The sequence below is a fragment of the Pseudoalteromonas sp. DL2-H2.2 genome (genome assembly GCF_021532535.1).
Classification (GTDB): Bacteria; Pseudomonadota; Gammaproteobacteria; order Enterobacterales; family Alteromonadaceae; genus Pseudoalteromonas; species Pseudoalteromonas rubra_A.
This window is the reverse complement of the sequence record NZ_JAKGBD010000007.1, coordinates 173,015-230,685: the sequence shown is the minus strand read 5'-3', so window position 1 is coordinate 230,685 and position 57,671 is coordinate 173,015. Positions and strand designations below refer to the sequence as shown.

General features: G+C 47.3%; 56 protein-coding genes (2 of these 56 running past the window's edge). 36 read left to right on the top strand and 20 right to left on the bottom strand.

The annotated features are described in order from the left end of the window. From L1285_RS14120 to L1285_RS14065, 12 genes are all read left to right on the top strand, one after another. Nucleotides 1–1,200, top strand: the 3' portion of a protein-coding gene (locus L1285_RS14120; RefSeq protein WP_235412854.1) for a dihydrolipoyllysine-residue acetyltransferase. It extends 348 nt beyond the left edge of the window; the window shows 1,200 of its 1,548 coding nt (coding positions 349–1,548); the start codon falls outside the window, past its left edge; it ends in the stop codon at nt 1,198–1,200. Between the two features lie 194 nt (nt 1,201–1,394). Continuing rightward, the gene (locus L1285_RS14115; protein WP_235412853.1) at nt 1,395–1,952 is read left to right on the top strand and encodes an LON peptidase substrate-binding domain-containing protein; all 558 of its coding nucleotides are present in this window, start codon (nt 1,395–1,397) and stop codon (nt 1,950–1,952) included. 104 nt (nt 1,953–2,056) lie between these two features. Further along, on the top strand, nt 2,057–2,716 hold the full coding sequence (locus L1285_RS14110) for a sigma-70 family RNA polymerase sigma factor (RefSeq protein ID WP_235412852.1): 660 nt from the start codon (nt 2,057–2,059) through the stop codon (nt 2,714–2,716). After that, the gene (locus L1285_RS14105) at nt 2,709–3,359 is read left to right on the top strand and encodes a ChrR family anti-sigma-E factor (protein ID WP_235412851.1); all 651 of its coding nucleotides are present in this window, start codon (nt 2,709–2,711) and stop codon (nt 3,357–3,359) included. Before L1285_RS14110 ends, L1285_RS14105 begins: the two co-directional genes overlap by 8 nt. Before the next feature lie 247 nt (nt 3,360–3,606). After that, nucleotides 3,607–4,092, top strand: coding sequence for a nuclear transport factor 2 family protein (locus tag L1285_RS14100; protein ID WP_235412850.1), 486 nt, complete (start codon nt 3,607–3,609; stop codon nt 4,090–4,092). After that, on the top strand, nt 4,077–4,802 hold the full coding sequence (locus L1285_RS14095) for an SDR family NAD(P)-dependent oxidoreductase (RefSeq protein WP_235412849.1): 726 nt from the start codon (nt 4,077–4,079) through the stop codon (nt 4,800–4,802). Before L1285_RS14100 ends, L1285_RS14095 begins: the two co-directional genes overlap by 16 nt. After that, on the top strand, nt 4,799–6,052 hold the full coding sequence (locus L1285_RS14090) for an NAD(P)/FAD-dependent oxidoreductase (protein WP_235412848.1): 1,254 nt from the start codon (nt 4,799–4,801) through the stop codon (nt 6,050–6,052). The genes L1285_RS14095 and L1285_RS14090 overlap by 4 nt, the downstream gene beginning before the upstream one ends. Continuing rightward, nucleotides 6,052–6,861, top strand: coding sequence for a DUF1365 domain-containing protein (locus L1285_RS14085; protein WP_235412847.1), 810 nt, complete (start codon nt 6,052–6,054; stop codon nt 6,859–6,861). The genes L1285_RS14090 and L1285_RS14085 overlap by 1 nt, the downstream gene beginning before the upstream one ends. A 3-nt stretch (nt 6,862–6,864) precedes the next feature. Next, nucleotides 6,865–8,142: an SAM-dependent methyltransferase gene (locus tag L1285_RS14080; protein WP_235412846.1), complete on the top strand. Its 1,278-nt coding sequence runs from the start codon at nt 6,865–6,867 to the stop codon at nt 8,140–8,142. Next, nucleotides 8,120–8,632: a DUF2878 domain-containing protein gene (locus tag L1285_RS14075; protein ID WP_235412845.1), complete on the top strand. Its 513-nt coding sequence runs from the start codon at nt 8,120–8,122 to the stop codon at nt 8,630–8,632. The genes L1285_RS14080 and L1285_RS14075 overlap by 23 nt, the downstream gene beginning before the upstream one ends. Further along, nucleotides 8,625–9,212, top strand: a complete 588-nt coding sequence (locus tag L1285_RS14070) for a chalcone isomerase family protein (RefSeq protein WP_235412844.1) — start codon at nt 8,625–8,627, stop codon at nt 9,210–9,212. The genes L1285_RS14075 and L1285_RS14070 overlap by 8 nt, the downstream gene beginning before the upstream one ends. A 4-nt stretch (nt 9,213–9,216) precedes the next feature. After that, on the top strand, nt 9,217–9,744 hold the full coding sequence (locus tag L1285_RS14065) for a DUF3833 domain-containing protein (RefSeq protein ID WP_235412843.1): 528 nt from the start codon (nt 9,217–9,219) through the stop codon (nt 9,742–9,744). A 53-nt stretch (nt 9,745–9,797) separates the two neighbouring features. Here the strand turns inward: L1285_RS14065 and L1285_RS14060 are convergent, their stop codons facing one another. Both L1285_RS14060 and L1285_RS14055 read right to left on the bottom strand, forming a co-directional pair. Next, nucleotides 9,798–10,958 carry a putative manganese transporter gene (locus L1285_RS14060; RefSeq protein ID WP_235412842.1) on the bottom strand — a complete coding sequence of 387 codons (1,161 nt, stop codon included), beginning with the start codon at nt 10,956–10,958 and terminating at the stop codon, nt 9,798–9,800. A gap of 72 nt (nt 10,959–11,030) precedes the next feature. Further along, nucleotides 11,031–12,662 (bottom strand): M28 family metallopeptidase, encoded by a 1,632-nt coding sequence (locus tag L1285_RS14055; protein WP_235412841.1) that lies wholly within the window; start codon nt 12,660–12,662, stop codon nt 11,031–11,033. 181 nt (nt 12,663–12,843) lie between these two features. Here L1285_RS14055 and L1285_RS14050 point away from each other — a divergent pair, with 181 nt between their 5' ends. From L1285_RS14050 to L1285_RS14040, 3 genes are read left to right on the top strand one after another with little or no spacing between them, the layout of a single operon-like run. Then, entirely contained in the window at nt 12,844–13,665 is an 822-nt protein-coding gene (locus L1285_RS14050; RefSeq protein ID WP_235412840.1) for a DUF3025 domain-containing protein, read from the top strand. Then, complete coding sequence (locus L1285_RS14045; RefSeq protein WP_235412839.1) at nt 13,662–14,447, top strand: ATP-binding cassette domain-containing protein; 786 nt, start codon at nt 13,662–13,664, stop codon at nt 14,445–14,447. The genes L1285_RS14050 and L1285_RS14045 overlap by 4 nt, the downstream gene beginning before the upstream one ends. Next, entirely contained in the window at nt 14,440–15,648 is a 1,209-nt protein-coding gene (locus tag L1285_RS14040; protein ID WP_235412838.1) for an ABC transporter permease, read from the top strand. The genes L1285_RS14045 and L1285_RS14040 overlap by 8 nt, the downstream gene beginning before the upstream one ends. Nucleotides 15,649–15,692: 44 nt before the next feature. Here L1285_RS14040 and L1285_RS14035 read toward each other — a convergent pair whose 3' ends face one another. The 3 genes from L1285_RS14035 to tsaA all read right to left on the bottom strand — a co-directional run bounded on the left by L1285_RS14035 (nt 15,693) and on the right by tsaA (nt 19,213). After that, nucleotides 15,693–16,493, bottom strand: coding sequence for a UDP-2,3-diacylglucosamine diphosphatase (locus tag L1285_RS14035; RefSeq protein WP_046004480.1), 801 nt, complete (start codon nt 16,491–16,493; stop codon nt 15,693–15,695). A 126-nt stretch (nt 16,494–16,619) separates the two neighbouring features. Next, nucleotides 16,620–18,344 (bottom strand): proline--tRNA ligase, encoded by a 1,725-nt coding sequence (locus L1285_RS14030; protein WP_235412837.1) that lies wholly within the window; start codon nt 18,342–18,344, stop codon nt 16,620–16,622. A 158-nt stretch (nt 18,345–18,502) separates the two neighbouring features. Continuing rightward, nucleotides 18,503–19,213: a tRNA (N6-threonylcarbamoyladenosine(37)-N6)-methyltransferase TrmO gene (tsaA, locus tag L1285_RS14025; protein ID WP_235412836.1), complete on the bottom strand. Its 711-nt coding sequence runs from the start codon at nt 19,211–19,213 to the stop codon at nt 18,503–18,505. A gap of 150 nt (nt 19,214–19,363) precedes the next feature. Between tsaA and L1285_RS14020 the strand changes: the two genes are divergently transcribed. Beyond that, nucleotides 19,364–19,717 carry a hypothetical protein gene (locus L1285_RS14020; protein WP_235412835.1) on the top strand — a complete coding sequence of 118 codons (354 nt, stop codon included), beginning with the start codon at nt 19,364–19,366 and terminating at the stop codon, nt 19,715–19,717. On the opposite strand, the gene L1285_RS14015 is transcribed toward L1285_RS14020, so the two are convergent. Beyond that, nucleotides 19,714–20,502 (bottom strand): response regulator, encoded by a 789-nt coding sequence (locus tag L1285_RS14015; protein WP_235412834.1) that lies wholly within the window; start codon nt 20,500–20,502, stop codon nt 19,714–19,716. The two genes, L1285_RS14020 and L1285_RS14015, sit on opposite strands and share 4 nt — an antisense overlap. A gap of 305 nt (nt 20,503–20,807) precedes the next feature. Between L1285_RS14015 and L1285_RS14010 the strand changes: the two genes are divergently transcribed. Further along, nucleotides 20,808–21,605: a MipA/OmpV family protein gene (locus L1285_RS14010; protein WP_235412833.1), complete on the top strand. Its 798-nt coding sequence runs from the start codon at nt 20,808–20,810 to the stop codon at nt 21,603–21,605. Nucleotides 21,606–21,639: 34 nt separating this feature from the next. Here the strand turns inward: L1285_RS14010 and L1285_RS14005 are convergent, their stop codons facing one another. Continuing rightward, complete coding sequence (locus tag L1285_RS14005) at nt 21,640–22,122, bottom strand: acyl-CoA thioesterase (protein WP_125779823.1); 483 nt, start codon at nt 22,120–22,122, stop codon at nt 21,640–21,642. Nucleotides 22,123–22,239: 117 nt separating this feature from the next. Then, nucleotides 22,240–23,889, bottom strand: coding sequence for an electron transfer flavoprotein-ubiquinone oxidoreductase (locus L1285_RS14000; RefSeq protein ID WP_235412832.1), 1,650 nt, complete (start codon nt 23,887–23,889; stop codon nt 22,240–22,242). Nucleotides 23,890–24,065: 176 nt separating this feature from the next. On the opposite strand from L1285_RS14000, the gene L1285_RS13995 reads away from it, so the two are divergent. From L1285_RS13995 to L1285_RS13965, 7 genes are all read left to right on the top strand, one after another. Next, nucleotides 24,066–24,818 (top strand): electron transfer flavoprotein subunit beta/FixA family protein, encoded by a 753-nt coding sequence (locus L1285_RS13995; RefSeq protein WP_235412831.1) that lies wholly within the window; start codon nt 24,066–24,068, stop codon nt 24,816–24,818. Then, complete coding sequence (locus L1285_RS13990; protein WP_235412830.1) at nt 24,815–25,741, top strand: electron transfer flavoprotein subunit alpha/FixB family protein; 927 nt, start codon at nt 24,815–24,817, stop codon at nt 25,739–25,741. The genes L1285_RS13995 and L1285_RS13990 overlap by 4 nt, the downstream gene beginning before the upstream one ends. Nucleotides 25,742–26,140: 399 nt before the next feature. Then, the gene (locus tag L1285_RS13985) at nt 26,141–28,930 is read left to right on the top strand and encodes a TonB-dependent receptor (protein WP_235412829.1); all 2,790 of its coding nucleotides are present in this window, start codon (nt 26,141–26,143) and stop codon (nt 28,928–28,930) included. A 99-nt stretch (nt 28,931–29,029) separates the two neighbouring features. Beyond that, nucleotides 29,030–30,241, top strand: coding sequence for a metallophosphoesterase (locus L1285_RS13980; RefSeq protein ID WP_235412828.1), 1,212 nt, complete (start codon nt 29,030–29,032; stop codon nt 30,239–30,241). Nucleotides 30,242–30,430: 189 nt separating this feature from the next. After that, the gene (locus tag L1285_RS13975) at nt 30,431–31,558 is read left to right on the top strand and encodes a PAS domain-containing protein (RefSeq protein ID WP_235412827.1); all 1,128 of its coding nucleotides are present in this window, start codon (nt 30,431–30,433) and stop codon (nt 31,556–31,558) included. A gap of 349 nt (nt 31,559–31,907) precedes the next feature. Continuing rightward, a complete protein-coding gene (locus L1285_RS13970) occupies nt 31,908–32,390 on the top strand; it encodes a hypothetical protein (RefSeq protein WP_235412826.1) in 483 nt (160 codons plus the stop codon). Beyond that, the gene (locus tag L1285_RS13965; RefSeq protein ID WP_046004466.1) at nt 32,383–32,670 is read left to right on the top strand and encodes a transcriptional regulator; all 288 of its coding nucleotides are present in this window, start codon (nt 32,383–32,385) and stop codon (nt 32,668–32,670) included. Before L1285_RS13970 ends, L1285_RS13965 begins: the two co-directional genes overlap by 8 nt. Nucleotides 32,671–32,709: 39 nt before the next feature. On the opposite strand, the gene L1285_RS13960 is transcribed toward L1285_RS13965, so the two are convergent. The 3 genes from L1285_RS13960 to L1285_RS13950 all read right to left on the bottom strand — a co-directional run bounded on the left by L1285_RS13960 (nt 32,710) and on the right by L1285_RS13950 (nt 35,388). Continuing rightward, nucleotides 32,710–33,303, bottom strand: coding sequence for a GNAT family N-acetyltransferase (locus L1285_RS13960; RefSeq protein ID WP_235412825.1), 594 nt, complete (start codon nt 33,301–33,303; stop codon nt 32,710–32,712). A gap of 157 nt (nt 33,304–33,460) precedes the next feature. Next, on the bottom strand, nt 33,461–33,934 hold the full coding sequence (locus tag L1285_RS13955; protein WP_235412824.1) for a peroxiredoxin: 474 nt from the start codon (nt 33,932–33,934) through the stop codon (nt 33,461–33,463). A 158-nt stretch (nt 33,935–34,092) separates the two neighbouring features. Beyond that, nucleotides 34,093–35,388 carry a hypothetical protein gene (locus L1285_RS13950; protein WP_235412823.1) on the bottom strand — a complete coding sequence of 432 codons (1,296 nt, stop codon included), beginning with the start codon at nt 35,386–35,388 and terminating at the stop codon, nt 34,093–34,095. A 225-nt stretch (nt 35,389–35,613) separates the two neighbouring features. Here L1285_RS13950 and L1285_RS13945 point away from each other — a divergent pair, with 225 nt between their 5' ends. Beyond that, complete coding sequence (locus tag L1285_RS13945; protein WP_235412822.1) at nt 35,614–36,078, top strand: hypothetical protein; 465 nt, start codon at nt 35,614–35,616, stop codon at nt 36,076–36,078. A 101-nt stretch (nt 36,079–36,179) separates the two neighbouring features. After that, nucleotides 36,180–36,518, top strand: a complete 339-nt coding sequence (locus tag L1285_RS13940) for a hypothetical protein (protein ID WP_046004461.1) — start codon at nt 36,180–36,182, stop codon at nt 36,516–36,518. A 73-nt stretch (nt 36,519–36,591) separates the two neighbouring features. Here L1285_RS13940 and L1285_RS13935 read toward each other — a convergent pair whose 3' ends face one another. Further along, nucleotides 36,592–38,403 carry a hypothetical protein gene (locus L1285_RS13935; protein WP_235412821.1) on the bottom strand — a complete coding sequence of 604 codons (1,812 nt, stop codon included), beginning with the start codon at nt 38,401–38,403 and terminating at the stop codon, nt 36,592–36,594. A gap of 657 nt (nt 38,404–39,060) precedes the next feature. On the opposite strand from L1285_RS13935, the gene L1285_RS13930 reads away from it, so the two are divergent. From L1285_RS13930 to L1285_RS13910, 5 genes are all read left to right on the top strand, one after another. After that, a complete protein-coding gene (locus L1285_RS13930) occupies nt 39,061–40,101 on the top strand; it encodes an efflux RND transporter periplasmic adaptor subunit (RefSeq protein ID WP_235412820.1) in 1,041 nt (346 codons plus the stop codon). 16 nt (nt 40,102–40,117) lie between these two features. Beyond that, on the top strand, nt 40,118–43,171 hold the full coding sequence (locus L1285_RS13925; RefSeq protein WP_235412819.1) for an efflux RND transporter permease subunit: 3,054 nt from the start codon (nt 40,118–40,120) through the stop codon (nt 43,169–43,171). 127 nt (nt 43,172–43,298) lie between these two features. Then, a complete protein-coding gene (locus L1285_RS13920) occupies nt 43,299–43,685 on the top strand; it encodes a hypothetical protein (RefSeq protein WP_235412818.1) in 387 nt (128 codons plus the stop codon). Nucleotides 43,686–43,761: 76 nt separating this feature from the next. Further along, complete coding sequence (locus tag L1285_RS13915) at nt 43,762–44,457, top strand: hypothetical protein (protein WP_235412817.1); 696 nt, start codon at nt 43,762–43,764, stop codon at nt 44,455–44,457. A 117-nt stretch (nt 44,458–44,574) separates the two neighbouring features. Further along, nucleotides 44,575–45,426, top strand: coding sequence for a GNAT family N-acetyltransferase (locus L1285_RS13910; protein ID WP_235412816.1), 852 nt, complete (start codon nt 44,575–44,577; stop codon nt 45,424–45,426). 45 nt (nt 45,427–45,471) lie between these two features. Here the strand turns inward: L1285_RS13910 and L1285_RS13905 are convergent, their stop codons facing one another. The 3 genes from L1285_RS13905 to L1285_RS13895 form a co-directional block, all read right to left on the bottom strand. Continuing rightward, complete coding sequence (locus tag L1285_RS13905) at nt 45,472–45,903, bottom strand: hypothetical protein (protein WP_046004453.1); 432 nt, start codon at nt 45,901–45,903, stop codon at nt 45,472–45,474. 104 nt (nt 45,904–46,007) lie between these two features. Next, a complete protein-coding gene (locus L1285_RS13900; protein WP_442960503.1) occupies nt 46,008–46,850 on the bottom strand; it encodes a CvfB family protein in 843 nt (280 codons plus the stop codon). Beyond that, the gene (locus L1285_RS13895) at nt 46,847–48,178 is read right to left on the bottom strand and encodes a DEAD/DEAH box helicase (protein WP_235412814.1); all 1,332 of its coding nucleotides are present in this window, start codon (nt 48,176–48,178) and stop codon (nt 46,847–46,849) included. Before L1285_RS13895 ends, L1285_RS13900 begins: the two co-directional genes overlap by 4 nt. 237 nt (nt 48,179–48,415) lie before the next feature. Here L1285_RS13895 and trhO point away from each other — a divergent pair, with 237 nt between their 5' ends. Further along, nucleotides 48,416–49,402, top strand: a complete 987-nt coding sequence (gene trhO, locus L1285_RS13890; protein WP_235412813.1) for an oxygen-dependent tRNA uridine(34) hydroxylase TrhO — start codon at nt 48,416–48,418, stop codon at nt 49,400–49,402. Between the two features lie 345 nt (nt 49,403–49,747). Continuing rightward, a complete protein-coding gene (locus L1285_RS13885; protein ID WP_235412812.1) occupies nt 49,748–51,142 on the top strand; it encodes a fibrinogen-like YCDxxxxGGGW domain-containing protein in 1,395 nt (464 codons plus the stop codon). 165 nt (nt 51,143–51,307) lie between these two features. Here the strand turns inward: L1285_RS13885 and L1285_RS13880 are convergent, their stop codons facing one another. Beyond that, entirely contained in the window at nt 51,308–52,171 is an 864-nt protein-coding gene (locus tag L1285_RS13880; protein WP_235412811.1) for a LysR family transcriptional regulator, read from the bottom strand. Nucleotides 52,172–52,261: 90 nt separating this feature from the next. Here L1285_RS13880 and L1285_RS13875 point away from each other — a divergent pair, with 90 nt between their 5' ends. Further along, complete coding sequence (locus tag L1285_RS13875; RefSeq protein ID WP_235412810.1) at nt 52,262–52,888, top strand: hypothetical protein; 627 nt, start codon at nt 52,262–52,264, stop codon at nt 52,886–52,888. Here the strand turns inward: L1285_RS13875 and L1285_RS13870 are convergent. The 4 genes from L1285_RS13870 to L1285_RS13855 form a co-directional block, all read right to left on the bottom strand. After that, on the bottom strand, nt 52,836–53,924 hold the full coding sequence (locus L1285_RS13870; protein ID WP_235412809.1) for a tetratricopeptide repeat protein: 1,089 nt from the start codon (nt 53,922–53,924) through the stop codon (nt 52,836–52,838). The two genes, L1285_RS13875 and L1285_RS13870, sit on opposite strands and share 53 nt — an antisense overlap. Before the next feature lie 100 nt (nt 53,925–54,024). Continuing rightward, complete coding sequence (locus L1285_RS13865) at nt 54,025–54,420, bottom strand: glutaredoxin family protein (RefSeq protein WP_235412808.1); 396 nt, start codon at nt 54,418–54,420, stop codon at nt 54,025–54,027. A 130-nt stretch (nt 54,421–54,550) separates the two neighbouring features. Next, a complete protein-coding gene (locus tag L1285_RS13860; protein ID WP_235412807.1) occupies nt 54,551–55,843 on the bottom strand; it encodes an oligosaccharide flippase family protein in 1,293 nt (430 codons plus the stop codon). Between the two features lie 79 nt (nt 55,844–55,922). Further along, nucleotides 55,923–56,489 (bottom strand): TetR/AcrR family transcriptional regulator, encoded by a 567-nt coding sequence (locus tag L1285_RS13855; RefSeq protein WP_235412806.1) that lies wholly within the window; start codon nt 56,487–56,489, stop codon nt 55,923–55,925. Nucleotides 56,490–56,583: 94 nt separating this feature from the next. On the opposite strand from L1285_RS13855, the gene L1285_RS13850 reads away from it, so the two are divergent. After that, nucleotides 56,584–57,024 carry an HPP family protein gene (locus L1285_RS13850; RefSeq protein WP_235412805.1) on the top strand — a complete coding sequence of 147 codons (441 nt, stop codon included), beginning with the start codon at nt 56,584–56,586 and terminating at the stop codon, nt 57,022–57,024. Between the two features lie 358 nt (nt 57,025–57,382). After that, on the top strand, nt 57,383–57,671 hold the 5' portion of the coding sequence (locus L1285_RS13845; protein ID WP_046004443.1) for a hypothetical protein. The gene runs 23 nt beyond the window's last position; 289 of the gene's 312 nt are visible here — the first part of the coding sequence; its start codon is at nt 57,383–57,385; the stop codon falls past the right edge of the window.

The following is a 57,671-nucleotide window of genomic DNA, read 5'->3' as shown; positions in this document are numbered from 1 at the left end:
GAGTGTGAAATCGTCGAGTGGTTGGTCGCAGAGGGCGATGAAATCAAAGAAGATCAGGCGGTGTGTGATGTGATGACAGACAAAGCGCTGGTGCAAATTCCGGCTAAATACGATGGTGTGGTTGAAAAACTGTATTATCAAAAAGGCGATATCGCGCAGGTGCACAGTCCGTTATTCCAGATGCGCTTAGGTGCGGATCACAGTCCGAAACAAGACGAACTGGCGGTCCATAAGCCACAGCCTGTGAAAGAAAGCAAAGCGCCGTCTGCACAACCAGCGACAGCGACTAAAGTGAACGGCAAAGCCGTTGCTTCGCCTGCGGTCAGACGTCGAGCGCGTGAGATGGACATCGACATCACTCAGGTAGCAGGCTCAGGTAAAAACGGTCGTGTATTTAAAGAAGACCTAGAGCGCTTTGCGCAAGGTGGCACCGCTGCTCAGTCGTCTACGCCTGCTCAGGCAGAGCAATCAACGCCAGCACCAGTATCATCAGGTGGTACACGTGTGGAGTCTATCCGTGGTATGAAAGCTGCGATGGCCAAGCAGATGGTTGCATCGGTTTCAACTATTCCGCATTTCACTTACAGTGATGAGATTGACATGACGGATCTGATTGCACTGCGTAAATCGCTAAAAGATCAGTACGCAAAGCAGGGCATTAAACTTACAATGATGCCGTTCTTTATCAAAGCGTTATCACTGGCAATTAAAGAATTCCCAATTCTTAATTCGCAGGTCAACGACGAGTGTACAGAGATCACTTACTTTGACGACCACAACATAGGCATGGCGGTCGACAGCAAGCTTGGATTACTGGTACCAAACATAAAACAGTGCCAGAACAAGTCGATTGTCGATGTTGCCCAAGCGGTCACGCAACTTACAGACGCTGCGCGTGAAGGGCGAGTTTCTCCTAATGACCTGAAAGGCGGTACGATCTCAATTTCGAACATCGGTGCAATCGGCGGAACGACAGCAACCCCGATTATCAATAAACCTGAAGTGGCCATTGTTGCGCTGGGTAAATTACAGCACCTGCCGCGCTTTGATGAGCAGGGCAATGTGGTGTCTCGCGCGATTATGCAGGTGAGCTGGTCTGGCGATCACCGAGTTATTGATGGCGGAACGATTGCAAGATTCAACAATTTGTGGAAGTCTTACTTAGAGGAGCCGGCTAAAATGATGATGGCCATGCGCTAATCATCGCTTTTTGCTAGTTTCTTACTTGTTGTAAAGGGCCTTTACGGCCCTTTTTTAATGCCCCCGCCGCTCAAAAACTAAAAAGCACCTACTGGCTTAGCGAGTTAGATTTTCGTTGATCCGTGTAAATCGCTTATGCGTATTACAAGTCAGATTTAACTGTTTGGCCTGATTTTATGATGCAAAGCGTGCAAATGGCACTTTTTCCACTACCCGTATTTCTGCTGCCCGGTGGCGTCACCCGGTTGAGGATTTTTGAACAAAAGTATTTACGTATGGTGAAAGAAGCGGGCGACGACCGTCACTTCGCGCTGAGCTTGTATAAGTCTGCGACTGATTATCAGACAGCCCCCTGGGCAAGCTGGGTCGAAATTATTGATTTTGGTTCCGCGGAAGATGATATTCTGACCATAGATGTGCGCTCTAAGGGCTTGCTGGATGTAACCGAAGTCTGGATGGAAGCGGACGGATTACGTCAGGCTCGCTTTGATGTAAGACCACACTGGTCGCATTGCGAGCTGGCGCCCAGATATCAGCACGTCAGTGACGAGCTGCTGCGTATATTCAAACAAAATCCAGAGCTGGCAGCGCTCTATCCTGAGCCGCGCTTTGACGATGCCGCCTGGGTAGCCGGACGTTTCTTGGAGATTTTACCGTTTTCTCCTGAGCATAAAGAGGGCTTTTGTGAGCCTGGTACATTGCCTCAGGCACTGAAATTCCTAGATACCATTTTAACGGGTCAGGACGACTGATATATTCGTCAGCATGTGTGATCCAAATCTATTCGTTCCACGTATAGGGTCTACAGAAATAAAAAATCCGTTTTTAAACTTCCATTATGTATGGATGTGAGCTAATGATAGAAAAAAGCCGACAGCAAAGTACCAAAACGCCACAGGGGTCAGTTATGAAAGACGTTGCTGCTACACAAACTTCAGAGCAACGCCTGCTCAGTCCCGAGCAACAGGCGCAGTTGTGCGATTGGATGCACCGCATTGCCAAGCAAAGGGATAGAAAAGCATTCGCCTGTTTATTCAAGTGGTTTGCACCTAAGGTGTTGCATCTGGGGCGCCAACGTTTTGGTGATGCAAGCCAGGCGCAAGAGCTGCTGCAGGAAAGCATGGCCAATGTGTGGCGAAAAGCACACTTATTTAATGCCGAAAAAGGCGCGGTAACCACCTGGATCTATACTTTGGTGCGTAATCAGTCCTTCGATATGCTCAGAAAGATGCAGACCAATCGCGAGGATAACCTCAGTGAGGACATCTGGCAGCAACATAGCAACGAACGAGATGACAGTGCCGAATTTTCCGATCATTTGTTGGACAGGCAGCTCGTAGAGTATGTAGAAAAGCTACCTGAAGAACAAAAAAATGTCGTGAAAGGCATTTATTTTCAGGAGATGAGCCAGGAAGAGCTGGCAAATCAACTTGGCATACCTTTGGGCACCGTAAAATCCCGACTGAGACTGGCACTGGGCAAACTGAAAGCACATATGGGGGAGCACCATGATTAAATATCACCCATCCGAACAAATTCTTCAATCTTATGTTCAGGGAGAACTGTGCGCGTCACTCAGTGTGGCTGTGAGCATGCATGTGGCTATGTGCCCGCAATGTCAGCAGCTAACGAGTCAGTTTGAAGCAAGCTGTGCGCATAGCTTTGCTGGTGAAGATATGGACCTGCAAGGTGATGAAAACTGGGACGATTTAATCGCCCAGATAACAGAAGACACTATGATTGCTGAAGACTCAGCACCAGCACCTCTCGAAATAGAAGTTAAGGGAGAGCAGTTTGTACTGCCATCCAGTTTACAAAATGTCGGTCTGAGTGGCTGGTTAAAACTCGGCAAATTATCTCGTTCCAGATTGGATCTGGGCGATGGAAAGCTTCATGCCAGTTTATTACACATTGAAAAAGGTGGCAGTGTGCCACAACACACCCACAAAGGGTTTGAGCTGACGTTGCTGCTTTCGGGCACTTTCAAAGATGAAATGGACAGCTATGTGCCGGGCGATTTCATTATGCTTGACGGGGAGCATGAACACTCGCCTGTCGCAACCGAGTCGTGCCTGTGCTTTACGCTGGCCGACGATGCACTGCACTTTAGCCAGGGGCTTAGTCAGCTGTTTAATCCTATTGGTAAGCTGATTTACTAGTCCAGCAGTAAAATACCTTCTAATTCGTCCTTCGAGTTGAGCACAAAGCCCGTCTTTGTGCTTTTTTCGTTTATAGGGTGCTGATTTCAGGCGTTTTATCGTAAATGCTGCTAATGTAGTAAAAGAGCAAGTTTACGAACTTAGGAAAGCTGCCGCCCGGACAAAAGGTTGCTGGAACCTGGAAGAGTTTGATCTGATGCTGTGTTGCACGCGTACAACAAAGCATATTAGCAAAAAGGACAGAGTAATGACCGAACAACCAGACTGGCTCAGCAATTTTGTAAGGATTTACAATAAGCTGGACAAAGAAACCTTGCACTTGTTGGAAGAAATTTACCATCCTGATATTCAGTTTAGTGACCCGCTTCACGGGATCAGTGGATTGCAAAATCTAAGCACTTATTTTAGCGACATGTACAGCAATGTGATCAGCTGTCAGTTTGATATTCAGCACAGTTTATCACAGGGCGATCAGGCTGCGTTGTACTGGACCATGCACTACAGACACAAGCGCCTGAGCAAAGGGCGGGAGATAAGTGTAGATGGCCACTCCTTTTTAAAAGTGCAGGATGGCAAAGTGATAATGCACCGTGACTACTTCGATGCTGGCAGCTTGCTGTACGAGCATATTCCCGTCATGGGGATGGGGGTACGCTGGCTTAAATCTCGCATTTCGGGGGAGCAAGCATCTGGCACAGACAATGGAGGGCAGCAGACATGCCCGAAGTTTTAATTACCGGCGCCAGCTCCGGAATAGGGCTGGCACTGGCCAAGCGCTATAAAGACGCAGGATACAGAGTGCACGTTTGTGGCCGCAATAAAGACAAGCTGCAATCGGTTTTGCCTGAATCTGAACAAGTCCGGCATATATGCTTTGATCTTAACGATAAGGCTGCCATTTTTGCGGTGGCGGATAAGCTGCCACAGTTAGATGGGATTATTCTCAACGCCGGTGGTTGTGAATACATAGACGACGCCAAACAATTCGACTCAGCACTGTTTGAGCGCATCATCCGCGTTAACCTGATCTCAGTCGGCTACTGTCTGGATGCCTGGCTTGGCAAACTTAACAGCAGCGCATTTCTGGTTTTTGTCAGCTCATCGGCCAGTTTTTTACCACTGCCGCGTGCTGAGGCCTACGGCGCTTCCAAAGCAGGACTAACCTATTTGGCCAAGACATTGGATGTGGATTTGGCCGGAAGCGGTATTCAGGTAAGCGTTGTACACCCGGGTTTTGTAGATACCCCGCTTACCCAAAAAAATGATTTTCCAATGCCTTGTCAAGTAACCAGCGAACAAGCCGCGGAGCGTATCTTTCAAGGGATAGAAAAAAAACAGTTTGATATTCACTTTCCTCGCAGGTTTACCTACCTGCTTAAATTTTTTGGTTGGTTGCCGCATAACGTTTGGCGACATGTTGCGGCAAAATGGATAAAAAGATGAAAAAAATAGCCGTCATTGGTAGTGGCGTTTCAGGTATGGTCTGTGCACGTTTGCTCAGTACCCAACACGATGTACATTTGTTTGAAAAAAGAGATCGCCTTGGTGGCCACACTGCCACAAAAGAGGTTGAGTACCAGGGCCAAACCTATCAGGTTGATACCGGGTTTATTGTTTATAACGACCGAACTTATCCAAACTTCATTAAATTGATGGATAAACTGGGGATCCAGGGCAAGCCCACTGAAATGAGTTTCAGTGTGCACAATAAAGACACTGGGCTGGAATACAACGGTCACGACCTTAATACCTTGTTCGCACAACGACGTAACTTAGTTCGTCCTAAATTTTGGCGCCTGATCCGAGAAATTGTACGTTTCAATAAAACTGCCAAACAGCGCTTCGCGGAAGATGACTTTTCTGCTAACGAAACACTGGGTAGTTTTCTTGGTGAGCAAAATTTCAGCGATTTTTTTGCTGAACATTATATTTTGCCGATGGGCGCTGCAATCTGGTCTACCAGCTTACAGAAAATGAAGGAATTCGAGCTCAAATTTTTTGTTCGCTTTTTTTATCATCACGGCTTACTCAATATCAGCGACAGGCCTCAGTGGTATGTGATCCCGGGTGGCTCTAAGCAGTATATTGCGCCGCTGTTAAGTGGTCTGGAGGCCAATATCCATCTTGATGCAGACATCAAAAAAGTGACCCGAGAAAACGGCCGTGTTCAGTTGCACTTTACTGATACCGTTAGTGAATTTGATGAGGTGGTACTGGCCTGTCATAGCGATCAGGCGCTCAACTTACTCGGCGATGCCAGCGCAGAAGAAAGCAGCGTGCTCTCGGCTATTCCTTACGCAAAAAACAGCGTGATTTTACATACTGATACGGACTTGCTGCCGAAGCGTCGTTTAGCCTGGGCTGCCTGGAACTACTTGCTCGACAACAATGAATCTCGCCCTGCGGCAGTAACATACAATATGAATATATTGCAGGGTATCGAGGCACCATGCACCTTTTGTGTGACGCTTAACCAGCCAATCGATGAAGACAAGGTGATCGGACAATATCAATACGCGCATCCGGTATTCAATACCCAGAGCATGGCGGCCCAACAGCGTCGCAAGGAAATTTGTGGACTTCAGCATACTCATTTTGCGGGCGCCTATTGGTACAACGGTTTTCACGAAGACGGCGTGCGCAGTGCGGTTGATGTAGCAGCACGGTTTGGCATTAGCCTGGATGACCTGTAATGAGTGACACGCAGCACAGTTCGCCCTTATATGTAGGCCAAGTCAGGCATCGGCGCTTTGCTCCTGTGCCTCATGGCTTTTCCTATCGCCTTTATATGCTGTGCCTGGATCTGGATGAAGACACCTTTGTGCAAAAAGGCAGGGGCCTCATTGGTCCCCAGTGGTATCGGCCCATTCGTTTTTGCCAACAAGACTACCTCAAGGGTGATCCCGGCACGCTGCAACAACGTATAAAAAACAAAGTCATAGAGCTTGGCGGGCAATGGCCCGGAGGTCGCGTAAAAGCACTGGTTCAGGGGCGTTGTCTGGGATTATATTTCAGCCCGCTTAATGTGTACTTTTGTTACGACGAGCAGGGCAAGTGTAACCTGATGCTGGCAGAGGTAAGCAACACCCCATGGAATCAGCGACATTATTATCTGGTCGATATCAGTCAGGCGCACAGAACCGATAAGGTATTTCATGTGTCGCCATTTATGACTCTGGATATGCAGTATTTGTGGCGTGTTAGTGCGCCGCCCGCACAAGGGGCAGGGCGATTACTGGTGCACATAGAAAACCACGCTACGGCCGAACATGAGTACAAGCAAAAGGGCGCCTTACAAGACGACAAGCTGTTTGATGCCACCATGGCACTCAAGTCAACACCCTTGTCGGTTAAAAGCCTGTTGGGGCTGGGCCTGTGTTTGCCCTCTATGACATTGAAAATATGCCTGGCGATTTACTGGCAGGCACTCAAACTTTGGGTGAAGCGTGTGCCTTTTATACCGCACCCTGAAACGCATTCTAACTGTAATAAAGCGAAGTGATACATGGAACAAAATAGCCAAACCATCTCTAAGCCTGCCACGGTATCCTGGTGGCATCAGTTGATGATAAATAAGGCCAGAGCCGTCATTTTTAAGTTGCTTGAAAAACTGGAACATGACCGCCTTGAGATCATTGAAGGCAGTGAAAAAGTCGTGCTGGGGGCGATGCAACCCAGACTACAGGCGACCATTTTCGTCAATGACATTAGTTTTTACCTGGATGTGCTTAAAGGAGGCGGTATTGGCGCCGCTGAGGCGTTTATTGAAGGGAAGTGGCATAGCCCGGACCTGACCAAAGTGATCCGCATGTTTGCCCGCGCGCAATCTCAGCTGGATGAGCTGGAAGGCAAAATGTCCTGGCTTACCGCCGTGAAAAATCGCCTCTTTCACTTTGGCAATCGCAACAGTGAGTCGGGCTCTAAGCAAAACATACTGGCCCATTATGATTTAAGTAATGATCTGTATCAGGCATTTCTTGACCCAAGCATGATGTATTCCAGCGCGGTCTTTGAAAACTTAGATCAGCCCCTAGAGCAGGCCCAACATAACAAGCTAAAAATCATCTGCGACAAACTAGAGCTGAGCGCCGATGACCATTTACTAGAAATTGGAACGGGCTGGGGAGCACTGGCAATTTTTGCGGCGCAAAACTATGGCTGTAAGGTAACAACTACGACGATTTCCGACGCTCAGCATGACTATACAGCGCAAAGAATTGAAGCGGCTGGTTTGCAGGGGCAGATAACCCTGTTAAAGCAAGATTATCGCTTACTTGAGGGTAAGTTCGATAAGCTAGTTTCCATCGAGATGATCGAGGCCGTTGGACACAGTTTTATGCCGGGCTTTTTTGCCAAGTGCAGCAGCCTGTTAAAAGACGATGGTCTGATGCTACTGCAGGCTATTACAATTTCTGACAGTCGCTACGATCATTACCGCAATAACGTGGATTTCATCCAGCGTTATATTTTCCCAGGCGGGTGTCTGCCATCTGTGGCTGTGATGTCACAACACCTGGCCACACAGACGGATATGGTGGTGCGAGATATAGACGATATCGGCCTGCATTATGCGCAAACGCTTAAACGCTGGCGGGTTCAGTTTGAGCAGAACTGGCAACAGATCCGCACGTTTGGATTTGACGAGCAGTTCAGACGTTTATGGCTCTTTTATCTGCAATATTGTGAAGGCGCATTTTTGGAGCGGGTGATCAGTACGCATCATTTAGTTGCACGTAAACCCAGATATGTTGGGGTCAATGATGAGCAATTTCTGGCTAGTTAACCTCGTTATATTCCAGTCAGTGTGGTGGTTGAGTGCTTTGTTCACTCATCACGCATTGATTGGGGTCATAGTGTTGCTGGCGCTGCACTTCGCGTTGTCGCCAAGTCGCAAGGCTGACCTCAGTAGCCTTATGGTTGTACCGGTAGGTTTATTGGTAGACCAAGCTCTGGCGGCAGCGGGCGTCATCCAGTTTGCCGGTGATCAGCCCTGGCTTCCTGTGTGGCTTGCTTTTTTGTGGGTGCATTTTACCTTGACGCTCAACCACAGTCTGAGCTGGCTAGGACGTTGCCATCTGGGCGTTCAGTCTTTACTCGGTGCGGTGTTTGGCGCTCTGAGCTACATTGGCGGCATAAAACTCGGTGCACTTGATAGCGCGCTGACCGTTTTCAATTTGTTTATAGTCTTTGGCGCTGTCTGGGCGGTTGTGTTGCCTCTGGTCGTTCACCTTAACAGCCGTTTTGTCGCGAAAACAGGAGTACAACATGTTTAAACAGTTAAACGGCTTGATTTTGTCAGCTGCATTAATTGTGGCGCACGCTGTGGTTTCGACGCAGGCTGAGGCATCAACATCAATTGAGCTGTCGGAGCTTGATTTACGCGGTACGGCAGACTTGCGCTATTTGTTCTGGGATGTTTACTCAGCTGCGCTTTACACCGGCGGTGAGGCTTATCGGGAAACTGAATATCCCCAGATACTGAGCTTGACCTACAAGCGCGACATTGAGGCGCAGGAGTTGGTTGACGCAACCGAAGAGCAGTGGCAAAAACAGCAGCTTTCGCTTGATAACAGTGAACAATGGCTGCGGCAGCTTGCTCAGCTTTGGCCTGATATACGCAAAGGTAACCAGTTGATCCTGGTGGTCGATGAGGACCTGCAAAGTCGCTTTTACTTCCGCCCTGAACCGCCAGCTGAGCTGAGTGGGTCGCTGTCCGAATCTGATCTTAAAGCGTCGGCGCGTTTTTTAGGTGCGATTAAGGACAGTGCATTTGGGCCGGCCTTTTTAGGGATCTGGCTGTCCGAAAAAACCACAGAGCCTGAGCTAAGAAAGCAGCTCATAGGAAGAAGGTAACACAATGAAACTAGTTATAACTTTGCTGCTGGCGTTGGCTCTGAGTGGCTGCACCAGCAAAACGATTGCGGAATACAGCGACACCAAACCAGAGCTGGCACTGGAGCAGTTTTTTGAAGGTGAGCTCACGGCCTACGGGATAGTGCTGGATCGCAGTGGCAATCTTACCCGGCGCTTTGAGGCCGACTTGATAGGCACCTGGCGCGGCAATAAAGGTGAGCTGAAAGAGTGGTTTCGCTTCGACGACGGGGAGAAGTCAACCAGAGTCTGGCAGCTCGAGAAAACCGCAGACAATCGCTATAAAGGTACCGCCGGTGATGTGATTGGGGTTGCGCAAGGCGAAACGGCAGGGTCGGCTTTGTATTGGCGATATCAGCTGGAAATCCAATATCAGGGTAAGCCGCTGGAGGTGACGCTAGACGACTGGATGTATTTGGTTAACGAAAAACGCTTGTTTAACCGCACAGAAATCATCAAATGGGGTTTTAAAGTCGGGGAAGTTATCCTCATCATTGAAAAGCATGATACTTAAAACCAAACAGAACTTGACGTTGAAAAGGCCTGCACAAGCAGGCCTTTATGTTTTCAGCTGAAGTAATATAAGCCGTAACCCACAAGCAAGGCGGGTATCGCCGAGTAAAGGGTGGCCAGAGCAGCGGCCCTGGGGGCCAGCGCCAGTGCCGGGAATAGGGCATCACCGTCGTTGGCGATGGCGTTCGCAGCTAATGCACTGAAAGGTAAGACACCCTGAATATACAAGCTGGTGACGACAATCTGTGGCCCACAGCCGGGCAGCATACCAATTGCAATGGCAATCAGCGGCGCAAATACTGCGTACTCTGAGAACCAGGCCGCCAGGTCCAGGCCAAACAAGGCAACGGACAGTTCATACAGCATAAAGCTGGCCACCACCCATGCGGTCACAAAGTGGGTGTCGTGGATGACCTTGGCCAGTTTGGAAGGGGGATCCTGTTCATCGTCCTCAGCGGTGACTTCGCGGTAGCTTTGGCCTTTTGAAGACAATGCCCAGATAGTCAGGGCGAACAGGGCCAGCGCTGCGCCTGCCAGCTCAACAGGCTTGGTTAATATGCCCAGGTCCGTATTAAAAGCGATAAGCAGCGCGATAACCACACAAGGTAGTAAAACCCAGCGCCATACAGGCTCGCTAAAGCGGATAGCGCTGGGTGGCGTTTTGCACTCTATGGCGGTTCTGCTGTGCCTGTTGGGTTGGCAAAATTCAGGTTTGTGCAGCATATTAACCACCAAACCACTGACGATGCCCACAGCCACACCCAGGGCGATGATAGTCAGGCCTTCGAGCGGCTTCTTAGCCAGAAGCAGGAACGCGGCATCGCCCATGGTTGCCGTCAATACAGCAACCACAGAGGCAAAACTTGCCTGTCCTTTGGTGAACTGAGTGACCACTATGATTGCACCGCCGCAGCCGGGTAGCGCCCCGAGTATTGCGGCCATTGAGATCTCCAATAGCGGCGACCTGGCTTTGAGGTAACTGAGCTCCAACTGAGGCAGCCTGTCGATAAGAAAGTAATAGATTGCCAGGGTACCGGCGACAAACACACTCACCTGAAAAAACGCGTCAGCGAGCGTGGCAATGGTTAAAGTGCGCAGAGGGTCAAATAGCAATGCCAGACAGATTAACATCGGCAGCAGCAAACGCTTGTTTGCCAGTAACGAAGAGAGAGCTGAGCTGCGTTTGGTGGTTGTAGAGTAGGATTGTGAGAGCATAAAAAGTGCAACCGGTTGAAAACACAGTTGCACTTTAGAATGATATTAAATGAAAATCAATATCATTTGCGTTTATTTGTTGCGTTGGAACTCAGAAGTTGCTTTCCAGGTCGGCCATTCACTCTGCTGAGAAATGTCGTACCCTACCTGGAAGAACAATTGCAGATCCTGTACCGCGCCGCTTAAGTCCCATTCTTCACGGTAGCGATCACAAGGCTGGTGATAACAACCGCGTAAAACCAGGCTCATACGCTTACGGTATTGCTCAGTGGCTTCGTCACGCGCTTCAGTACCGCCACCGGCATACATGGCCGGGACGCCCATGTTAGCAAAGGCGAAATGATCTGAACGATAGTAGCCACCTGCAGCCGGACGTGGATCGCCCGAGACAACACGGTCCTGTGCTTTTGCGGCGGTTTCCAGCATTTCGTCCAGCGATGACTTGCCAATACCCACAACACTGATGTCTTTTACCTTGCCCAGCAAGTTCAGGCTGTCCATATTAATGTTGGCAACCGTTTTATCCGCAGGGATAACCGGGTTTGCAGCATAAAATTTTGAGCCCAGCAGGCCTTGTTCTTCCGCGGTCACGGCCAGGAAAGTGATTGAACGATCCGGTTTAACAGGCAGCTTGCTGAAAGCTTCGGCGACTTCAATCATGCCACCTGTACCGGTTGCATTATCGTGTGCACCGTTGTAAATCTTATCGCCTTTACGGTTAGGATCTGTGCCCAAGTGATCCCAGTGTGCTGAGTAAATGATGTGCTCGTCACTGTGCTTGGCACCAGGCAGGGTCGCGATGAAGTTATAAGACGTTGAGGTGCTGATCTTACTTTTCACGGTGACAGACGCAGTTAAGTCGCCCATGTCTACGTGATAGGCACCGGCCGCCGCTTTTTCTTTTGCTTCGGCAAAGTCCAGATCCGCTTTTGCAAATAGCTCTTTGGCAACATCACTGGTTACCCAACCTTCGACAGCGACACGGTCCATGTTGTTGTTTTCTTTCTGGAAGCCAAACTGAGGGCCACTCCAGGAGTTTTCAACAACGCTCCAGGGGTAAGAGGCTGGCGCGGTTTCGTGAACGATAATAGCACCTGCTGCACCCTGGCGGCTCGCTTCTTCATATTTGTATGTCCAGCGGCCGTAGTAGGTCATGGCTTCACCGGTAAACAAAGCCGGATCTTTGCGTGCAAAGCCTGGGTCATTAACCAGCATGACCACAGTTTTACCGCGTACATCCAGGCCTTCGTAATCGTTCCAGCCATATTCTGGGGCATTGACACCATAGCCGACAAACACCAGCTCTGAATCTTTAATCGACTCCAGTTTGCTGATACGGCCGGTACCCATCACCATATCTTTCTTATACTCGTAATCTTTGCCGCCAATGCTCAGGGTCATGTTAGGATCGGCTTCGATGGATACCAGAGGCACTTCCTGAAAGAAGCTGTCGCCATTGCCTGGCTGGAAACCCAGCTCAGTGAAATGCTTTTTAAGATATGCCAGTGTCAGCTCTTCGCCTTTGGTAGACGGGGCGCGGCCACCAAATTCATCAGAGGCAAGGGTTTTAATATGCGTAGTCAGTTGCTCAGCGTTAATGCTGTTATAAGCGGCGGTTACGTCGCCAGGCTGGTTGGTTTGTGTCGCCATACAGCCAGCTAACACAGCAACAGAAAGTGCGCTTAGCGCGAGTTTTAGTTTCATAGTGTTATTATCTTCGCTTGTTGTTATACGCCGCTAGTATAACGTTATTTGTACGGGGATTTCGACTTTTGGCGATAATTGACGGGTTTGGCTATTTACTACACAAAGTTGGCTGGGATACGAGCCCATGCTGGGTTAAAATGGCGGCTTTGACTGTGCCAGAGAAAGACTAACCGGCAATATGAATAAATTTACCGCGCCAGAGCACTGGCATGCAGACCTGTTTACTCAGGCACCCTTCGAGCATCTTGAAGAACTTTTTACACTCAGCCAGCACGCAGACTGGCCCGCTTTTGAATGGCTGAATGCGCAGCAAGACCAGCAGCATAACCGCCAGGTGGTGTTTACGCCCAACAGTGAACTGGAAGGCGAAACCTTGTACTACGAAGAGATTATCGCGCAGACTAATCGCATTCCAACCCGGGAAAATAACTGGCATGACTTCTTTGGGGCTTTGATCTGGTGTCTGTTTCCTCAAACCAAATCTTTGTTAAATCAGCTGCATATGCAGGAAATTGCCGAGCATGGCCTGAAGCAACGTAGTAAAAAGCGCAATGCGCTGACGCTGTTTGATGAGTGTGGCGTGGTGCTGGCGGTGCCTGATATGAGCTGGCAAACCGCGTTAAGAGCACACCAGTGGCAGGAAGTTTTTTATGAATACAGCGCAATGTGGCACCATAACCTGCTGCCATTTGTGTTTGGCCATGCCAACTATGAAATGCTTACTAAGCCGTTTATCGGGCTAACGGGCAAAGTAGTGTGTATTGAGGTTGATGAAGCATTCTATCATCTGCCGCTGGCGCTTCAGTATCGCCATCTCGATAAGCAACTGGCCAACATGATTGAGCAGCAGGGGTTGCTCGATAACAATAAGCAGATGTCGCCTTTGCCTTTGCTGGGAATACCTCAGTGGTATCAGGGGCAACAGGACCTGGCTTTTTACAATGACACCGACTATTTTCGGCCCAAGCGGCACAAAGCGACAAACAAGGACACACAGTGATACAGGTTGAAGGTTTACAAAAACGCTTCAAGCTCAGCAAGGAGCACAGCAAAAACAAAACCAGCCAGGACGCCAGAGAGCGGGATGGCTATTTTCATTCCGTAGAGTCTGTTTCGTTTCAGTGCCAGCAAGCTGAAGTGCTTGGGCTACTTGGCCCAAATGGCGCGGGCAAGACCACCACATTAAGAATGCTGTCCACGGCGCTTACGCCAGATAGCGGCGCAATTCTGGTCGATGGGCAGGATATTGTTAAAAACCCGCTCTATGGCCGCCGTTGTATCGGCTTTTTGTCGGGGACGACAGGCCTGTACGGGCGACTAACCGCCAAAGAAAATGTCGAATATTTTGCCAGGTTGCATGGCCTCAAAGGCAAAGCACTCAAGGCCCGCTGCGAGCTGTTATTTGAAACTTTGGACATGACCGCGTTTCTCGATAAGCGCTCAGACAGCTTGTCTACCGGTATGAAGCAAAAAACCAATATTGCCAGAGCTGTGGTACATCAGCCTCAGGTGGTTATTCTGGACGAGCCGACCACAGGTTTGGATATTATGACCAAACAGACCGTGCTGACCTTTATCAGGCAGCTTAAAGAGCAGGGGACACCCGTGATCTTCTCTACCCATCATCTGGACGAAGTCGATATGTTGTGCGACAAGGTGTGTGTAATTGACAAAGGAATAAGCTGCTTTGAAGGCGACTTGGACGCTTTTCGTACGCTGGGGCGCAATAATGAGCTCAACCAGGCATTTATGACTATCATTCGGGAGGCACAAGATGTTTGAAGTCATGTTAAAGGAGCTTAGGGAGTTGCTCAGAGACCGTAAAACCTTGTTCTTTGTCATTGCCCTGCCAATTGTTATTTTTCCGGTGTTATTCGCCTTTGTCGCATTTCTCACGTCTAAAGCGGCGCTGGAAGCCGAGCAACAGGTTCATACCTTTTACGTGGTAAACGAAGACTATGCGCGCCCCTTTGCTGATACCTTATTCTATCATCGCAGTTTTAAGCGCTATGACGGCGAAGCCAAACTTGATAGTGTCGAAGCGCTTCGCGATGCAGTAAGGCAAGGCATTATTGATGTGGGTGTTTATATTCCGGCAGAGCCTGATAAGCAGCTGAGTATGGGTAACCAGACGCGGTTTCAGGTGGTCTTTAATGATGCCCAATCCATCAACTATATTTACAGCCGGATCAAGAAAGTAATAGATGAGTACGCGGCCACACTCAGGGAGCAGGCATTGGGCGAGCTTGGTGTGGCTGTGGAAAAACAGGCTGCCATACTTAAACCTGTGGAGATGGAAAAGGTCGATACAGCCGATCAGCGAGAGAACATTGGCGAAAAAATTGGTGCGTTTATTCCGTATATGTTGATCCCGCTGGTGCTGATGGGGGCCAGCTACCCGGCCATTGATCTGGGGGCCGGTGAAAAAGAGCGTGGCACACTCGAAACCTTGTTGCTAACGCCCCTGACCCGCACTCAGCTGGTACTGGGGAAATTTTTCACCATTTTAATCAGTTCCATTGCCTGTGCACTGGTGACCGTATCCAGTATGTCTGTGTGGATCTGGATTGCCAGTGGGTTTGGTGCACTGGATCCTATCCTGAGTGCATTTGCAACGGTGACTCAGTGGGATTTTCTGCTGATTTTTGCTTTGTTGCTGCCGGTCGCTATGATGTTATCATCCCTGGTGCTGGCCATTTCAATTTATGCGCGCAGCTTCAAAGAAGCGCAGAATTACATGGGACCACTCAGCATGTTTGTGTTTGTGCCGATTGTGGTCTCGGTTTTGCCTAACATGACATTGACTGCCAAAACCGCCTGGATCCCCATTACCAATGTGGCACTGGCTATCAAGGAAATTGTCAAAGGGACCGTCGACTATCAGGCCGTCGGCTTGATTTTTCTGGCTTCTACACTTCTTGCCGGCGCCTTGTTGGCGTGTTGTGTCCGCTGGTTTAGCCGCGAAGCGGTGTTGTTCAGATAACGCCAACAGCATGGTTAATCTCACACATTAACCATGCTGGCAATTCAGGCAGCCTTCACGTCCTCAGAAGAAACAGCCTCTGGCTCAACCACCGTCAGGACTTTTTTGATATCTGACCAGTGCAGCAGTTCAATGCGGCCCTGTTCGTTTTCTACCAGGGCAGTGCAGTTTTCTATCCAGTCGCCATCATTACAGTACACAATACCGTCCATCACTGAGATCCTGGGCTGATGTATGTGGCCACAGATAATACCATCAACACCGCGTTTTTTCGCTTCGTGAACCGCGGCTTGCTCAAAGGCATGAATTGCCTCGCGGGCTTTGTGTACGCGGTTTTTGAGCCAGGATGCCAAAGACCAGTAGTGGCCGCCGTATAACCTGCGTACCCGATTGGTCCAGCGGTTGAGGAAGAGTAAAAAATCATACGCCGCATCACCTATGATGCTGATAAGTTTGTTGTAGCGGGTGGCGGAGTCAAAATCGTCACCGTGCAACAGCAAAAACCGCTTACCTGCCGAGGTGGTGTGGATATAGGTTTTATGGACTTCAACATGAAACAGGGTTTTGCCGACATAGTTACGAAACGTTTCGTCATGGTTGCCGGGAATATATATTACCCGAGTACCGTTTTCGGCTTTGCGCTGAATGCACTCCAGCACCTGGTAGTGACTTGGGTGCCAGAAAAACTGACGTTTTAAAGACCAGAGATCAACAATGTCACCGACCAGGTATAAAGTATCGCAGCGGGTGCTGTTGAGAAAATCTAACAGAAATTCGGCTTTACAGTCTTTATAGCCGAGGTGGACATCAGAGATCCAAATCGTCGGATAGTAGGTGTGTGTCATAGCCATGCTCTCGAGCGTAATAAACCCTAAGTTAGAGACGACGGATGACAAAAGCAGGGCAGTTAAGAGAAGCTATTATGACACTGCAAAAGAGTAAGGAGCGCACGGGGGCGCTCCTGTGGGGCTTTACTTGCCCAGCGCTTTGGCGATTTCTGCAACCGCTGAATCAATGTCCAGCATTAGCTTTTCACCGGTATGGCGGTTTTTCAGCTCAACCTGATTGTTATCCAGGTTACGCTCGCCAATGACTAAGGTAAAGGGTACACCAAGCAGCTCCATGTCGTTAAACATGACACCCGGGCGCTCTTTACGATCGTCAAACAGCACTTCTATCCCTGCCGCTTGCAGATCCGTGTAGAACTTCTGTGCAATGTCCGGGATACGGTGAGACTTGTGCATGTTCATTGGTACAATAGCCAGCTCAAATGGGGCAATGGCTTGTGGCCACTTAATGCCGTAGTCATCATTGTTCTGCTCAATTGCAGCGGCAACAATACGAGATACGCCAATGCCGTAACAACCCATGGTCATGACCTGGTTTTTACCGCTTTCGCCAAGTACGCCGGCATTCATTGATTCTGAGTACTTAGTGCCCAGCTGGAAGATGTGACCAACTTCAATACCACGTTTGATCTGAAGTTTGCCCTGGCCACACGGGCTTGGGTCGCCTTCAACCACGTTACGCAGATCTGCAACTGTGTACTCTGTTACATCGCGGTCCCAGTTAATGCCACTGTAGTGAACACCATTTTTATTGGCACCCGCAACGAAGTCTGCCATTACCGCAGCGCTGCGATCAACAATGATTGGCATGTTCAGGCCAACCGGACCCAAAGAGCCAGGCTTTGCACCAATCGCCGCGACTATGTCTTCTTCTTTGGCCATTTCCAGCGGAGCATCAACCAAAGGTAGTTTCTCGGCTTTTAGCTCGTTTAGTTCATGGTCGCCACGTAAGATAAGGGCAACCAGACCACGCTGCTCGTTTTCGTCAGGTGCACCATAGACTATCAGCGTTTTAACGCCACGATGTGGTTTAACACCGTGCTTATCTTTGAGCTCAGCAATGGTGTTGGCTTCTGGTGTGTCAAAGGTGTTAAGTGCTTTAGCTGGCTCCGGGCGAGGCTCAGACGGCGCAACGGCTTCTGCTTTTTCGATGTTAGCTGCGTAGTCACTTTCAGTGCTGAACGCGATGGCATCTTCACCCGATTCGGCCAAAACGTGGAACTCGTGTGACACGCTACCACCAATTGAGCCGGTATCTGCGATAACCGGGCGGTAATCCAGTCCCAGGCGCTCAAAGATATTACAGTAAGCCTGATGCATAGCCTGGTAGGTTTTTTCCAGACAGGCCTCATCCAGGTGGAAAGAATAAGCATCTTTCATGGTGAATTCACGGGCACGCATTACACCAAAACGTGGACGCACTTCATCGCGCACCTTAGTCTGAACCTGATACAAAGTCAGAGGCAATTGCTTGTAACTGCTGACTTCACGGCGTACCAGATCGGTGATCACTTCTTCGTGAGTCGGACCCAGTGCAAACGGACGATTGTGTCTGTCATTAATGCGCAGCAGCTCAGGACCAAATTGCTCCCAACGACCCGATTCCTGCCACAGATCGGCGGGCTGGATAATAGGCATCAGCATTTCAATGGCGCCGGCTTTGTCCATTTCTTCGCGGACAATTTTTTCTACTTTACGCAGCACTTTCAGCCCCGAAGGTAGCCAGGTGTATAAACCTGAGGCCAGTTTGCGGATCATACCCGCGCGTAACATCAGCTGATGGCTGATCACTTCTGCATCTGCAGGCGTCTCTTTTTGAGTCGCTAAAATATATTGACTGGTACGCATACTTGTTCCGTTCGATTGATGATTGTTCAGGCCGTTTGCCCGGGCAACCATACGTTGTTGTAGTATTTTTGTCGGGTTAGTTTAACAGTGCTAAAACCGCTTAAAAAGCTTTATTTACCGCGAACAAGCGACTGTTTAAATGGCTGGAGTATTTTTACTCAATCCGCCCGGATATGAGCGACTTCCAGCACATAATTGTGTTCGCCATCGACTTGCCAGCGAATGTTAAAATCGTACAAGTTCATACCATAACTTTGTGTGCTGGCCTGTTTTTTCTTATAAGCCGGACGCGGGTCTTGTTTAAGCACATTGGTGATAAAGGCTTTTAGCTCCGGATAGCCGTGCTGGGCATTAATAAAAGCCTCAGCCTGCTCACTAAATGCCACTGTCATCGCCGTCTGGGGGCGGGTATCGGCAAAACCGGCAGCAGCATCGCTGAGCGCATCGGAATAGGGCAAATAGGGCTTGATATCCACAATCGGGGTGCCATCGAGCAGGTCAATCCCGGATAACAATAGGGCCAGTTGACCGTTTTTGTATTCGACTCCTTCGAGCTTTACCGCGCTCATGCCGATACCATTGGGCCTAAAGGTTGCACGGGTTGCAAACACGCCCTTGCGCTCGTTACCGCCTAAACGGGGTGGGCGCACTAATGCGGAATAGCCTTTGTCGGCGGTCTCATGGAAGCGAAATAACAGCCAAAGGTGGCTGAATTCCTCGATGCCACGCACAAACTCTTCGCGATTAAACGCATCACAAAATACCAGTTTGGCTCTGGCCTCTGGCACCAGTCGGGGTTGTCTTGGAATGGCAAATTTTTGTTTGTAGGGTGAGTGGATCACCCCTATGGGCTGTATGTCGAAATGCACGCGTTGTTCCGGCAAGTAATTTTGCGCGTATTGTAACGGCGTAATGCCTGCGGAACAAATGCAACTGCAACGTGCTGTAATCAGGTGTAATTCCCCAGACTCAGGTTTGTAGCTAGGATCGGGTTATTACATGATGTATTGGTTTGTAAAATGTTTAGTATCGAAAGTTCACCCAAGGCTGCGCAGCAAGGCGAGATGGTTTCCAATATGATAGAGCCGACCTATAGTCGTCTGGTCAGTCATATTTGTCGCAAGGTCTTTTCCGAGCAATCGCCGGTCATGCCACTAGTGGTTGAGCAATTACGTAAACGGCGTGTTTTCTTGCAGCCGTTGTTTGCCGGTGTTGGAGATGGCACTATTCGCGCCACACAGCTTAATACGGCCTTACAGTGTGAAATTGAGCTGGTTGTCAGCAAGGTCATGTCTCAGTGCGATATGCCGCGTCATGAACTGATTAGGCACACAAATAAAACCCTGTTTGAGCTTGCCAGACAGGCAATCTAGTGATTATCGACGATATCCGGCACAGCGTTGTTGAGCTTTTGCATCAGTTTATCCAGATTCTTAACTACCGGTGTCGCGCATTTATCCAGCTCAAATCTAACCCCTAATAAGCAGTCCTGTTCCGGGCCATCATTGGCTTCAATACGCACTATGGTGCCATACAAAGGTGAAATACTGAGTGCGTGAGGCCCGTCAAAATTGTTAAAGCTGAGGTTAAACTCTGTGATTTTATAGAGTTTCAGGGCATCGACATAATCGGTATAAACCTGCATACCGGTGTGACTGATATTTTGCACTTTGCCCTCAAGCAAAGCATCGGATGCAATGATCCGCATTGCGTGTGAGGGTAGAGCTGAGTGACGCACAGAGTCACGCTTACTTGCCCCATTCCAGGATTTATTAACTGCGGCTTCCAGTTTGTCTGCCCGAAACGGTTTGACTACAAAATGACTGACGCCGTTTTGAATGGCTGTAATCACAAAGTCCCGCTCGCCATTTGAGGTCATCATAATGAAAGGGATGTCTTTGAATCTGGCGCTGTTGCGCACCCGATAGAGCAGCTCCTCGCCATTGAGCTGGGGCATCTGCCAGTCAGAAATAATAATGTCGACCGGTTGTGATTCGAGGATCTGCAGTGCCTGCTTGCCATTGGTGGCCATCAGCACCTGCTCTGACCCCAGACGCGTTTTAATGATGTTGCGCACAACATTGCGCACAGTGGTACAGTCATCGACCACCAAAAACCGGACATTTCTCACTACTACTTGCTCTACATTTGACCACATTTTAAGCCGGCGGCAATCATAGCACAGCTCATACCAGTAGGTAAGAGTTCTATTGGATAATTTTAAACCGTTCCAATTTGGGTGACTTAACCACGGAGTACCGCTGTATATGTGAGTAATTGTTGTGAAAAGGTGCGCAAAGTTACACTTGCTCACAAGGCTCCCACTGAGTTTTGCATTTATTCAGCGCATTATTGAGCCACAGATTTAGGGAGAGTCAGGGGGTTGCTCAACATGGCTATTCACGGCTTTCCCGTATTTTCAATCTCAGCGCAATAACACTTTTAGAGACAAAGGAGCTCATTATGATCGGGATTACTAAACACACGTTAGCGGCTACTATAGGTGGCTTATTTTTGGGTCTGGCAAGCGTGAATAGCTACGCCTCTGAACCCGGGCAAGATGACTGGGAGGTCAAAGTAGGGGCTGGCGTATTGGTGGCTGATCTGCCCTGGCAAGGCGTTGACAACGAATTTGCGTTGATACCTATGGCCGACATTAAAAAAGGCAACTGGTTTTCTAATGAAGACGCGACAATTGGTTATCAGTTTCTGAATATCAAGGATGTTTTTAGTGCCTACGCGGGTCTTGGCTATCGCAATGAGGGCTACGACAGCCTGTTTGGCGATAACAGCTCCAGCAGTAAAGTGTTTGAAGGCTACGATGCCCCGGATGGAGAGCTGGTTTTAAACTATGGGGCCAAATTTTTGTGGTTTGGGCTGTCGGGACATACCGACTTGTCTGATGAATCTGACGCAACCAATTTTACGTTCAGCGCAGAAGTCCCTTTATATGAAAGTGCTAATGGATTTGGTATATCTGCACAGGCGCAGGTACGCTGGCTGGATGCAGATTACGTAAATACCGTCTATGGGATCAGCGGTAAAAATATCAATGCATCAGTTGGGCGAACGGCTTATCAGACCGATGACAATGCATTAAACGTAACCTTTGGTCTAAATGCTTATTATCAGCTGACACCAGAAATCACTTTAATCGGTAGTGTCAGCAGAACGAAGCTGGATGATGAGATCAGCAAAAGCCCACTGGTCGGTGATGACACCATGGATGTTGCCTTTATTGGTGCGCTTTACCAATTTTAATTGTCATACTGTTTTTGCTCATGATCACGCTGGTTCAGTCGTCCTGATCCAGCGTGTTTTGTAATAACGACTCAGTCTGAATCGCGATTTCTTTCATCTTAATGGCATATTGCTCCAGCGCTTTTTGCTCCTGGGTTTTCGCTTCATACTTGGCAACCGGAATAGGGTAGCCGGCTTGGTCCATGGCAATAAAGCTGATGATGCAATGATTGGTTTCGACCATGTGTTGCTTTTGTGGGTCGCCACAACGTACCTGAATAAAAATCTGCATACTGGTTTTGCCGGTATGGGCAATGCGTGCAGAGACTTCAACAATCTGGCCAACCAAAATAGGGCGGTGAAAACGCACGCCCGCGACGGAAACCGTAACACAATAGGCGCCACTCCAGCCCGCGGCACAGGCATAGCCCGCCTGATCTATCCATTTCATCACTACGCCACCGTGCACTTTACCACCAAAGTTCACATCGGTTGGCTCGGCTAAAAAGCGAAACACCACTTCAGATTGCTGCGCCATAGGGCACCTCATATTCCAAAAAACGTTTGCTTAAGTATAGAAAAAAAGGGGCATTTTGCCCCGGCAATTTAGGATAAAAAGCGTTTGTGGCAGGTCTGGGACACCTGCCAGCATAAATTACATGTTGGGATAGTTAGGACCACCTGCGCCTTCTGGCGTCACCCAGGTGATATTCTGACTCGGATCTTTGATGTCACAGGTCTTACAGTGAACACAGTTTTGTCCATTGATCACAAACTGTTTATCACCGTTTTCATCTTCGTTGACCTCATACACACCTGCCGGGCAGTAACGCTGTGCAGGCTCTGCATACTGTTCAAGATTTACCTGAATAGGAATAGAGGCGTCTTTAAGCTGCAAATGACAAGGCTGCTCTTCTTCATGGTTGGTATTGGATAAAAACACCGACGACAGCTTATCAAAACTCAGTTTTCCGTCTGGCTTGGGATAACTAATTTCCTGCGAATCCTTTGCCAGTCGAAGCGAGGCGTGGTCCAGCGTGGTATCTTTGAGTGTAAAAGGCAATGAACCTGAAAACAGGTTTTGGTCAACCATGTTGTAAGCACCGCCTAAGATGCGGCCAAACTTATGCATGGCCGGGCCAAAGTTACGTGACTGATAAAGCTCGTCATATAGCCAGCTGCTTTTGAAGTTATCGGTAAATTCGCTTAAGTCTGCGCGATGTGCTTCCTCACTCAGGGCCGCCACAATGGTATCTGCGGCAATGATGCCCGATTTCATCGCGGTGTGGTTACCTTTGATTTTGGCAAAATTCAGGGTACCTGCGTCACAGCCCACCAGCAGTCCGCCAGGGAAGTGCATTTTAGGTAAGGCATGAAGGCCACCCTTGGCAATCGCACGAGCACCGTACGCAATGCGCTCACCACCTTCCAGCGTGCCTTTAAAGACTTGCTGATGTTTCATACGCTGAAACTCGTCAAACGGGCTCAGATAGGGGTTTTTGTAGTTAAGATCTATGATTAATCCAACTACGACCTGATTATTCTCGGCATGGTACATAAACGAACCACCGTGGGTTTCGTTATCGAGCGGCCAGCCCGTACCATGGACAACTTTACCTTCCTGATGTTTTGCCGGGTCAATTTGCCAGATCTCTTTAAAGCCAATACCGTAGTGCTGAGGGGTTGCATCCTTATCCAGTGCAAACTGGCTGATCAGCTGTTTACCCAGATGGCCACGACAACCCTCGGCAAATACGGTGTACTTGGCTCTCAGTTCCATACCAGGCATGTAACTGTCTTTTGGCTCGCCATCTTTGCCAACACCCATATCACCGGTGATGATGCCTTTCACTTCATCATCTTCGACTATCAGCGAGTGCGCGCTGAATCCGGGGAATACTTCCACACCCAGTTGTTCAGCTTGCTCAGCCAGCCAGCGGCAGACATTGCCCATAGAGACAATGTAGTTGCCGTCGTTTTTAAAGGTTTTCGGCACGGCAAAGTGGGGAATACTGGTTGCCTTGTCCTGATCTTTAAACAGGTAGATTTCGTCCTCGGTCACTTTTGTGGTGACAGGGGCATTTTTTTCAGCCCAATCCGGGATTAATTCGTCCAGCGCTTTAGTTTCAAAGACAGCACCAGACAATATATGTGCTCCGACCTCTGAGCCTTTTTCAACGACACAGATCATCAGTTCTTGTTGTTTTTCCTGTGCCTGTTGTGCAAGTCGGATCGCGCACGATAAGCCCGCAGGGCCCGCGCCAACGATCACAACATCAAATTCCATGGTTTCGCGTTCGACCATTTTTACCTCACATAGATTGACGGTAGTTTAACTAAAACGAGGCTTTAGTTTTGTTAAGGTTAAGCTAAGGTTATTTTAGGTTGACGTTTACGTCAACAGGAAGTAGTCTGGATTCATTAAATTGTTTTGTTGACGTTTACGTCAGCCCTATAGAATAACCAGATGATGGAGTAACCATGAAAGTACTTGTGCCAATCAAACGCGTGATTGACTACAATGTCAAGGCAAGAGTCAAGGCCGACAACAGCGATGTTGATCTGACCAATGTAAAAATGGCAATGAACCCGTTCTGTGAGATAGCGGTAGAAGAAGCAATCCGCCTTAAAGAAGCCGGTACAGCCAGCGAAGTCATTGCTGTGTCGATAGGCGAAAAGGCCTGCCAGGAGCAGCTACGCACCGCACTGGCGTTGGGCGCTGACAAAGCCATTCACATTGAAACTGACGCCAAACTGGAGTCACTTCATGTTGCTAAACTACTGGCAAAGCTGGTAGAGCAAGAAAGCCCTGAGTTGGTTATTCTGGGCAAACAATCTATCGATTCTGACAACAATCAAACTGGTCAGATGTTAGCTGCACTGACTAAACGCCCTCAGGGCACGTTTGCGTCTAAAGTTGAAATTGCAGACGGTAAAGCGGTTGTCACGCGTGAAGTAGACGGTGGTCTGCAAACGGTCGCACTTAACCTGCCTGCGGTTGTAACCACAGATCTGCGTCTGAATGAGCCGCGCTATGCATCTTTGCCCAACATTATGAAAGCCAAACGTAAACCACTTGATGTGATTGCAGCAGATACGCTGGGCGTTGATCTTGCGCCGCGTGTAGAGCTGGTTTGTGTGGCAGAGCCTGCCAAACGGGAAGCGGGTATCGTTGTTGAAAGTGTAGAAGAACTGGTTAATAAACTAAAAACTGAAGCTAAGGTGATCTCATGAGCGTACTAGTCATTGCTGAACACGAAAATGGTGTATTAAAGCCAGAAACGGCAAAAGTGGTTCATGCGGCGAGCAAGCTTGGCGCAGAGATCCATGTTCTGGTCGCGGGTCATAACGTTGGATCGGTGGCAGAGGCAGCGGCGCAAATCTCAGGTGTAACGGCGGTTAAGCTGGCTGACGACGGCGTGTTTGATCATCAGTTGGCCGAAAGCACAGCGGACTTGGTTATCACACTTGCACAAGGCTATAGCCATATTCTGGCTGCGGCATCGACCACAGGTAAAAATATCATGCCTCGCGTTGCGGCATTGCTGGATAAATCACAAATCTCTGAAATTGTAGATGTGGTAGATGCAGATACCTTTATGCGTCCTATCTATGCTGGTAACGCCATTGCTACGGTTAAATCATTAGAAGCACAAAAAGTTATCACTGTGCGTGCCAGTGCATTTGACGCGGCCGGTGAGCAAGCACCTGTTGCCGTCGAAACACTGACTGCGTCAGTAGAAAACACCAGCAGCAGCTTTGTCGGTGTTGAGCAAACTGAGTCTGAGCGCCCTGAACTAACGGCGGCACCTGTGGTTATTTCTGGTGGTCGCGGCATGCAAAACGGGGAGAACTTCTCACTGCTGGAAGGCATTGCAGACAAACTAGGGGCGGCCATTGGTGCGTCACGTGCTGCGGTTGACGCAGGCTTTGTACCAAATGATATGCAGGTCGGTCAGACGGGTAAAATCGTAGCGCCAGACCTATACATTGCCGTTGGTATTAGCGGTGCGATTCAGCATCTGGCAGGTATGAAAGATTCTAAAGTCATCGTTGCTATCAACAAAGATCCGGAAGCGCCTATTTTCCAGGTGGCTGATTACGGTCTGGTGGCTGATTTGTTCGACGTATTACCTCAGCTCGAACAAGCCCTGTAACAACAAATTCTGGTTGTTAAAGCCGTGAGCACGCCAGTGCCGCGGCTTTTTTCGTTTAACCAGCGTGTCATTATGACGCCAATTTTATGATTTTTAGCTTGCTCCCCATTTCTGTCTGTTAGTTCATAACCAAAAAGTACAGCCTTAATCAGCTGCCTTTCTTAGGCGGGGTCAAAACAGCTCATATAATTGTACTCCTGAGCGTATGTAGCGCTTTTTTCTCTTCAAATCCCATAGGTTACTGCTATAGAAGGGGGCATTTTGGCTCACCCAGCGTGAAAACGGCTTGGTTTCAAGGGGGTTAAGCCCTGTACCGACGCTAGCTGCAATAATTTGGTCATTGAGCACGGTTAAGGTCTTTGCGGATTTTATAAACGACTCTTTCTGTGCGAGAAAAATATGAAAAATACTCTACCTTCCGTGATATCCAAAGCCTGCGTTGGCGTTGCTATGGCACTTGGCGTGTTAAGTGCGCCTGCGTTTGCCAATACCTTGCAAGGTGAACTGACCGATCAGCAAAACAAAGCCCGTTTTGAAGGCGCCAAAGTTACCATCAAGGAGTTGGGCCGCGAAGTCAGCTCTGAGCGAAATGGTGAATTCAGATTCATCAATCTACCGGCTGGCACCTATACGCTGGAAGTGCGTTACATTGGTGCGCAATCTGTTACCCAGCAAGTTGTGATTAAAGACAACCAGGTGACTCAAACACGAGTTCAGCTCAGTGCTTATCAGGGGGAAATGGACAACATCATAGTCAAAGGGCAGCGTGCCGGGCAGGCAGGTGCCCTGAACAGACAAAAAAATGCCGATGGCATTAAATCTGTGGTCAGCGCAGACAGCATTGGTCAGTTACCGGATCAAAATGCTGCTGAAGCGCTGCAACGTTTACCGGGTTTGTTTATCGAACGTGACCAGGGTGAAGGCCGCTTTGTGGGCATTCGGGGCATAGATCCGAACCTTAACAATGTGACTATTAACGGTGCTGCCGTGCCGTCTCCAGAAGGCGGTGTACGCAGTGTGGCGATGGATGTACTGCCGAGTGAAATTATCCAGAGCCTGGAAGTCAGCAAAACGGTCACGCCGGATATGGATGCCAATGCCATTGGCGGCAGCATCGAAGTGAAAAGCTTAAGTGCCTTTGACCGCGAAGGGGAGAGCTACAGCTTTACGGTGCAGGGAGCCTACAATGAGCAGGTCGAGAAGAGCAGCCCGAAACTGTCGGCAAGTTACAGTGATATTTACGAGATCAGCAGCCAGACACAGCTGGGTGTTGCAACCGCGGTTTCCTGGTTCGAGCGCAAGTTTGGCTCACATAATATGGAAACCGATGGTGGCTGGATGGCGCTTGAAATGGACGATGTCAATACAGGTGAGGAAGTGGCATTTTTTGGTGCTGAGGAAATTGAGCAGCGTCACTATAGCATTACCCGAGAGCGACTGGGTGCGGCATTAAACTTAGATCTGCATCAGGGGTTGTTCAACAAATATTACCTCAGAACTATGTACAGTGAGTTCTCAGACGATGAGTTTCGCCTGCGTAATGAGTACAAATTTGATAAAGGCGAGTATCTGAGCGAGCAATCGGGCGATACCATGGCCTATTTTAGCGGCGCAGAAATGGACCGGGACACCAAAGACCGCTACGAAGAGCAAAGTATTTTGTCTGTGGTGGCTGGCGGTGAGCATCTGATCAGCGACTGGTTTATTGAATACAGTTTGGTGTACTCAAAATCAGATGAGCGAGAGCCGGAGCGCCTGGATATTGCCTTTGCCGGGGAAGACTTGATGCTGGGATATGCGAACCTGGGCGATACTCCGGTACTGTCTCGTAGTGCGGCCGCGCATCAGTTAAGTGGTTTTGAACTGGATGAAATTGTTTACGAAAACAATCTCAGCGAAGACGAGGCAACCAGCTTTAAGCTGGATCTGAGCAAAGATCTGTTGATCGCGGGGCATAATGCGGAACTGAAGTTTGGTGCTAAGTACCGCGACCGCGAGAAGTTTAATTTAGTTAATGCTGTGGTGTATGACGGCGGGTTTGATGATGTTAGGGCAGAGCAGTTTAAAACGGCTGCACCAGAATACGATCCGGGTGATTTTGGTCCGGGTTTGTCGCAGCACGGGCTGCAAGCCTATTTTGCACAAAACCAGGGCAGCTTTGAGCGTAACGAACAGGAAACCAGCATCGAGTCAAAGGGGCGCAGTTACCGCTCTGATGAAACGGTCAGTGCTCTGTATGCAATGATCAACATTGATTTTGGCAAACTCAATCTCATCACGGGTGTGCGATACGAGGACACAGACTACACCACCAGAGGCTATCGGGTGGCACTCGAAAAAGACAACCTGACAGACAGTGAGCAAGTTAACATTACACCTTGGGAGGTGGATAAATCCTATGACCATTTATTGCCAAACCTGACCTTGCGTTACGAGCTGGCAGACGACCTGATCTCCCGCTTTGCTTATACCCAAACACTTGCTCGTCCAGGCTTTGAAGAGGCGGCTGCTTATCAGCTGCTGGAAAGTGAAACGGATGAAGACGATGGCAAGGTCGTGACCGAACGCGAAGGCGAGGTTGGTAACCCTGACCTGGACCCTTATGAGTCGCAAAACCTGGACCTGTCGATAGAGTACTACACCGGGAACATTGGCGTTATGTCTGCGGGTTTGTTCCACAAGCAAATCGACAACTTTATCACTGAGCAGGAAGTACAAGGGAAACCTCAGTGGGCGGGTTATAAAAAAGTCATGCAATACGTCAACGGTGGTGAAGCAGACCTGACGGGGATTGAACTGGCATACAGTAAAAACTTCAAAAATGGCCTGATGTTTTCGGCAAACACCACCTTGATAGATGCTGATGACAAGTTGACCCGTCAATCCGATACCGTGGCAAACCTGATGTTTGGCTATGAAGACAACACACTTAGTGCTCGTATTAGCGGTAACTACAAAAGTAAGGCTTACCTGAGCACAGAAAATGAGGCACGTGTTTATCAGGACGACCACATGCAGTTAGATTTGAGCGTGAAATACTACTTTACCGAGCAAATGCAGCTGTATTTCAATGCCATTAACCTGACCGATGAACCGCTTTATATTTATCACGGTGAGCAAAAATATAACTTCCAGTATGAGCAATACGGCCGCTCGTTTGAGCTGGGCTTTACTTATACCTCCTTTTAAACTTGGCCGGAGTGTGCCGGGGTAACCCGGCACTGCGTATACCCTATGACTTTAAAACCACTTGTTTTTTGCTGCCTGAGCGTGCTTTGCGGCTCAGCGATGTCGGCAGATACTATCTCTTTCCTGGCCTTTGGCGATGGCGGCTATCATCCCGATTATCCAAAACTCAAACATATCCACAAGCCCAAAAATAAGGCGCAGTTTATTGCCGCTGAAAAAGCCGACTGGTTGCAAGAGCACCGTCCGCTTGATGAGTTTAATCATGCACCGATCTACGTTTATCCCGATACTGACATTGCCACAGAGCAGACCGGAGCGATTGCCACGGGTAGGGCTATGGCAACCTTGTGTCAGCAAAAGCGCTGTGACTTTGCCATTCAGCTGGGTGATAACATCTATCCTGACGGGGCAGGCGCCAACGATGGTAAAGACGATCAACAACGTATGAATGATTTGATCTTAAAACCACTTCAGCCCTTATTTGCCCAACAGCCTGATCTGGTTGTGTATTCTGCGCTGGGCAACCACGACTGGAAAACCTCGCGCAAAGGGGTCAAGTTACAAACTGAATGGATGGCAAAGCAGCCAAACTTTACCATGTCGCCCCAGGGCTACTACAGCTACACAATTGGCGAGCCGGGCAATGATGTTGAGCTGTTCGTACTGGATACCAATATGCTGCTTTCAGGTCAGCACTACTATGAGGTGCCATTGCGGCCCGATGGCAGCGAGCAGGGGTTGGCCAGTGCACTGGCATCCGGCCAGGCTGAGGTAGAAGACATTGAGCGTCATGAAGTGCCCGTTAACGGAGAGGATCATCGTCAGCTGGCATGGTTGGCCAACGGGTTGAAAAATTCCAAAGCAAAATGGAAACTGGTGTACGGACACCATATATTGTGGTCAATTGGCGGCACCAAATATGACGAAGGCCATGTGTTGCGGCGGCTTATTTTACCTGAGCTGTGCCAGTATGCTGATGCATACATTGCCGGACATGAACATGATTTGGAATTGCTGACGGATGATTGCAGCCGCGTCATGCCGGGTAACACCAAACCTAAGCTTCCGCTGATCATCAGCGGCGCGGCTGCAAAAATGCGTGGCACCCATACGCCCTTTGCCCAGCAGCAGGAAAAGCGCTATCCGGAATACGATCTGGTGTGGTCGAAAAGTTTTATCTGGGGCTTTGCGCACATTGAATTAGATAACCAGCATGACAAGTTGAATGTGTCTTTTTATACCACGCCACATGATCGCAGTGGCCGGTTAGAAGCAGAGCCATCATTTAGCTTCGCCAGGCGCAGTAACTAAAAGGAGTTCAAAAAAAGCACTGCGTTTGGGCTGGTAGTCACCCTAATGCAGTGCTTTTTTAGTCTGAACAAAAGTTCATGGCAGTGCGTATTTTGCACTATAGTTATACTCACACACAGATAGCGTATATGCCTGATATAACCCTAGTTCGGGTTGCATATCTAAGATTAAATAAGAGTCGAGTTGCCAATGAATACTCATGATCCGTCAATGGAAGAAACCTTGTTTTTCGGTCAGCTAATGGAGAACTCCTCTCCAATTGAATTACTCAAACAAATCCTGATGAATTCTCAGCATGCCATTGTGGTAACCGATGCGGATCGTAACCATGGTTACCGTATTGTGTACGCAAACCAGGTATTCTGTCGTCATACTGGCTACGAACTTGCTGAGTTGGTGGGGCAGTCGACGTCAATATTACAAGGGCCAAAGAGCAACCGCAGGGTACTGGCCCGTCTCAGCCCGGCGCTGGAAAAAAATGGCTATTTTTATGGCTCGTCGGTGAATTACCGTAAAGACGGTTCCATGTATCCGGTAGAATGGAACATCTCGGCGATCACCAACGACGCCGGTGAGGTCACTCATTATATTTCACTACAGAAAGACTTGACCAACATGCGTCGTCTGGTCAGGCAAATTCGCGACTCTACCGAAGTGTTCAAACAGTTTTATCTGGATTCTTTGGGCAAAGGAAGTCGCTTTGGCAGCGGTTCTGATTCGGTGCTCAAGGCACTAAAAAGAAGTGCTAAATTGCTCAATGGCAGATTGAAACTGAAAGACAATGTTGAGCTATTCCAGGATGCCTTTCCTTATCAGGAGCCGGAAGAAGACAAATTTGACGAACTGTTTTTTGACCTGGATGAAGCGTCCGCAGGTGAGGCCGACCAACGTCTTAATAAACAGGCGCTGAGTGCAGAGGAATTTTGGTTAGACAGTCCGATTGAAGAAGACGATGTTGAATCAATCGTTGGAGCACTGAGTGAGCTGGAATCTGAAACGGGCCTCATAGAGCTCAATGGGTATTCTGAGGCGCGATTTAAAAATGTTGCCAGGTTATATAAAGAGCTCGCCAACACGCTCTATTTTTGTATTGAATTCAACGATGGCGCCTTGATGATAGATGAAGTCGCCGAACGCCTTGACGCTCAGGCTACCAACTCTTCGTTTCCAATCGAATTTTTGCTGATGTTTAACAAAGACATCAGTAGCTGGCTGCATGAGGTTTTTGTAGAGAAGCAAGCCGGAAACGTCTTTGCGGGTGAAAGTAATGCCATTATGGCAGGGGAGCAGCTGCTGTCTTTAATTGGCAAAGAATAGGCGATTAATCAGCTCCCTGGCTAATACTTTACCACAAGCCTATGTCGCAGCGAGGGTTCAAAGGTTAGCCATAGAACATCAACTATCTCCACTGTGAAAGGCGTTTAGAGATATTTAAGCGCCTTATCACATCAATAAAATTTATCCTGCAAATTGTGTCCATCATTGCGCGTTAAAACAGAACGCTCGCTACTCATCCAATTGAATTGGCAAGTTTTTACGAAAGCTGTGGCACAGAGCAGCAAAAGAGAGCGGCTAATTTAGCACACAAATTAACCGCCCATCACTTGCCATTATGGAAAGTCACTGTTAGTCTTTAGTTTCCACAATGGAAAGTAAAGGAATGACAATGAATAAAGACACTAAAGCAGATGTGGATGCGGCACGGGCTGCCTTGGCGCTGTCGGGCAAGGCGAAACGACAGGCACTTGTTTTACTCAGGCCACCCGTTTGGCTGAATGGAATAATAAGCTTACTGGCCGCAGCCGCCACCATTACCAGTGCACAGGCCAGTCAGAGCAGTCTTTGGACTTTCTTTGCGCTAAGTACTTCATCCGCCTTGATAGCGCTAGTCGTGGGCTTGTCCTTTTATCTCAAGCTTTCGGGTGTTAGCGTAAAAAGCCCGCTTGGCAATAACTCTAAAAGCACCGCCCGTAACCTTGCACTGGCTCTGCTTAGCGCATTTATCGTCCTGTTGGGGTACCATCTTACACAGCAAGAGAGCTGGCAATTTGCTTATCTGGCAGGCTTACTGATTGGGATTTTGTGTAGTGTAGGGTTACACAAGTTACCTGCAGGCGAGTGGATATCACAGGACACAAATAATGGCTAAAGCGTGTTTTGATCCGCTGATCCATGCCCATAACCGGTTACAGATCTGCGCCTTGCTTGAAAGCGTCGCAGAAATGGAGTTTTCTGTTGTAAAAGCACAGCTTTCGGTCAGTGATTCGGTGCTATCTAAGCATGTCAAAGCGCTGGAGCAGGCCGGCTATATCACGCTGAGCAAACGTACCAGTCTGGCTCGCCAGCGTACCTGGTTGTCTCTAACCCGTGATGGAGAACTTGCTTATCTGGGTCATGTTGCGGCGCTGCGGGAGATTGTTGGTCTTTAAAAGCACCCAGTAGCTAAGCGTTGAGTTAGTCGGTTAATATCAACCAGGTGACAGGTTCAACTGCATTGTTGTTGAGCCTGAAAAACCGAGCAACCAGTTTAAATAAGGAAAATGCTCTGTTTTAACCGCGACAAACCCTTTAGCTTCATAGAGTTTTCTTGCTCTGGCATTGCGGTCTATGACATCCAGGCGCACTGACGAATACTTGTGTCTCTGGGCATGAGTAACAATACAGTCCAATAGCTGAGCACCTATTCCCTGGCCACGATAGGCCTCCTGAACGGCGATCCCGTCCATAACCAGTTCATTCAAATCGGGCTGGCGTTCATACAGGCTCAGCAGCAAGCCAGCACGTATACCACCCGGTAGACCCAAATGTTTAATTAACCCGATAATACCCAGGCCGCCTGTTAGCGCACCATGGCCATCACTAAATCCCGCGATCCCAATCGGCGTGTCATTATGCAGTGCGACGAACGAGTACTTGGGTATAAAACAATTCTGCAGAACGGCAAGTCGCTTTGCTTTGTCGGGTATGGCATGAGAAAACTTACTACCAAATGCTTGGTCGTAGAGTTTAGCAATTGACTGAGCGTGTTTGATATCCCATCCTCGTTCAAATTTGACTGTCACGAGGTTACTCCCTTACATGTGAATTAGCTGATACAGACAATGAGGCAGCAGATTGGCTTGTTCGCAAGACCAAAATGAGGGAGCTGAAGACTCGCTGAGTTCACACTCGTTGAGTTCACACTCGCTGAGTTTACACTCCCTTGGTTAAAAACTCGGCTTATAGTTTTTCCAGGACCACTTCTGCTTTGCTGACCTCAAAGGTTTTAGGCGCTTCAACCAGCAGGGTTGTTACAACACCATTGTCAACTATCATGGCATAGCGCTGTGAGCGGATCCCACCGAATCCTTCTGTGTCCATTTCCAACCCAAGGGCTTTGGTAAAACTGGCGTCGCCATCACCCAGCATCATTATTTCGCTGGCATTGTGTGCCTCTCCCCAGGCTTTCATCACGAAAGCATCATTCACAGACACACACGCGATGATATCCACGCCTTTGGCCTTGATTTTATCGGCAAGTGTTACGAAGCCCGGTAAATGAGCCGCAGAGCAGGTCGGTGTGAAAGCACCAGGGACCGCAAAAAGTACGACTTTCTTATCTGCGAACAGGCTGTCGCTTTGGTGTGTCACCATGCCATCTGCTGTCAGCTCACTCAATGTCGCTTGGGGTAAGGCTTGTCCTTGTTCAATCATGATTTTCCTCAATTGGATGTTAAGAGATTTACCCTATTTTAGACATAAAATCTCAGTTTAAACACAGACAAAACGCAAGGTTAATCGATGTTTTTACAAATATTATTGATTTAACAGAGGTAGCCCGAATGACTCAGGCTACCAGCTGCTCAGGCAGGCTACTTAGTTGAACCGTGTATGTAGTTAAAGATGTGACTCACACCGGCATTTTTGGTGGGGCCCGAGTATGCATGGCAATCAAAGCAGTTTGTTGCGGGTGTTAGGTTTTCAGGGCCCGTATAGATCACCTCATTAAACTTGCGCCCTTGCTGGGCATTGGTTTCCATGGTGGTATTGGCAAGCTGGATAGAGCCTCGTTGATTATCGCGATTGCTGGAGGGCTGGGCCACATCGTTCAGCCACAGCCCACCAACCAATTCATACTTGGCTAGTACTCGTAGCGAATTATAGGTTGGCATGCGTTTAAACACGTTATTCAGCTGCTCATTTAGCGAGATAATATTCGCGCGGTTGTGCTCGGCCTGGTTATCCCCCTCTGCGGTGCCTTGCGCGTATACCTGACAAACCTCAGTTGGCGGGCCTTCAAGTGGTGAATCGCCTTTCGAGTCTGGGTCTAAGGTTTTATTAAAGTTACAACCCGTGTCCGGATAAGGTAAGGATGCTGTGCATTGCTCGCTGGCAAAGCTCCAGTCCGAGACAGGCTGGTTTGCCTTTTGACAATCCGGTGCATTGTATTTGTGCTCAAAGGTGGCCCAGATAAACTCAGGGTGACTCGGGGTACTAATGACTAAATGAAAACCGACCATGCCATACACTTCATCGGCATCTAGCTCGCCATTATTATTGGTATCGGAGCGCACCCAAACATAGTTTGGTTTGTCTTTTTCACTGATCTTGCGCCAGGATGTTTTGATTTCGGTTGTACCCGCAGGCAGCGTTGCTGAGCCTTGAGCGACATTACACATGCCACGATCAAAACGGGTTTCATATAATACGATATTACCGTTCTGGTCGTACAATACCGCATTGTTCAGAGCCTGATTCATCTCATGGGGTGCGGTGAAGTCTTCGTTTGTGGTATGTGGGTCTTTAGGACCTCTGACAAACAATTTGGACTGCAGGGTATTGGGGGCACAGGAGTTCTGGCCACCGCCAATATATATGGCATAGCGGTCTTCGTTTAAAAAAGTACGCTCTTTACCATCGGGTGCATTCAGCAACGAAATAAACCATTGCCATGAAAACTGGTAAAACTGACACAAATTCTGCCCGCCGCCTGGGATTTCACTGGGCGGACTATTTGGGTTGGTAACCCAATTAATATTTGCCGGGCAAAACATCGGGTCTTGGCTGGAGGCGGTATTATTTGAGTCAGCTGAGCCGGAAGGTTCGCTAGAGCAGGCCAATAATGTTGTGATGGCTGCACTGAGCAGAGTAAACTTTAGGGGGCGCATAACAATTCCTTTCAACATCGAGACGGTCTTGTTAACTGTAGAGCAATTGTAAGAAGTTACCATTACCGGCGATTACAGAGACTAAAGTGCGATGTTGGCAACTGAGCTATTGGCCTAATAGTGATAGGTTTTTTCCTAAAAAGTTATTTATAATTTGGGCGTATGCTGGTTGTTTTAGTAAGCCACCGACCACACTAAACAGTTAATCGTAATAGGAGGTATGAATTGCGTGTTGCAGTATTTTTTATTTTAGCTTCAACCTTTAACTTGGCTTTTGCTTGCGAAGAAGAACAACCGTGCCAATTGAGCGCTATGGAAATGTTTTTGCCTGAAGCCAAAAGATATCCTGCCCCAAATATTCGCATAGAAAAATTCATTTATCAGAAGAGCTTTGGAAATGTTAACGAAGAAATCTCACTAGATAAATTAAAAGAACTTCAGGAAGCATTAAGCAGCATATCTTCTAGTTCGTTCAAAGAGAGTAAAACTTCATTTGATGTGTTGGCTGAGATCATACTGACGCCTTCATCAATTCCGGAGCTTAAGTTGCGCACAACAGGCACAGAAGAAGAGGGGAATATGCTGAATACCTTCTACAAAGCAGCATCTACCTTAACTGACTACCATACAAAAATAGATAAAGTATCTGTGTTTTTACAACTCAGAATTTCTGCCGCGCAAGTAAATTAAGGTAAGATACACAGGCTTAACACCAGGCGGCTGCAAGGCCTAAATACAACCTGCGTTGTAATGAAATATAAACAGTTAAGGACAAACATGGATAAGCCTGTATGTGGATGCTGATATTTTTATCTTTAGCCTATATGGTTATTGCTGGCCTGATTGTCTTAGTTGGTTATAAGAAATCTGAAAATATTAGCTTAAAGAACAAAATGTCATTGCGAAGTGGCCTGTTAGCTTGCTTTTTTAGCCCAGCATTTATTTGGGTGTTTCCGTTTTCTTTTCCAGCCCCTGCAATTATTGCGATGGCATTAAGCGTGGTAAGTCTTTTCACAACTGAGCCATCAAGGCTTATGATCGGAACACTGGCCTTCGCATTTGTACCTTTTTTACTATTCTGGTTGGTTTATTTTGGCGTGTATAAGCTGATTTTAAGGTTAAGAGGATAGTAAGAAGCATACCCGAAACCCAGAAGTTACATAGAAACAAAAGCGGCCTGTCGGCCGCCAAAAAGTCTCAGGGCTATTTAAACATCGTCTGGATCCGGTCACGCTCTTTGTTTGTCGCATAGCTGGTGAAGTGAGCAAACAGGTTCATTAGGGGCGCTTCCATATGAGTTGCAAATAAAACCATATTGGGAAACTGATCAGCCAAAGGTGTGGGCGGATAGAGTTTCGGGTGTTTTTTCCGAACGTCTGAAAAGTGCGCCGTGTATGAGTCTAGTTTGGCTCTTACATCGGGTTTTAGCGTTGCTTCAAATGTTTTATTCGGACCATAGTGGATCAACAGCCACTTAATGGTGCGAGGTTTAATGTTAAACCAGGTATTTTCCATCACCTCTATGGCGTCGTTGAAGTAAACCGCAGGCCTGGTGTAGTTGTCCATGCTATCCCATAGCTGTTGTAAAAACGGCTGGAAAAGTGCCGAGTCAAATATCTGGTTGTGTCTGAAGTAACGAATGCCTTGCCCCTGTAACTGGGCTTCAGTGAGGTTGCCATATTGATGATAGCCAATAGGCAGACCTGCTTTATTACCTGTGTGTTGGTAGGGGGTATATCCAAATAAAGTGGGCAGCCATATATCAACCACAATATTCCAGCTGTTGTCTGAGTTATCCGGATCACGGTAAACACTTTGCAGGGCGTTTGAGAACGACAGCACCTGATCAATGTCTTCAAAGGCAAGCAGGTTGGCGATACCATTGTCTTCAATGCCACCGCCATCGGCAAAGCGCGCAGCCACACCCGGCTTTTCCTCAGCAACATCTGCCGCTGACCAGTAATTATATTTAGGATCTATGCCATCCATTCCTTGAATGGCCGTTGCAAAAAACGCGCTGCTATTGGCGGTAATATCAGCCAGCGAAAACGCTGAGACCTGATTGTCATTATTCAAGGGCAGTTTGGCATTGATGTTGGATTTAGCCGAGGAGGTGAGTTGAGTGTCAAAACAATAACTTGACACTAAGCCGCCACCAACCTGTTGTAAATCAGTAGCCGTCGTTTCCACAGTACCTAAGTCGTCAGAAAAGATGCCTGTTGCGATAGCGGTGCACTGGACGGGCGCCAGCATATCACCGGTTTGCGGGTTTGTATTCGGGGTAATAAATGCAGCTGTATTGCACAAATGGAACGGTCGTTTTATACGCCCCTCACTTTGCTGATATGTGTGCACTGTGTCAGGTAACCCCGGGTTCTGTGCTTTTATGTATGTTGCATCTGCCTGATTATACGCAAACCATGCGGTTTCTATGACTGGCGTCATAAGTCCGTCGAAATGAGTGGAAGACAGTCCTGATGGTTCCAGAATGTTCTTTGCTATTTGATAATTCCAGATCCGGTTGTTTGGAAAGTATGGGTTAACATATAACTTTCCAGCCGAATACGCCATGTTATCCCACTTAATGCCATCCAGAGTGACGGTTGTGCCGAGATAGCCCGATGGTGCGTAATCTAGAGTACTTAATGTCAGCGTGGAAGGATCTTCCACAAAAGGGCCGAGAAAAGTTGCATCGTCGATGTGATCGGGCAGATAAGTAAAAGGTACAACAGCCCAGCTGCCACCAGATACGGTTGAAATTGCCCTCGCCTGACCAAGTACCCCCATATCGTTGAGTGCGCGCATCTGACCGAGTGCTGCAATCATGGCTATGGAGCCGCCACCTGAAAAGCAAATGCCGACGTTACCAGGCGTATTACCCTGAGTAATGAAATCTGTGGTTTTATTACTGGTCTGGGTTGCCAACCATTTACCGCTAACCTGAACGTCAGACCATTTACGTATGCGCCATGTGGGATCAGCTTTGGTTTGGTCATTTGGGATTTGTTCGCTCATCTCAATTCCTCGTTGATTTGGGTTCTACCGCTCGTCGCGCTAAACCATAGTCAAGGTTAGCCATTTACTAAATTACAGTGGATTACATCTGTTGACCCTATTATGGATGAATAACGTTTGGTCAGTTTAAATAGTTGGACATGCCACGCTGCAACCCTTTGATTCGTAAAATGGCAGGGCTAGGTTGATACTATTGGCTGATGGCTAATAACTGAGGAACTCATACTTAATTCACCGAGCGTACCAGCTGTTACCAAAGCTTTTTGCCACTTTACGTGAATGCGTTTCTAGTAGTCTAAATATGTACTTATCATTTTGTTTGTGTATAGTTCACGCACCGTTAAAGTATAAAAACAACAAGTATAGAGGTATTTAATGGCCAAGTTTTCTCATCCTTTTTCATCAACTTACACCATCATGACTGAGTTTGATTTTCTTTTGGTAGTCGCAAAGCGCTAGTGAACTTGCTACCACTGTTCAGAGCGAGTAACCGAAGTGCAGTCAGATGTTCCGCAATCTCAAATATAAAAGTGACTGCGCGAAGTTAATTTAACCGTCATATGTTGACGATTGCTCGACGACTAACTGATGAGCCTATTTACGAAAGGACTATATTGAAACATGTCTATCGACCTTATTTTAAAAGGAGTTATAACCTTGAAATTTCAAAGCATCACACTGATTTGCTGTTTGTTAAGCGCAATGAATATCTTTGCCGAAGAAGGCCAGGGGGTGGCTGTCTTTGTGGAACAAGCAGAGGAAGTCGAAAACGGGGCGATATCGTCTCTATCATGTGAATTTATGTCGCAGCGGACCTTTGTGTTATCTGCTGCGGTTGATGCTGAGTTAACGTCGATTTTGCCCGTTGGCAGCCAGGTCAAAAAAAACCAACTGGTCGCGAGCCAGGACAATTTCTACGTACAAAATGAACTACAAAAAAACCAAATTAAACTAGAGCAAAGACGACACGACCTGGCATTCCACCAAAGTGAGTATGAGCGCCGTAAAAACCAAGGTGAGCACGTTTCTCCTTCAGAATTACACCGGCTCAAATGGCAGGTTAAAACCAGTATGGCGGAAATCGCCTTGGCAGAGAGTGAAATTGCAAGGTTATCCCGGGATAGTGAAAAAGCACAATTGCGCGCACCTGGGGATTTCGAAGTAGAACGTCACTTAAGCAAATTGGGTCAGTTTGTGAGTCGCGGAGAGCCGGTTGCACAATTAAGCCCATTGAGTGATAACGAAGTCGTGTGTGATATGCCGCTTTCATTTGCCACTCATGGCACCTATGAGCAGGCTAGCTTCTCATATAACCGCCAACCACTCAAACTCAAGAGAGTGAGTAACGTGGTCAATACAAACACCCAGAGTAAGCGAATTTACCTTAACGAGCCAGACGGTTCAGCGCTCGATGTTGGTCAGCGTTTAAGTGTTGAAATGGTGCATACCACGCAGCAGAAGTTATTTCGTATCTCTGCCGACGCTTTGAATTTTAACTTGGATGGCAGTTCCTATGTTTGGGCGATTGATGATAACAAGTCTGCATCGCGCATTGAAGTAAACATGGTCCAGGGTACGTCATTTAATGCCAGGACGACGGTTTCTGGTGCCTTAACCCATGGTATGCGTTTAGTCGTGCGGGGCGCCAACATGTTGTCTGACGGCGAAATGGTTGAACTTGTGAACAGTACTTTGTAGTGGGGCAAATTAGTTAATGAATGCGTTAAAAAAATATCAGGTGCCTATCTTATTTATTGCGGCCCTGTGCTTAGCCATTGGCATTATGAGCTCACAGCGGGTTGCTAAAGTGCTATTGCCCGAAATGAAGTTGCCAGAGATAGGCCTGGCAGTCACCTGGCCCGGGAAGTCGATCAGCGAAGTTGAAAAGTCTCTGATAATACCACTAGAAAGAGAGTTAGCAGGGATAGCTAACGTGAAGAGTACCGTGTCCTGGGTCGAAAAGGGTCAATCCTGGACAAGCGTCACTTTTCACAGTAACACGGATATGGCCAAAGCCTATTCGGAGATCCAAACTAAAGTAAACCAAGTGCCCAATTGGCCTTTGGAAGCGCCTAAACCTTTGATCTTTGACTTTAGTAACGGTGCCAGTTCAACTTTGGCGTCGTTTTTTCTTCATGCTCGCGACGATGTGCCTACCGTAGACTTTATTGAAGTCTTCAAAGATGAAGTAGAACCGGCGCTTATCGGAATTAAAGGGGTTGCAGCGGTCAAGGTGCCGAATCAAAGTACTCGCTTACGCTTAAATATCCTGTTTGATGAACAAAAATTAGTACACAACAATGTGACGATCGATGAGGTAATTACCGCACTGGATGAGTTGTATGACCAGTCGGGAGACAAGCTACACCTTGGTAAACGCGCTTATCAGATGGTGTTTAAAGGAGAAGAAAAGCTCGCGCAACTTGGTGAAGTGATCATCAAAGCGAACGGGCAACAGCTAGTACGCGTTAAAGACGTTGCCACCACGGAAATCATCGAGGACGAAGAGTGGCTGCCTACTTCCTATAACGGCAGATCTGCCATGTTTTTCTTTATCCAGCCGACTAACGACGTTGATGTACTTGAAACGATCAGTTTGGTGAAAGAGAAGCTGGTGGAAATGAACCAAAAACTCGAAAAAAGAAGTGGCTTTAGAGTGGATCTGCGCATGGATAACTCACTGGCTATTATCGATTCGATCAAGTTCATTTCGTTCAGTTCAATGCTTGGCCTGGCGTTGGCTTGCATCGCTATCTTTGCGTTTATTCGCAATGTGCCGTCGATTGGATTGGTGTTTGCCAGTGTGCCATTCTCTCTGTCGATTGTTTTCATTGCGATGTGGATTGCGGATAAACAATTGCATTTGATTTCGTTAGCCGGGATCTCCTTATCCGTGGGGCTGATAGTGGATGCCTCCATCATCACCATCGAAAGTATTCAACGAGAATTAAAGCGAAAATTCAGTTTTGAACATATGTATAAAGGCTTGATGAGAGTACGCTCTGCACTGATCTCTTCAACATTGACCAGTGTTTTAATCTTTATCCCAATCGTGCTGATGAGCTCAAAAGAGGGGCAGTTGTTTGAAGATCTCGCTTTTGTGATTTCAATTGCGTTAATGGCTTCTTTGGTTTACTCACTCTATGTACTGCCTGCTCTGTGCACCGCATTCAATATTGAGAATCGATATGAAATTAAATCGCAAGAGGCAAAGTCATACAAGTTTGTGACTCTATTTAGCAATCCCGCTTTGGCGATGGGGTATATTGTACTTGGTGTGCTTTTCACTGTGTGTTCGGTGATGTTTTTCAGACCTGAACTCGATGTTCTGCCAAACCCGCAGGTGAGAGATGTGACTGCGTTTGTTCGATTTGAAAAGAACTTATCGGCCAGAGCCATCGAGCGCCAAGTGGCAGGCCCTATCAATAAAGCCATTCTGAGCTCCATCGAAAATAATACGGCACCGGAATTTGATTATTTCACGCAACGCTGTGTTGCCAGAGGTTGTTTCTTGAATTTTGCCACAAATAAGAATATTCCCGTTGAGATTTATGATGACTGGCTGAATAGCAAGATCCTCGCATCGATTGTAGGGGTCAGTGGTAGCGCTGGAAAAGAAGCACTACTTGAACTTGCTCTACCTAACCACAGAGCCATTGAAGTTGATTTAGTTGGCCCTGAGCTGTCGACCTTAACCCGTGTCGGTGTTGAACTCATGGCGTACTTAACTGAAAAGTTGCAAGGTGCCGAAGTCTTTGAGAATAGTGAAATTGTCAAAAGCGATGTAGTGATTGAGTTCACGCCAGAAAAAGAGAAACTGGCATTTGTAGACATGAGTGTTCAGCAACTTAATAACTACTTAGTCGCCATGAGTTATGGGTATTACATTGGTGATTACTTTAACCAAGGCCGGGCAGTTGCTGCCTATGTTAAAGGTCGTGAGGTGACATCAGTTGATGACTTGCTGAGTCGTCAGGTGATCACTCCCGATGGTAACTTGCGAAGGTTAGGTGAATTAACGCAAGGGGCAATGAAGCCAACGGATTCATTGATCATGCGAGTTAACAGCGAGCAGGTCGCTTCGCTGTATATTGAAGCCCCAGAGACAATGCCAATTGGCAAGTTTATCACCATTCTCAAAGGCCATGTTGCGGACTTTTTCGAGCAAAAACAAATTATTGATGTCGCTGTACAATACCGAGGCAGCACCGATGATATGGGCACATTCATGAGCGAATTTGCGCAGATATTGGCTATCTCAATTGTGATCTTATTCGGTTTGATTTGGTGGTTTATTAAGTCCGTTAAAGCAACGCTTGTGGTGATGCTCAGCTTGCCAATTTCAATGGCAGGTGGCCTGTTAGCCGTGTATTTATTTGGCCTAATTCGGTATCAAAACCTGGATATGATCACCATCATTGGCTTCATCATGCTGATGGGATTGGTGATCAATAATGGCATCCTATTGGTGTCTTCCTTTATGGATAATTTGGCTTTGTCTGCATCCCGAATCGAAGCCATTAGCAGCGCTATCACACATAGAAAGAGAGCGATTCTGTTAAGTACGCTGACCAGTATTGTGGGCATGATGCCCTTGCTACTGCCTGGCGCGACGAGCTCCGATATATACCAAGGTTTGGCGGTTGTTATCATAGGCGGCATGTTGACCAATATAACGCTCGGCCTGCTGCTTATGATTGCTTTGCTTTCCTTACCCTGGGTTACAGGCCAACAGGGCGCAACACAGCTAATACGCAAAAGCGCTTGATGACCTCATTTGTTGCGGTGATGGGATGCGTCAGTGGGTTAGTAAAAGGCTCACTGATGGCAACTCGTTCATGTGGTGGTTGTATCTATGGTATGGTTATTTTTATGTCTGGTAATAAGGGGGAGTTGTGAGCTATATACAGGTTTATATGTCGGTTATGCTCTTTGCGTTTTTGGTCTACTTTGTGGTCACATTGTTTAAGAGGCAAGCTCAGCGACCTAAATTTGAGCAAAATGCTCAGGCAACCAAAGACGAAAACAAGAAGCCGACTATCATGCTGGGCTATGACGAAACTCTTGCCAGAAAATTAAAACACAATCCATTATTTCAGTCTGTGTATAGTGACTGTGAAAAAGCGCAGACAGAGTTTTCCAGAAACCCTGGCGCTTTTTCTGCGCTGATTATGGATATTATGTATGTTGTAAATCGCCACGCAATCAGGCACAGAGAAATCGACGCAAATCTATGGTCAGGCATCATAATAAGAAAAATGTTTCCTCAGCGGTATAAGTAGCTAGGATTATCTCGCGCACAGGCAAATGACCAGCTTGGGCTAATGTGCTGCCAGTAGAATCTAATAAGGAGAAAATTTGCTAGTCGCATTTGTTATCGCTATGGCAGGGTTAGTCATCTTATTGGTCATGGAAAAGGGGTTTTCCAGGCAGTCTCAGCCAAAGCCAAACAATGAACTTACAACCCTGTCTGTTGCTTCAAGAACGATAACCAAACGGATTGTGAGTATAACACCCAATGAGTCAGGGGACTTGATTGTACAATTTCCAGATAACGAGTATCGCGTGCTTAGCTTAAGTATCCCCAGGGAGACTTTTGGCTGGGAAGCGCTTGACTATCCCCGTAACGCAAAGAAATTTACGTTTACGCCAGAAAAAGTATCCTTAGAATTTGGTGGTGAGCTGGACGCGGACTATCTGTTTCTTAATTCAAAGCGAATAGAGCCTGAATTGCTTGAAAAACAGTGGCTCGGGCTTTGTTGCAGAAATCAGGCACCGACGGATCGTCATCCAAGGCATCATGTTTTTTCTGTGTCTATAACGCCTTTCAATGAAAAGCTCTTTGCTATCAGTCAGTCGATAGGAGGGGGGATTGCAGACACCGGGGGCGGACGAAGTTATACACTGGAAGAACTGTTAGCCTGGCCGAACTGGAAAGTCCACTTTGAACTTTCGGGCTGCTCATGGGCAATCTCAGTCATCGAAAATAGCCAAGATAGAAAGGCGATGATAAATACGTTGATAACAGAGGCCTGTAAAAGAAATGGCATGTAAACATGAATGAGAGACAGAATGCGCTCCCAGCTAATCGGACTTCCTTTTCCTCTCAGGCTCGCTATAGTGCGGGTATATCCGTAAGTCAGATGTGGGTTCACATCAAGGAGCTAATTTATGAGTAACACCTATACAATCCGCACTATGACTCGTGACGAGGTCGACCTGGCAATCGAGTGGGCTGCGCAGGAAGGCTGGAACCCGGGGCTTGAAGATGCGCAAAGCTACTATCAGGCCGACCCAGAAGGGTTTCTGATTGGCTTGTTGAATGATGAACCAATCGCAGTCATCTCGGCCGTCAAATATGATGACGCATTCGGGTTTATCGGATTTTACATAGTAAAGCCTGAATATAGAGGACAGGGTTTTGGATTGGAAATATGGCAGGCTGCTATGACCAGACTGGCCGGATGTAATATTGGCCTGGACGGTGTGGTTGAACAGCAGGAAAACTATAAAAAGTCCGGTTTTTCTCTGGCTTATTCAAATCGTCGCTATCAGGGCTGCAGTCACAAATTGGCCGTTCAAAGTGCGTTAGACTTAGAAGACCTCGATGCCTTACCGTTCAGTACAATAACGCAATTTTTTGAGCCGTTTTTCCCGGCACAAAGGACCGGCTTTTGGCATGCCTGGCTGACACAGAGTAATGCAAAGTCTGTTGGTGTGCTGATAGACGGAGAATTGCAGGGTGCTGGGATTATCAGGCAGTGTCGGGAAGGCTATAAAATTGGTCCTTTGTTTGCCCAGAATACCCAGCAGGCTGAGGCAATAATTGGCGCATTGAGCTCACAAGTTGCGGATGATTGTGCGGTATTTCTGGACGTACCTGCATGTCATTCAGCGGCGGATGAGCTTGCTCAAAAGCTCAATATGACTCCGGTGTTTGATACAGCACGTATGTATACGCAAGAAATGCCTGATATAGGCGTAGACCAAACGTTTGGCGTAACATCGTTTGAGATAGGGTAGTCAAATAGTCTAAACGGCGCACATCAGTGCGCCCATCATATCAGATCACAGGCTGATGCTGTGTCTTAACGTTACTTCACACGGTTCGCCATCGCGTCCGAACGCTGACTGAATGAACAACTCATCACCTTGCTTCAGGTTCGTCAGGATCGCTTTCGTTGTGTCATAACGACGTTTAGCAACCTGATCGTTGAAATTAGTCGAGCTATCTTTGTTAACATCGTAGTAGATGTTACAACCACCCGTTGCACCGTCATTGGTCGTCCACGAAAAGTTGATGTTGTAGTTAGAAACACTGTAGTTAAACTTCGCGTTCTGGTTTTGTGAATAAGCATCACCAATGTTAACCGTTGTCCAACGTGCTTGTGGTACACCCGGACGAGGTTGTTCTTCGATACTGACTCCCAAAGAAGCAGCCTGTGCTGCACCAGTAAGCGTAAGGGTTGCTAAAATTAGTGATGTTTTTAGAACTTTCATTATAAATTTCCTTATGTATATGAGACGCGCTCGTATCCAAATGACAAGCGCGTTTGCATATTAGGGAAACTTAAATTAAATGTAAAATTAAAATTGCACTAATTTTATTTTTTGTTTTTTAAAAGTGAGATTGATGTGGCTTCAATCTGGATCTTTTCTTGTTTGAACAAACCACCAATGGCCTTTTTAAAGTTGGCTTTACTGGTGGAGAAGGTTTTTTTAATAAGCTCCGGATCTGACTTATCGCCCAGTGGTAAAAAGCCGTTGTTTTCCTCAAGCTTTTTAAGGATCTGTTCACCCAAGTCTGAGATCTTATCCATGCCAGGTTTTTCGAGTAACACGTCAATTTTGTCGTCTTCGTGAACCTGCTTTATGTAGCCAGTCATACGCTGGCCTATGTACATACGTTTAAACACAGTATTAAAAAATACCATGCCAAAGTGTTGCTCGTTGACGATGACCTTATAGCCCAGATCGGTTTTAGCGGCGACAATTAACTCAACCTGCTCAAACTTTTTGTACTGTGCAGGCGTCTTGTTTAAAAACTTTCCAAGGTTACTGGAGGCACATAAACGCTTGCTGGCGTTGTCCAGATACAGCTTAACCAGGTAGCTGTAGCCTTCGCGCATTTTTGGCTTCTGTTCGTTATAAGGCGCTAATACATCTTTGCTAATCCCAAGATCTAAAAACGCACCGACCTTATTAATTTGCTTGGCACGGAGCAGGGCAAACTCACCTAATTGAGCAAGTGGCTTTTGGGTGGTTGCGCAGGGGTGTCCCTGGTTGTCGCTGTACACAAACACTTCAACATTGTCGCCGGCTTCAAGATGATCAGGCAGCTCTTTGAGTGGCAAAAAAACGTCGCCATGCTCTTTGCCATCCAGGTATGCACCTTCGGCACAAATCTCTTCGATCATTAAAAATTGAGTAGTACCTAGCATGTTTATTCCTCGGTTGGCTTTTTAGGTTTTCTTCTTAGTGGCGCGTGTCCGTCGACATCAAACGGTGCCGGAATGGCTTTTTTCGCTTGCTGTGGCTTACGTTTAAGTGGCCGTTTTGCCTTTGCTTTTGTTTCTGTAGTCTTGCGCTTAGCACCTGGCTTAGGTTTAGCCACTTTGGGTTTAAAGCCTTTAAACTTTGCTTCAAGCCCTTCAACGGACTGAAACTGAACTGACTCCTTAAGATAAGCTGCAATGGCTTCGTAGCTCTTCCAGTCTTTAGGCCCAACAAATGAAATCGCATCGCCTTTAAACCCAGCCCGGCCAGTACGCCCGATCCGGTGAACATATTCTTCCGCTTGTTTTGGCAAGTCGAAATTGATGACATGAGAAACATTAAGTAAGTCCAGACCGCGAGATGCAACGTCTGTGGTAACTAACACCTTATAAAGGCCACGGCTGAACGCATCCATGATCTCAAGACGTTTGCTTTGTGGCAAATCGCCTGCCAGTGCAACGGCTTTAATGTCCATGTCATTGAGCATGTCACTGAATCGGTTGGTATCCTGACGCGTGGCGGTAAAGATAATACATTGCTTTACATCACCTTGTTGTACAAAGTGCTTTAGCAGGGCTTCTTTGTGATCCAGGTGGTCGGCAAAATACATTGCCTGACGAATATCATCATGCTTTTCGTTGCTGCCACTGAGCAGGATGCGCTTGGCTGATTTGAGCAGATCTCTGGACGTGATTTCAATCTGAGCATGCTCAAGCGTTGCTGAGAATAGTAAGGTCTGACGAAGTCGGTGATCGGCCGCCTGGTTAATGGTCGACAGTTGCTTTTCAAAGCCCAGGTCCAGCATACGGTCGGCTTCGTCGAAGATCAGGAGCTCAAGGCCATGAAGCTGCAAGCTACGTTGTTCTATATGGTCCGTGATCCGGCCCGGTGTACCAATCACAAAGTGGGGGTCTTTGCGAAGCGCTTTAACCTGATCATTAAAGTTCTCACCGCCGAGTACTTTGGTGCACGACATAGCGGTGCCGGCAATGAGTAACCGGCACTGGTTAAACACCTGAGTAGCCAGTTCTCGCGTAGGTGCAACGATTAGCACACGAGGATCTCGCTTGCTAAGTGCTTTTTGCTTCATTACGCGTTGAACAGCTGGGAGCAAAAATGCCAGAGTTTTTCCTGAGCCGGTTTTTGACTGTGCAAAGGTATCGTGCCCGGCAAGGGCGGTTGGGATGGCCTGGGCCTGGATCTCGGTAGGGGTGGTGATCCCCTGGTGTTCTAATTGTTTTTCAAAGCGCAGGTCAAGACCCAGTTCGGAAAATCTCAAGGTACTCTTCTCCAGTAATTATTTTCTAAAACGCAGCATTATAACAAACTAACTCTCTCAAGAACCATAACTTTACAGTGCTTAATGTCAGTTCTGTAACGGGCGCGCTCAAACGGTTTTGCAATTATCCTTAAAATCCGTAAAATATCGCGCCTGGCGCCGGATTTACGATCCGGTTATGTGCTTACACGTCGTGCTTAAGTGTAGGCTGTTTTAAAGCTTATTGAAGAGAAAGTTATGAATAACCATTTTGTTGTATGTGCAATGTACAAGTTTGTGTCTTTGCCGAATTATCAAGCGATCCGTCAGCCTTTGCTAGATGTGATGGAAGCCAATGAAGTGCGTGGTACTTTATTGCTGGCAGAAGAAGGGATCAATGGCACGGTCGCTGGTAGACGTGACGGCATTGATGCTTTACTGGCATGGCTGGACAAGCAGCCAGGCCTGGACAACATAGTATATAAAGAGTCATACGACGAAACCTGCCCGTTTTACCGCACTAAGGTTAAACTGAAAAAAGAAATCGTCACCATGGGCGTGCAAGGCATTGACCCTAAAGAAGTGGTGGGTACTTATGTTAAGCCACAGGATTGGAACGCACTGATCTCAGACCCTGACGTAGTATTGGTTGATACCCGCAACGATTACGAAATCGAGATCGGGACCTTCAAGAACGCCATTGACCCCAATACTAAAACCTTCCGTGAGTTCCCGGCGTGGGCCGAGAAAAACCTCGACCCGGCAAAACACAAGAAAGTGGCCATGTTCTGTACCGGTGGTATTCGCTGTGAAAAATCAACAGCGTACATGAAAGAGCAGGGCTTTGACGAAGTCTATCACCTCGAAGGCGGCATTCTTAAGTACCTGGAAGACGTGCCAAAAGAAGAGACTATGTGGGAAGGCGAGTGTTTTGTATTCGATAACCGCGTTGCCGTTGATCACGACCTGAACAAGGGTTCTTATGAGCAGTGCCACGCTTGTCGTATGCCAATTACCGAAGAAGAAATGCAACGTCCTGAATACATGGAAGGGGTGTCATGCCACCACTGTTACGAGCACGTGACTGAAGAGCAAAAAGCCCGTTTTGCTGAACGCCAGAAACAAATTGAACTGGCAAAGCAACGTGGTGAAGGCCATATCGGCCATGAAGCGCAAGAAACGTTACGTGCCCGTAAAGAGCAAAAACAAGCAAAGAAAGAAGCGCAGCGCGCTAAATCGGCATAATTGCTCTTAGCAACCAATAATGAAAAAGCCAGCGTCATGCTGGCTTTTATGAATCTGTTATCCGTTAGTCAAACGGACCCCTCTTTTGTAATGATCTCTGCGTCTGATAGACGAAATTATTGTACCTTTGTGGCTGATTTGCACAAAGCTAATCCTAAATAACTACCTTGGTAATTTAAAAAAATAAAATAGTATTGAATCAAATCAAAGTATGTGTAGATAATATGTGCTTCAATTCAAACGTTGGGGGAACCCAGGATGAACTTGACCATTAGGTAACGTTATCAACAAAAATGTTACCCGCAAAAACGGCTCTACGTAATATGACCCACAAAGGACTTTTATATGTTTAAAAAAACCCTACTCACCTGTTGTATTCTTGCTGGTGCTTCTGCACAGGCGTTTAACCTGACAGAGATCACAGTGACAGATCAAAGTGTGGCTGTTCCCAAAACAGCACAGCAGGTGCTCGTTACTGGTGTGGCTAGTTTAAACGATGCTGAGCCGGGCAACGTGATGGTCTCAGACAATGGCGATGGAACTGTGTCGGTACGATTTGCTGAGTGGGATTACCTGGATGGGAGTCACCAAAGTGAAACGGTATCTACACTTACGCTTGATAAAGGTCGTCATGAAATGGCAGATGGATCGATATGGGAAGTGGGTAGTATTGAGGCTGGAATTTCACAACAAACGTTTCGCTTCACTCAGCAGTTGTCGCAGACTCCTTACCTATTTTTGAGTGGCCAAAGTGATGCCAATCAGTCTTCTTATGTCGCTCGCGCGAGTAATGTCAATCAGTTCGGCTTTAGTGCTTACGTTGAGTACCAGGAGCAACCGGTTGCAGGTCGTGCAACCACGCAGCAGAGTGTCGCGTATCTGGCTGTTTATGCTCCCAATAAGGAAGGAACGCTTGATTCAGGTGAGGCCTACAACATCGATCAAGTCGTTATGGACCACACTGGTGCGGTGTTTAAACAACACGAACTTATTTTATCGGAAGAGCAATCCAAAGACGCAGAGCTGACACATATTGAGGAAGTTGTTAACGTACTGACGATCGACGGCCATCTATTTGCTCAAGACGTGACCTCTTATGGTTCAGATACTGTCAGTATTCGAGCAAACAAAGACGCCATCACCTTACCAAGTCCTTATTACGCTAGCTGCAACGCGTTACTACAAAATGAACCACAGTCTCCATCCGGGTTCTATGTGCTTGATCAGGATGGTAATGGCGTTATGCCCGAGTTCACAACGTACTGTAACATGGATGAGCACGGTGGTGGCTGGACTCTGGTTGGTTTGCGTCGAGTGGTGGGATATAACTACGCAAACAGTAACACGACGCTGGATGGCTGGTTTGAAGCAACACAAAATATCACAAGTTTTGATGCCAACTACCACCTGACGGATGCACAGTGGGTAAACTACAAAAACAGCATGCAGGAAATGCTAATGGTGATGCCTGCGATCAATAACTACGCCATTGCCGATCTCAGCGTGTTAAACACCGCTAACTGCATTCCGCTGCAGGATACACTTGGAGAGAATAAAGACAGAACAGGTGAAGCAAGATTTCGACTGTTCTGGCACGAGACATCAGGATGCTCGGGCAGCGGTACAGATTACACTATGCTGAATTATGCCAACATCTACAACTTTAACGGCGCTATGTACAAGTCAAGCAATGTCAATGGATATGCCGCAAGCCAGGTAACCTATATCTACGTTAGATAACGATAGACAATATGTTGATTGCAGCTCCTTTGTGGAGCTGTAATCAACAGCATTAAGCAAGCGTTGAGCTAAGCTCATGGCGCCAACGCTGCCCTGATTACTGCCGCAAAATTGGCTACACAAGTAAACGTTTCGATATGAGTGCGACTTTAAAAGGTTGTATAATTAGCCTGTTAACGTTTTTACAAGCTCTTTTATCCAAACTGGTGCACTACGCCGGTGAATTAAGCACAGCTGCTCTGCATTGTTGCTGGCATCATCCACAACAGGCAGTTTCTCGAGCTGCCAGGCCGAGATCATATAATCTGGCAGGTAGGCAATCGCCTTTCCACACCTAACCAGTTCACATAATGCCGCATAATCGTTTAACACCCACTTTACCTCTCTGTGAAAATGAGTCGTTGGCCAGCCATCGCATCCGATCCCGCGTACTTCGCCACAAAAAGGGGACACCTCAGGTACTGCAAAGGGGAAACTGGCGAGATCTTCATGTGTTACATCCACTTTGTGTGCTAGTGGGTGTGTAGCGCCAACCGCCAGCTCCAGCCTAAGCTGGCCCAATGAATTCACTTCGAGATCATCAGTCAGATAAGGTTTAACTAAGCTGGTCGTTAATGCAACATCCACCTGGGCGCGTTTGAGCTTATCAAGTGCAGCGACTTCGAAGTCAGTTTCGTAACTCATTTGGATACCTGAAGCTTGCTGTCCGATAAGCGCAACCCATCGATATTGGAGGATTGCCGGAGCAGATATACGACAGCAAAACATAGGTTGTTGAGGAGCCAATAGCGACTTTATGTTTTGGGTAAGATCCAATATTTTGATAGCTTCAGGTAACAGACGCATACCATTTTCATTCAGGACCAGCTGTTTGCCTATTCGGTCAAATAGCAGTACACCGAGCGATGACTCAAGTTTCTTTAAAGATTTAGATAGCGCACCCGGGGTGGTATGCAGCTTTACAGCGGCGCTCTGAAGCGTTTGAGCATTGGCAATTGCGACAAAGCGATTTAATTCTACTATTTCCATTTTGGAACTACAGTTGAGTTTTCGGAGAAGATATGGAACTAAATATACCTTAAACTCAGCGAAAATATGCTAAAAATTTAGGAGTTTTCGTTGTTTAAGTGGCTATTACTGTTTTTGAGTCCTTATGTGGTTGCACACCAGCTTCACAATAGCTTTGGTGTTCATGGTCTGGTTTTGATGCAAGTGGAACATAAAATAATTGCCTCTCACTTGCCTATGCCCGATGGCGTGCATGCGAGGCAGCTTGTGTTTGAAGTGGGTGCTGTGCGCCAACATGAGCAAGTAGCAAGTCTGCTGAGGTCTGAGCATTTGGTGACGTTTGCTCCTGAACCATTTGAGCTAGATAAGCTGCGCAGGGGCGACATAACTGAACTTACAGGTAGTTTATATCGTGGGCACTTCGAGCGGGCCGGGACTATGGTCGAACAGGGCCTGAGCTTGAAAGTGAAAGAGATCATATTAGATAAACCGATTGTATTGGCCGACAATGGTCACTTTTATATGAAACCCGTCACAGAACAGTCTTGTTTACTTGTCCACAAAATTGGCAGGCTGCCAAGCTTTGATCAAATAGTTCAGGTTAACTGCCTGGGACAAATTGATTCAAGCAAACTGGTCGAGAGCGAGCTTAAGACCCCGCTGATTGGAACTGAACTTGAGCCATTTACTTTTGTTCAGTCGCTGTATCTTGAGACGCAGGATTTTGCCGGGCATTAAGGTTGGCAGCAGGCTCAGTGCAAAAAGAACGTGCTTTAAACCAGGCAGGCAGCTTTTTTTTGACTCGTTCGGGGCGTTTGGCCGGGATTACTTCTAGTTTTACTTTAGGGGCCAGGTAACGCTTAACCAGTTGCTGCAATTTTTCACTTTCAAGTTGTTCAAATGCAGACAATAGGTTTTCTCGGGTGTCCTGAGGCAGCGCTTTACCCAAATTAGCATCATTCGCACTGACTAACCAAAGTAGCAGCGCTTTTTTAGACTTGTCTGGGTAAGCGTCAACCAAAGCTGAAATCGGGCTGATCAGGCGTTGGAAATTGAGCGTGTGCCCCTGAATGGCGAATACAAACAGTAGGTTGGTGCCTGCGGTGATGTTGCCCGAACGTTTATCACTGGATTGGTAGCCAACCAGCGCGTCACGATAATAAGTTTCGGCTAATTTAATCTTTCCCTCGTCCAGAGCAAGTGTGCCCAGGTTATTATTTACGTTTGCGAGTGCACGTTCATGGTGAAGCCTCAGCGCGATGTCTCGTGCTGACTGATAGGACTGACGGGCAAGTGAATAATCATCCATGTGTCTTGAAAGCACCGCCAGATTGATAAGCAAAGCCATTCGTTTTTTGTCTGAGAGTTTGAGCGTCAGGGCACAGGTATAAAGGGTTTTTGCTTCAGCAAGGTAACCAAGCCGCCTTAACGCAATCCCCATGGCACTTAACATGCTCGCAAGGTGCTTTTTAAAGTAAGCTTGCTCCTGTAATTGTATGAGTGCTTCCAGTTCTGATTCAATGTTGTTTAAGTTATTTGTCGCGATGGAGGAACGGACTTTAATTAAGTGCCAGCGTACCTGTTGTGATGGGGAGAGTGCCTCAATTGAAGTGATTTGCCTGAGTAAACGGTACGAGTGTGAAGGCTCTACAATAATGTAATCCTCTGCTTCTCTTAAAATATCAGCAGGTGAACGACCAAGGTTTTGATAGGTGGCAAAGCTGGACAGGCTATAACACGCGCCAATCACCAGAAATAACCAAGTTTTTTGCAAAGCATGCTCCAAAAAAGTGAGCTAACAGGGAGACACTCTTTAAGATAGCGCAACAAAGACGAGGCGTCTACGTAATGGGTATTCGCCTCGTGAGAGGGGACTATAGAAAAGACTGCTCTCGCAGCGTTTTTTCTACAACACTCAGGTTGGTGCCGGTAATGACTTTGTTCCCGATGATAATTTGAGGTATATCAGCACGCTGCAAACTATCAAATAGGGTTTCGATACGCTGGTCGTCGGATTCAATGTCTCTGCTCAGATAATTAATATTATGCTGTTTAAAGTAGCTTTTAACTTGCTTACAGTACTGACACCATTGAGTGGTATAAAGGATCACGGGCTTATCTGTGCCCTCGTAGTGGGCCGATGTATCCTGTGTTATTACATGCGGATGATAAGTGAGTTTGGTATAGCCATATTTAAGCGCAACGCCCAAGCATAAACCAAACAATAGCATGACTGCCAATGCAGCGCTTTGCTTTACTTGTTGTTTCATAATTTTCCTTATTATTTTTATTAGTTCCTGCTCGCAAACTAGCCAGCCGGTTAAAAGTACAAAAAGGTACATATTATGTCAATTTTTTTAATAGACAATCGACCGTACCCTTGAAATTAACGGTTACGAGTTAACCAGAGCGAATACTGTGGCTTTTTAGTGCGTGCTTTTTGGTCGATAAAAATGTCGCCCAAGTTAACAGTGAGGCGAGAAAAAGTGCCACACAAGTTGAAATTGCGGCACCGGTAATGCCATGGGTGGGGATCAATAACCAGTTTAACAGACCGTCTGTACAGAGTGTCAGTATGCCGATAATCACAACATACTTACCTTTACCGGTGTATTGTAGCCAGGTCGAAATAAACGCGGTCACAGCCCAGAAACACGAGCCAAGAATGAGGTAATGTAAGGCGTCATTCGCGCTGAAAAAATCTTCGCCGAATAATTGTAATAAGTGTGAGCCCGACATAAATAATCCACATGATAACACCAAAACGATGGCAAACATGATTTTCTGACCCTGCCATAATATGTGTTCTGCGTGGTCTTCACCTTTTTCCAGCGCCTGTCCTAACAAGGGAACGAACAAAGCGATGACACTGACCTGTGCGACCGGGATCATGTGGGCCGTGGTGGCAGCACCGGCATAATGCCCAACCTCATGCTCCAGAGCCAGCAGCTCGAGCATATATAAATCCAGCTGTGAGACAGCAATGGTCACTAACATCGCAAGCATCATAGGAATTGAGGTTGCCAGAAGCTGTGGCTGGTTGCTGACGGGCGTTATCTGCAACAGGGTGAGAAAGTCTTTATTCTGTAAAACTTTCAGCTGCCAGCTGGTTATCAATGCTAAAATCACAATGCCTGCAACGATAACATGCCATAAATGCACTTGCTCTAACAGCGCCGCCAGCGTCAGGATCACCACTGTTTTAGCCAAAGGAAGCACGATGCGCCAGGGCAAATTAGCGTGTACCAGCATTTTTGCACTTTGTAAGACACGGCTCAGTATTGCGCCGAGAGCGATGAGTGGGATTGCAGCTGAGATCCACAGCAACGCATGGTGATCGTTAACTGACCAGCTGCCTAAGTGAATGTAGCCGCTTAAATAGACAATTAAAAAGAGCACAAGAGACAGCGCGAGTGCAATTTTACTAAAGAAGGCGACAAAGCCGCCAACTTCACGAGCTGATTTGTTCGCTAATGGTCGGGCTAAGACCTTAGGCGCGACTCTGTCTCCTCCGAGCAAAACTAATACGCCACAGATGGTGGCATAAGCGTAGGCAACCTTATAGTCGCCATACTCGTGTGTCGTCAGCGTGCGGCTAAGGCTCAAATTGAACGCATAATCAACCAAAAAGCCAATAATAACGGACACGCTGAGCGTGAGCGCGCCTTGTTTCAGATACTTATCTTGTTGCACAATATTTTGTTGTTACTCAAATTTTTACTAGTTCTAACCCATTATAGTGCAGCGGGCTAGACGATTAAATTTCACTGCATTACACAGCAAAAGGCGCGGGTGCATCGAATGCAAGGGCAATATCAATACAGCGCAACGCGGCCTGCTTATCTCCCTGCACAAAAGCCGAGGTTGTTGCTCCTTCTTTGAGTAAGCATAATGCGTCAACCAACCTGTCGTTGGGTTGGGGCAGGCTACTCGTGATAAGACGACGTACAGCAACTTTATGACTGGCGCAGCGGTCAGCAATGAGTTGATTCAGTGTTGCCGATTCGCCAGCCGTATTAATAAAAAAACACCCTCTGAAATGACCAAGCTCGGTAGCACGGTCATTAAACCAGTCATTAAGAGCATTAAATAATTGCCTGACTAAATCGGCGTTGCTGTCAGCATCCGTGAGCCTTTCACTCAGCCATTGCAAGTACCTTTGGTCTCTGAGTGACAAAGCGGCGAGGATAAGATCCTCTTTTGAGCTAAAGTGATGATAAAGGGTTTTCTTGGCAACGCCGCTGTGTGCAATGATCTCATTGATCCCAACCGTGGCTGTGCCTTTTTCGTAAAACAGCTCTAACGCGCTGTTCAGTAGTAACGCTCGCTTGTCCGACATACCCACCTCCTTTAAATTTCACCTATCTTGACATGAGTAGACAAGGTTGTCTACCATGGCAGGTAGAACAATCTGTCTACTTTAAGGAGGTGTTGTGTCAAACTGGACTGTTTCTTTATCTGCGGGTGTCGGTACTATGCTGGCAATTACCGCATTAGCGTTGATTGGGCATCACAATCAGGAGTATTGGTTACTGATGGCGGCGTTTGGTGCATCCTGTGTGCTTATCTTTGCGGTGCCAGATAGCCCACTTGCGAAAGCGCGCAATGTGATTGCGGGTCACAGCATTACTGCTGTGGTAGGAGTTGTGTTTGTTACTTTTATCCCTGTTAATGCACTGTCGTTAGGACTCGCAACGGGATTGGCGGTGATGCTGATGGTGCTAAGTAAAACCGTGCACCCGCCAGCTGGCGCAAATCCGCTGTTTATCATGCTAACAGGTAAAAGCTGGGGCTTTTTGCTGTTCCCGGTTTTAACAGGTGCCATTTGTTTGGTTTTGCTGGGCCGCGTCTACCATCTGGTCCGAATGCGCTAGTTAACGTCGCTTTTAACTGTGTAATAAGGTAAATAGTAGTGATTATCAATACTGTTTGTGTATAATGGACAGGATCGAATTTACGCAATAACAGGGAGTGAAAAGTGCTTACTTCAATATTGGTAATGCTGCTACTTGCAGGAACTACCGTTATTTACCTCAGTAATAAGAACCAGCGCTGGTTAAAACAGCAAATTAAAAGTGGCTGGCGCGCCTTGGCTTATCTTTTGTTTTTTGTTGCATTCATCGGTTTCAATACCAGTATGAGCATACCTGTCAGTCTGTTTGTGTGCTTCATGATCATCATGTTGTCGCTGACGCTTATCCCATTTTTGCCGTTAATAGACAGAGGTAGGGAATGAAAAACTATACTCCGATACAAGCTGACTGGCTTAGTAAAACGCTGGCCGGACTGATTGGCGGCGCCTTGCTGAGTTTTTCTATCATTGGCTTGTTTGCCTGGTTTGGTCCTTCCGGGCTTAACTCGTCTTTGAGTGGTACAGAGTTGTTGTGGAAAACTCAGTTTAATATGTGGCTGAGTGTACCAATTTGGTTACTTATAATTAGTTTTACTTACCTGTTCAGAACGGGGGCTCAGGCTTGGTTCTGCTTATTGTCTGCAAGTGCGGTAGGTTATGGCGTTTTAG

Coding starts and splice junctions, on each gene's coding strand:
- L1285_RS14115 (WP_235412853.1), top strand. CDS start 1,395: ATGGCACTTTTTCCACTACCCGTATTTCTGCTGCCCGGTGGCGTCACC.
- L1285_RS14110 (WP_235412852.1), top strand. CDS start 2,057: ATGATAGAAAAAAGCCGACAGCAAAGTACCAAAACGCCACAGGGGTCA.
- L1285_RS14105 (WP_235412851.1), top strand. CDS start 2,709: ATGATTAAATATCACCCATCCGAACAAATTCTTCAATCTTATGTTCAG.
- L1285_RS14100 (WP_235412850.1), top strand. CDS start 3,607: ATGACCGAACAACCAGACTGGCTCAGCAATTTTGTAAGGATTTACAAT.
- L1285_RS14095 (WP_235412849.1), top strand. CDS start 4,077: ATGCCCGAAGTTTTAATTACCGGCGCCAGCTCCGGAATAGGGCTGGCA.
- L1285_RS14090 (WP_235412848.1), top strand. CDS start 4,799: ATGAAAAAAATAGCCGTCATTGGTAGTGGCGTTTCAGGTATGGTCTGT.
- L1285_RS14085 (WP_235412847.1), top strand. CDS start 6,052: ATGAGTGACACGCAGCACAGTTCGCCCTTATATGTAGGCCAAGTCAGG.
- L1285_RS14080 (WP_235412846.1), top strand. CDS start 6,865: ATGGAACAAAATAGCCAAACCATCTCTAAGCCTGCCACGGTATCCTGG.
- L1285_RS14075 (WP_235412845.1), top strand. CDS start 8,120: ATGAGCAATTTCTGGCTAGTTAACCTCGTTATATTCCAGTCAGTGTGG.
- L1285_RS14070 (WP_235412844.1), top strand. CDS start 8,625: ATGTTTAAACAGTTAAACGGCTTGATTTTGTCAGCTGCATTAATTGTG.
- L1285_RS14065 (WP_235412843.1), top strand. CDS start 9,217: ATGAAACTAGTTATAACTTTGCTGCTGGCGTTGGCTCTGAGTGGCTGC.
- L1285_RS14060 (WP_235412842.1), bottom strand. CDS start 10,958: ATGCTCTCACAATCCTACTCTACAACCACCAAACGCAGCTCAGCTCTC.
- L1285_RS14055 (WP_235412841.1), bottom strand. CDS start 12,662: ATGAAACTAAAACTCGCGCTAAGCGCACTTTCTGTTGCTGTGTTAGCT.
- L1285_RS14050 (WP_235412840.1), top strand. CDS start 12,844: ATGAATAAATTTACCGCGCCAGAGCACTGGCATGCAGACCTGTTTACT.
- L1285_RS14040 (WP_235412838.1), top strand. CDS start 14,440: ATGTTTGAAGTCATGTTAAAGGAGCTTAGGGAGTTGCTCAGAGACCGT.
- L1285_RS14035 (WP_046004480.1), bottom strand. CDS start 16,493: ATGACACACACCTACTATCCGACGATTTGGATCTCTGATGTCCACCTC.
- L1285_RS14030 (WP_235412837.1), bottom strand. CDS start 18,344: ATGCGTACCAGTCAATATATTTTAGCGACTCAAAAAGAGACGCCTGCA.
- L1285_RS14020 (WP_235412835.1), top strand. CDS start 19,364: ATGTTTAGTATCGAAAGTTCACCCAAGGCTGCGCAGCAAGGCGAGATG.
- L1285_RS14015 (WP_235412834.1), bottom strand. CDS start 20,502: ATGTGGTCAAATGTAGAGCAAGTAGTAGTGAGAAATGTCCGGTTTTTG.
- L1285_RS14010 (WP_235412833.1), top strand. CDS start 20,808: ATGATCGGGATTACTAAACACACGTTAGCGGCTACTATAGGTGGCTTA.
- L1285_RS14005 (WP_125779823.1), bottom strand. CDS start 22,122: ATGGCGCAGCAATCTGAAGTGGTGTTTCGCTTTTTAGCCGAGCCAACC.
- L1285_RS14000 (WP_235412832.1), bottom strand. CDS start 23,889: ATGGTCGAACGCGAAACCATGGAATTTGATGTTGTGATCGTTGGCGCG.
- L1285_RS13995 (WP_235412831.1), top strand. CDS start 24,066: ATGAAAGTACTTGTGCCAATCAAACGCGTGATTGACTACAATGTCAAG.
- L1285_RS13990 (WP_235412830.1), top strand. CDS start 24,815: ATGAGCGTACTAGTCATTGCTGAACACGAAAATGGTGTATTAAAGCCA.
- L1285_RS13985 (WP_235412829.1), top strand. CDS start 26,141: ATGAAAAATACTCTACCTTCCGTGATATCCAAAGCCTGCGTTGGCGTT.
- L1285_RS13980 (WP_235412828.1), top strand. CDS start 29,030: ATGTCGGCAGATACTATCTCTTTCCTGGCCTTTGGCGATGGCGGCTAT.
- L1285_RS13975 (WP_235412827.1), top strand. CDS start 30,431: ATGAATACTCATGATCCGTCAATGGAAGAAACCTTGTTTTTCGGTCAG.
- L1285_RS13970 (WP_235412826.1), top strand. CDS start 31,908: ATGAATAAAGACACTAAAGCAGATGTGGATGCGGCACGGGCTGCCTTG.
- L1285_RS13965 (WP_046004466.1), top strand. CDS start 32,383: ATGGCTAAAGCGTGTTTTGATCCGCTGATCCATGCCCATAACCGGTTA.
- L1285_RS13955 (WP_235412824.1), bottom strand. CDS start 33,934: ATGATTGAACAAGGACAAGCCTTACCCCAAGCGACATTGAGTGAGCTG.
- L1285_RS13950 (WP_235412823.1), bottom strand. CDS start 35,388: ATGCGCCCCCTAAAGTTTACTCTGCTCAGTGCAGCCATCACAACATTA.
- L1285_RS13940 (WP_046004461.1), top strand. CDS start 36,180: ATGTGGATGCTGATATTTTTATCTTTAGCCTATATGGTTATTGCTGGC.
- L1285_RS13935 (WP_235412821.1), bottom strand. CDS start 38,403: ATGAGCGAACAAATCCCAAATGACCAAACCAAAGCTGATCCCACATGG.
- L1285_RS13925 (WP_235412819.1), top strand. CDS start 40,118: ATGAATGCGTTAAAAAAATATCAGGTGCCTATCTTATTTATTGCGGCC.
- L1285_RS13910 (WP_235412816.1), top strand. CDS start 44,575: ATGAGTAACACCTATACAATCCGCACTATGACTCGTGACGAGGTCGAC.
- L1285_RS13905 (WP_046004453.1), bottom strand. CDS start 45,903: ATGAAAGTTCTAAAAACATCACTAATTTTAGCAACCCTTACGCTTACT.
- trhO (WP_235412813.1), top strand. CDS start 48,416: ATGAATAACCATTTTGTTGTATGTGCAATGTACAAGTTTGTGTCTTTG.
- L1285_RS13885 (WP_235412812.1), top strand. CDS start 49,748: ATGTTTAAAAAAACCCTACTCACCTGTTGTATTCTTGCTGGTGCTTCT.
- L1285_RS13880 (WP_235412811.1), bottom strand. CDS start 52,171: ATGGAAATAGTAGAATTAAATCGCTTTGTCGCAATTGCCAATGCTCAA.
- L1285_RS13865 (WP_235412808.1), bottom strand. CDS start 54,420: ATGAAACAACAAGTAAAGCAAAGCGCTGCATTGGCAGTCATGCTATTG.
- L1285_RS13855 (WP_235412806.1), bottom strand. CDS start 56,489: ATGTCGGACAAGCGAGCGTTACTACTGAACAGCGCGTTAGAGCTGTTT.